44 protein-coding genes and 3 pseudogenes are annotated in these 46870 nt (G+C 65.7%); 22 read left to right on the top strand and 25 right to left on the bottom strand.

The window, feature by feature from the left end:
* From ACPEH1_RS16415 to ACPEH1_RS16395, 5 genes and pseudogenes are all read left to right on the top strand, one after another.
* Window positions 1–241: pseudogene (locus tag ACPEH1_RS16415) on the top strand (leucyl aminopeptidase); the annotation flags it as partial.
* An 85-nt stretch (window positions 242–326) separates the two neighbouring features.
* Window positions 327–752, top strand: coding sequence for a DNA polymerase III subunit chi (locus ACPEH1_RS16410; RefSeq protein ID WP_017356289.1), 426 nt, complete (start codon window positions 327–329; stop codon window positions 750–752).
* A gap of 45 nt (window positions 753–797) precedes the next feature.
* On the top strand, window positions 798–986 hold the full coding sequence (locus ACPEH1_RS16405) for a YqaE/Pmp3 family membrane protein (RefSeq protein WP_017356290.1): 189 nt from the start codon (window positions 798–800) through the stop codon (window positions 984–986).
* Between the two features lie 43 nt (window positions 987–1029).
* On the top strand, window positions 1030–3798 hold the full coding sequence (locus ACPEH1_RS16400) for a valine--tRNA ligase (protein WP_136003609.1): 2769 nt from the start codon (window positions 1030–1032) through the stop codon (window positions 3796–3798).
* Between the two features lie 99 nt (window positions 3799–3897).
* A complete protein-coding gene (locus ACPEH1_RS16395) occupies window positions 3898–4722 on the top strand; it encodes a DMT family transporter (protein WP_136003607.1) in 825 nt (274 codons plus the stop codon).
* A gap of 7 nt (window positions 4723–4729) precedes the next feature.
* Here ACPEH1_RS16395 and rimI read toward each other — a convergent pair whose 3' ends face one another.
* The 3 genes from rimI to pssA are packed head-to-tail and all read right to left on the bottom strand — an operon-like array spanning window position 4730 to window position 6491.
* A complete protein-coding gene (gene rimI, locus ACPEH1_RS16390) occupies window positions 4730–5227 on the bottom strand; it encodes a ribosomal protein S18-alanine N-acetyltransferase (RefSeq protein WP_017356293.1) in 498 nt (165 codons plus the stop codon).
* Complete coding sequence (locus ACPEH1_RS16385) at window positions 5224–5703, bottom strand: hypothetical protein (RefSeq protein ID WP_423716069.1); 480 nt, start codon at window positions 5701–5703, stop codon at window positions 5224–5226. The genes rimI and ACPEH1_RS16385 overlap by 4 nt, the downstream gene beginning before the upstream one ends.
* Before the next feature lie 8 nt (window positions 5704–5711).
* Complete coding sequence (pssA, locus tag ACPEH1_RS16380) at window positions 5712–6491, bottom strand: CDP-diacylglycerol--serine O-phosphatidyltransferase (RefSeq protein WP_136003604.1); 780 nt, start codon at window positions 6489–6491, stop codon at window positions 5712–5714.
* Window positions 6492–6603: 112 nt separating this feature from the next.
* On the opposite strand from pssA, the gene ACPEH1_RS16375 reads away from it, so the two are divergent.
* The 3 genes and pseudogenes from ACPEH1_RS16375 to ACPEH1_RS16365 all read left to right on the top strand — a co-directional run.
* The gene (locus ACPEH1_RS16375; RefSeq protein WP_423716067.1) at window positions 6604–6984 is read left to right on the top strand and encodes a DUF4124 domain-containing protein; all 381 of its coding nucleotides are present in this window, start codon (window positions 6604–6606) and stop codon (window positions 6982–6984) included.
* A 148-nt stretch (window positions 6985–7132) separates the two neighbouring features.
* Complete coding sequence (locus ACPEH1_RS16370; protein WP_017354683.1) at window positions 7133–8824, top strand: proline--tRNA ligase; 1692 nt, start codon at window positions 7133–7135, stop codon at window positions 8822–8824.
* Window positions 8825–8976: 152 nt separating this feature from the next.
* Window positions 8977–9348, top strand: a pseudogene (locus ACPEH1_RS16365) (H-NS family nucleoid-associated regulatory protein); the annotation flags it as partial.
* A gap of 75 nt (window positions 9349–9423) precedes the next feature.
* On the opposite strand, the gene ACPEH1_RS16360 reads toward ACPEH1_RS16365, so the two are convergent.
* Window positions 9424–10683 carry a threonine/serine ThrE exporter family protein gene (locus ACPEH1_RS16360; protein ID WP_017354685.1) on the bottom strand — a complete coding sequence of 420 codons (1260 nt, stop codon included), beginning with the start codon at window positions 10681–10683 and terminating at the stop codon, window positions 9424–9426.
* A 149-nt stretch (window positions 10684–10832) separates the two neighbouring features.
* Between ACPEH1_RS16360 and ACPEH1_RS16355 the strand changes: the two genes are divergently transcribed.
* From ACPEH1_RS16355 to ACPEH1_RS16340, 4 genes are read left to right on the top strand one after another with little or no spacing between them, the layout of a single operon-like run.
* The gene (locus ACPEH1_RS16355) at window positions 10833–11945 is read left to right on the top strand and encodes an ABC transporter permease (RefSeq protein WP_017354686.1); all 1113 of its coding nucleotides are present in this window, start codon (window positions 10833–10835) and stop codon (window positions 11943–11945) included.
* A gap of 3 nt (window positions 11946–11948) precedes the next feature.
* Window positions 11949–12806: an ABC transporter ATP-binding protein gene (locus ACPEH1_RS16350; RefSeq protein ID WP_017354687.1), complete on the top strand. Its 858-nt coding sequence runs from the start codon at window positions 11949–11951 to the stop codon at window positions 12804–12806.
* Between the two features lie 29 nt (window positions 12807–12835).
* Complete coding sequence (locus tag ACPEH1_RS16345) at window positions 12836–13762, top strand: MlaD family protein (RefSeq protein WP_017354688.1); 927 nt, start codon at window positions 12836–12838, stop codon at window positions 13760–13762.
* A complete protein-coding gene (locus ACPEH1_RS16340; protein ID WP_017354689.1) occupies window positions 13759–14391 on the top strand; it encodes an ABC-type transport auxiliary lipoprotein family protein in 633 nt (210 codons plus the stop codon). Before ACPEH1_RS16345 ends, ACPEH1_RS16340 begins: the two co-directional genes overlap by 4 nt.
* Window positions 14392–14427: 36 nt before the next feature.
* Here the strand turns inward: ACPEH1_RS16340 and ACPEH1_RS16335 are convergent, their stop codons facing one another.
* The 7 genes from ACPEH1_RS16335 to rfbB all read right to left on the bottom strand — a co-directional run bounded on the left by ACPEH1_RS16335 (window position 14428) and on the right by rfbB (window position 19941).
* Entirely contained in the window at window positions 14428–15009 is a 582-nt protein-coding gene (locus tag ACPEH1_RS16335) for an alpha-ketoglutarate-dependent dioxygenase AlkB family protein (RefSeq protein ID WP_026070552.1), read from the bottom strand.
* Window positions 15010–15070: 61 nt separating this feature from the next.
* Complete coding sequence (locus ACPEH1_RS16330) at window positions 15071–15703, bottom strand: CoA transferase subunit B (RefSeq protein WP_136003595.1); 633 nt, start codon at window positions 15701–15703, stop codon at window positions 15071–15073.
* A 1-nt stretch (window position 15704) separates the two neighbouring features.
* Window positions 15705–16439, bottom strand: a complete 735-nt coding sequence (locus tag ACPEH1_RS16325; protein ID WP_017354692.1) for a CoA transferase subunit A — start codon at window positions 16437–16439, stop codon at window positions 15705–15707.
* 76 nt (window positions 16440–16515) lie between these two features.
* Window positions 16516–17415 (bottom strand): dTDP-4-dehydrorhamnose reductase, encoded by a 900-nt coding sequence (gene rfbD / locus ACPEH1_RS16320; RefSeq protein ID WP_423716066.1) that lies wholly within the window; start codon window positions 17413–17415, stop codon window positions 16516–16518.
* On the bottom strand, window positions 17412–17969 hold the full coding sequence (rfbC, locus tag ACPEH1_RS16315; RefSeq protein ID WP_136003591.1) for a dTDP-4-dehydrorhamnose 3,5-epimerase: 558 nt from the start codon (window positions 17967–17969) through the stop codon (window positions 17412–17414). The genes rfbD and rfbC overlap by 4 nt, the downstream gene beginning before the upstream one ends.
* Window positions 17966–18853: a glucose-1-phosphate thymidylyltransferase RfbA gene (gene rfbA / locus ACPEH1_RS16310; protein WP_136003589.1), complete on the bottom strand. Its 888-nt coding sequence runs from the start codon at window positions 18851–18853 to the stop codon at window positions 17966–17968. The genes rfbC and rfbA overlap by 4 nt, the downstream gene beginning before the upstream one ends.
* A gap of 32 nt (window positions 18854–18885) precedes the next feature.
* Window positions 18886–19941 (bottom strand): dTDP-glucose 4,6-dehydratase, encoded by a 1056-nt coding sequence (gene rfbB, locus ACPEH1_RS16305; protein ID WP_136003587.1) that lies wholly within the window; start codon window positions 19939–19941, stop codon window positions 18886–18888.
* A 263-nt stretch (window positions 19942–20204) separates the two neighbouring features.
* On the opposite strand from rfbB, the gene ACPEH1_RS16300 reads away from it, so the two are divergent.
* The 9 genes from ACPEH1_RS16300 to ACPEH1_RS16260 all read left to right on the top strand — a co-directional run bounded on the left by ACPEH1_RS16300 (window position 20205) and on the right by ACPEH1_RS16260 (window position 30066).
* The gene (locus ACPEH1_RS16300; protein ID WP_423716065.1) at window positions 20205–20951 is read left to right on the top strand and encodes an electron transfer flavoprotein subunit beta/FixA family protein; all 747 of its coding nucleotides are present in this window, start codon (window positions 20205–20207) and stop codon (window positions 20949–20951) included.
* Window positions 20951–21889: an electron transfer flavoprotein subunit alpha/FixB family protein gene (locus ACPEH1_RS16295; RefSeq protein WP_017354698.1), complete on the top strand. Its 939-nt coding sequence runs from the start codon at window positions 20951–20953 to the stop codon at window positions 21887–21889. Before ACPEH1_RS16300 ends, ACPEH1_RS16295 begins: the two co-directional genes overlap by 1 nt.
* Window positions 21890–22036: 147 nt before the next feature.
* Complete coding sequence (locus tag ACPEH1_RS16290) at window positions 22037–23395, top strand: phosphomannomutase (RefSeq protein ID WP_423716064.1); 1359 nt, start codon at window positions 22037–22039, stop codon at window positions 23393–23395.
* Between the two features lie 15 nt (window positions 23396–23410).
* A complete protein-coding gene (locus ACPEH1_RS16285; protein ID WP_136003582.1) occupies window positions 23411–24820 on the top strand; it encodes a mannose-1-phosphate guanylyltransferase/mannose-6-phosphate isomerase in 1410 nt (469 codons plus the stop codon).
* A complete protein-coding gene (locus tag ACPEH1_RS16280) occupies window positions 24801–25466 on the top strand; it encodes an acetyltransferase (RefSeq protein ID WP_136003580.1) in 666 nt (221 codons plus the stop codon). The genes ACPEH1_RS16285 and ACPEH1_RS16280 overlap by 20 nt, the downstream gene beginning before the upstream one ends.
* Window positions 25463–25867 (top strand): GtrA family protein, encoded by a 405-nt coding sequence (locus tag ACPEH1_RS16275; RefSeq protein ID WP_423716063.1) that lies wholly within the window; start codon window positions 25463–25465, stop codon window positions 25865–25867. Before ACPEH1_RS16280 ends, ACPEH1_RS16275 begins: the two co-directional genes overlap by 4 nt.
* Window positions 25868–25870: 3 nt before the next feature.
* Window positions 25871–26971, top strand: a complete 1101-nt coding sequence (locus tag ACPEH1_RS16270) for a DegT/DnrJ/EryC1/StrS family aminotransferase (protein WP_313275289.1) — start codon at window positions 25871–25873, stop codon at window positions 26969–26971.
* Window position 26972: 1 nt separating this feature from the next.
* Window positions 26973–27905: a glycosyltransferase family 2 protein gene (locus tag ACPEH1_RS16265; protein WP_136003574.1), complete on the top strand. Its 933-nt coding sequence runs from the start codon at window positions 26973–26975 to the stop codon at window positions 27903–27905.
* On the top strand, window positions 27892–30066 hold the full coding sequence (locus ACPEH1_RS16260) for a hypothetical protein (protein ID WP_313275286.1): 2175 nt from the start codon (window positions 27892–27894) through the stop codon (window positions 30064–30066). The genes ACPEH1_RS16265 and ACPEH1_RS16260 overlap by 14 nt, the downstream gene beginning before the upstream one ends.
* Window positions 30067–30150: 84 nt before the next feature.
* On the opposite strand, the gene ACPEH1_RS16255 is transcribed toward ACPEH1_RS16260, so the two are convergent.
* The 14 genes from ACPEH1_RS16255 to ACPEH1_RS16190 all read right to left on the bottom strand — a co-directional run bounded on the left by ACPEH1_RS16255 (window position 30151) and on the right by ACPEH1_RS16190 (window position 46349).
* The gene (locus ACPEH1_RS16255; RefSeq protein WP_423716062.1) at window positions 30151–31098 is read right to left on the bottom strand and encodes a GDP-mannose 4,6-dehydratase; all 948 of its coding nucleotides are present in this window, start codon (window positions 31096–31098) and stop codon (window positions 30151–30153) included.
* Window positions 31082–32116 (bottom strand): GDP-mannose 4,6-dehydratase, encoded by a 1035-nt coding sequence (gene gmd, locus ACPEH1_RS16250; protein ID WP_136003571.1) that lies wholly within the window; start codon window positions 32114–32116, stop codon window positions 31082–31084. Before gmd ends, ACPEH1_RS16255 begins: the two co-directional genes overlap by 17 nt.
* Window positions 32117–32186: 70 nt before the next feature.
* Window positions 32187–32828: a glycosyltransferase gene (locus ACPEH1_RS16245; RefSeq protein WP_246863973.1), complete on the bottom strand. Its 642-nt coding sequence runs from the start codon at window positions 32826–32828 to the stop codon at window positions 32187–32189.
* Window positions 32825–34576 (bottom strand): glycosyltransferase, encoded by a 1752-nt coding sequence (locus ACPEH1_RS16240; RefSeq protein WP_423716068.1) that lies wholly within the window; start codon window positions 34574–34576, stop codon window positions 32825–32827. Before ACPEH1_RS16240 ends, ACPEH1_RS16245 begins: the two co-directional genes overlap by 4 nt.
* A 20-nt stretch (window positions 34577–34596) precedes the next feature.
* Window positions 34597–35658, bottom strand: coding sequence for a glycosyltransferase family 4 protein (locus ACPEH1_RS16235; protein ID WP_168355611.1), 1062 nt, complete (start codon window positions 35656–35658; stop codon window positions 34597–34599).
* A gap of 52 nt (window positions 35659–35710) precedes the next feature.
* Window positions 35711–37990: a methyltransferase domain-containing protein gene (locus tag ACPEH1_RS16230; RefSeq protein WP_423716061.1), complete on the bottom strand. Its 2280-nt coding sequence runs from the start codon at window positions 37988–37990 to the stop codon at window positions 35711–35713.
* Window positions 37991–38027: 37 nt separating this feature from the next.
* The gene (locus tag ACPEH1_RS16225) at window positions 38028–39302 is read right to left on the bottom strand and encodes an ABC transporter ATP-binding protein (RefSeq protein WP_423716060.1); all 1275 of its coding nucleotides are present in this window, start codon (window positions 39300–39302) and stop codon (window positions 38028–38030) included.
* Between the two features lie 8 nt (window positions 39303–39310).
* Window positions 39311–40102, bottom strand: a complete 792-nt coding sequence (locus ACPEH1_RS16220) for an ABC transporter permease (protein ID WP_313275276.1) — start codon at window positions 40100–40102, stop codon at window positions 39311–39313.
* Between the two features lie 65 nt (window positions 40103–40167).
* Window positions 40168–41544: a glycosyltransferase family 4 protein gene (locus ACPEH1_RS16215; RefSeq protein WP_423716059.1), complete on the bottom strand. Its 1377-nt coding sequence runs from the start codon at window positions 41542–41544 to the stop codon at window positions 40168–40170.
* A gap of 51 nt (window positions 41545–41595) precedes the next feature.
* On the bottom strand, window positions 41596–42780 hold the full coding sequence (locus tag ACPEH1_RS16210; protein WP_423716058.1) for a cystathionine gamma-synthase: 1185 nt from the start codon (window positions 42778–42780) through the stop codon (window positions 41596–41598).
* 127 nt (window positions 42781–42907) lie between these two features.
* Entirely contained in the window at window positions 42908–44278 is a 1371-nt protein-coding gene (locus ACPEH1_RS16205) for a pyridoxal-phosphate dependent enzyme (RefSeq protein ID WP_017354720.1), read from the bottom strand.
* Window positions 44279–44518: 240 nt separating this feature from the next.
* Window positions 44519–44737: a YdcH family protein gene (locus tag ACPEH1_RS16200; protein ID WP_017354721.1), complete on the bottom strand. Its 219-nt coding sequence runs from the start codon at window positions 44735–44737 to the stop codon at window positions 44519–44521.
* A gap of 344 nt (window positions 44738–45081) precedes the next feature.
* Window positions 45082–45951, bottom strand: coding sequence for an OmpA family protein (locus tag ACPEH1_RS16195; RefSeq protein WP_037590765.1), 870 nt, complete (start codon window positions 45949–45951; stop codon window positions 45082–45084).
* Window positions 45952–45962: 11 nt separating this feature from the next.
* Window positions 45963–46349 (bottom strand): DUF4398 domain-containing protein, encoded by a 387-nt coding sequence (locus ACPEH1_RS16190; protein ID WP_017354723.1) that lies wholly within the window; start codon window positions 46347–46349, stop codon window positions 45963–45965.
* 98 nt (window positions 46350–46447) lie between these two features.
* Between ACPEH1_RS16190 and ACPEH1_RS16185 the strand changes: the two are divergent.
* Window positions 46448–46870: pseudogene (locus tag ACPEH1_RS16185) on the top strand (type IV pili twitching motility protein PilT); the annotation flags it as partial.

Below are 46870 nucleotides of genomic sequence, written 5' to 3'. Positions count from 1 at the left end.
GCTGTGGGACGAGGACCAGCCGATGCTGGATTCCAGCTTCGCCGACGTCTACAACATCGGCGGCCGCTGGGCCGGGGCGATCACCGCCGGCTGCTTCCTGTCGCGCTTCACCGAAGGCCAGCGCTGGGCCCACCTGGACATCGCCGGCGTGGCCAGTGACGAAGGCAAGCGCGGCATGGCCACCGGCCGTCCGGTTGGCCTGCTGAGCCAGTGGCTGCTGGACCAGGTCGCACGCGCCTGATGCCGTGTCGATCGGGGCGGCCGACCGGCCGCTCCGATCCCGCCCGGCCGGCTGCCGGGCATTCCCCTCCGCTCCAGGCCTGCCCATGTCCCGTGCTGATTTCTACCTGATCGCCAAGCCCCGCTTCCTGACCGAGCCCCTGCGCCTGGTCTGCGAGCTGGCACGCAAGGCCAACGACGCCGGGCTGTTCACCCTGGTGCTGGCGCGCGACCAGGCCCAGGCCGAAGCGCTGGACGAACTGCTGTGGGCGTTCGACGACGATGCCTACATTCCGCACCAGATCGCCGGCGATGACGTCGACGAGGAAGAGGCGCTGGTGCTGATCGCCGCGCCCGGCACCGACGCCCCGGCCCGCCCGCTGGTCATCAATCTGCGCGACGACCCCTACCTGGCCAGCTGCGACCGCGTGCTGGAAGTGGTGCCGGCCGACCCGGAAGCCCGCGAGCCGCTGCGCGAGCGCTGGCGCCAGTACAAGGCGCTGGGCTTTGACCTGAACAAATACGACATGTGACGCCCGGCACCCCGCGCGGGTGCCCGCTGCGTCCGGAGACCCTTGATGCGCCTGCTGATTGCCCTGATCTTTCCCTGGTTGTCGTTCTTCACCATCGGTCGCCCGTTTGCGGGCATCCTCTGCCTGATCCTGCAGATCACCCTGATCGGCTGGCTGCCGGCCGCCATCTGGGCCGCCTACGCGGTCTCGCAGTTCCATACCGACCAGAAGATCCGGCGCGCCCTCGGCCGCTGATTCTCCGGCACCCCCACCTCCCGTCTTCGATCCCGGTTTCCGCATGACCCAACTCGCCTCCAGCTACGACCCCGCCACCTTTGAGACCGACCTGTACGACGGGTGGGAGAAGGCCGGTCATTTCAAGCCGTCCGGCAAGGGCAAGCCGTACACCATCCTGCTGCCGCCGCCGAACGTGACCGGCACGCTGCACATGGGCCATGCCTTCCAGCAGACCCTGATGGATGCGCTGGTGCGCTATCACCGCATGCGCGGCTACGACACCCTCTGGCAGGTGGGGACCGACCACGCCGGCATCGCCACCGAAATGGTGGTGTCGCGCAACCTGGCGCTGGCCGGCAATGGCGAAAGCCGCGATTCGCTGGGCCGTGAGGGCTTCATCGAGAAAGTGTGGGAGTGGAAGGCGCAGTCCGGCGACACCATCGAGCGCCAGATGCGCCGCCTGGGCACCTCCAGCGACTGGTCACGCAGCACCTTCACGATGGACCCGCAGCCGTCCGAGGCGGTGGTCGAGGCGTTCGTGCGCTGGCATGAGCAGGGCCTGATCTACCGTGGCCAGCGCCTGGTCAACTGGGACCCGGTGCTGAAGACCGCCATTTCCGACCTGGAAGTGGAGAGCGTGGAGGAAGACGGCTTCCTGTGGTCGATCAGCTATCCGCTCGCCGATGGCAGCGGCAGCCTGACCGTGGCCACCACGCGCCCGGAAACCATGCTCGGCGACACCGCAGTGATGGTGCACCCCGAGGACGAGCGCTACACGCACCTGATCGGCAAGATGGTCAAGCTGCCGCTGACCGACCGTGAGATCCCGGTGATCGCCGACGATTATGTCGACCGCGAGTTCGGTACCGGCGTGGTCAAGGTCACCCCCGCGCACGATTTCAACGACTACCAGGTCGGCCTGCGCCACAACCTGCCGATGATCAACCTGTTCACCCCGGTGGCGGCGATCAACGACAACGCCCCGGAGAAATACCGCGGGCTGGACCGTTACGAGGCGCGCAAGGTGATCCTGGCCGAGCTGGAAGACCTGGGCATCCTGGTCGAAACCAAGGCCCACAAGCTGCAGGTGCCGCGTGGCGACCGTACCCAGCAGGTCATCGAGCCGTACCTGACCGACCAGTGGTTCGTGAAAATGGACGTGCTGGCCAAGCGCGGCCTGGAGTTGGTGGAGAACGGTTCGATCCAGTTCGTGCCGGCCAACTGGATCAACACCTATCGCCACTGGATGGAGAACATCCAGGACTGGTGCATCAGCCGCCAGCTGTGGTGGGGCCACCGCATTCCGGCGTGGTTCGACGATGCCGGCACCTGCTACGTCGGCCGCGACGAAGCGGACGCCCGCGCGAAGAACAACCTCGGCCCCGACATCGCCCTGCACCAGGACAGCGACGTGCTGGAAACCTGGTTCTCCTCGCAGCTGTGGCCATTCTCGACCCTGGGCTGGCCGAACGAGCAGGCGATGGACGCGCGCGGTTTCGAGCGCTATCTGCCGTCGTCGGTGCTGATCACCGGCTTTGACATCATCTTCTTCTGGGTGGCCCGCATGATCATGGCCACCGACAGCTTCACCGGCAGGATTCCGTTCAAGGACGTGTACATCACCGGCCTGATCCGCGATGCGCAGGGCCAGAAGATGTCCAAGTCCAAGGGCAACGTGCTCGACCCGCTGGACATCATCGACGGCATCTCGATCGAGGACCTGGTCGCCAAGCGCACCACCGGCCTGATGAAGCCCAAGGACGCGCCGAAGATCGAGAAGGCCACGCGCAGGGAGTTCCCGGACGGCATCATTGCCCACGGTGCCGATGCGCTGCGCTTCACCATCGCCGCGCTGGCCACCCACGGCCGTGACATCAAGTTCGACATGAACCGCGCCGAGGGCTACAAGAACTTCTGCAACAAGCTGTGGAACGCCAGCCGCTTCACCCTGATGAACACCGAGGGCAGCTGCTTCACCGGCGCACCGCAGCCGCGTACCGATGCCGAGCGCTGGATCCTGGCGCGTCTTGCCGCGGTCTCGGCCGAGGCGCAGACGCACTACGCCAACTACCGCTTCGACCTGCTGGCGCAGTGCCTGTACGAGTTCGCCTGGAACGAGTTCTGCGACTGGTTCCTGGAACTGACCAAGCCGGCGCTCAACGGTGCCGACGCCGACGATGCCAACAGCACCCGCCACACCCTGCTCTACGTGCTCGAGGCGCTGCTGCGCCTGCTGCACCCGCTGACCCCGTTCATCACCGAACAGCTGTGGCGCCAGGTCGCCCCGCGTCTGGGCATCACCGAAGACACGGTGTCGCTGCGCCCGTACCCGGTGGCGGACGAATTCGCCGGCGACTACGCCCGTGCCGAAGCCGACGTGGAATGGGTGAAGTCGATGGTCAGCGCCCTGCGCCGCGTGCGCAGCGAGTTGAACGTGCCCCCGTCCAAGCTGGTGCCGCTGCTGCTGCAGCGTGGCAACGACGACGACCGCGCGCGGATCGCCCGTTTCACCTCCGCGCTGTCGTTCCTGCTCAAGCTGGAGCGCATCGCGTGGCTGGCCGATGACGGCGAGATCCCGCCGGCCGCCACGGCGATCGTGGGCGACCTGCTGCTGCTGGTGCCGCTGGAAGGCCTCGTCGATCTCGGGGCCGAACGTGCGCGCCTGGACAAGGAAATCGCCCGGGTCGAGGCGGAAAAGGAAAAGAGCGAGACCAAGCTGTCGAAGTTCACCGACAAGGTCCCGCCGGCCGTGGTCGAGCAGGAGCGCGTGCGCCTGGTCGACTGGACCGCCCAGCTTGCCGGCCTGCGCGGACAACGCGCCAAGCTGTGATGCACTGACCGGGGATGCGTCCACGCATCCCCGGTTGCCGGTCAACCACCGCCGCTGCTGGCATCATGGGTGCCCTGACACGGCGCGCGTACCGACACGATGTCGTTGACCATTTTTCTGGTGGTGGTGTTCGCCGCGGCGTTGCATGCCAGCTGGAATGCCATCGTCAAACGCGGCAGCGACACGCTGCTGACCACGATCCTGGTGACCGGTTCGGCGGCCGTGATCGCCGCCCTCGTCCTGCCCTTCCTGCCGGCGCCGGCACGCGTGAGCTGGCCGTGGCTGGCGGCATCGACCCTGCTGCAGGTGACGTACTACGTGCTGGTGGCCCGCACCTACCGGGTCACGGACATGAGTGCGTCGTATCCGCTGATGCGCGGCTGCGCACCGATCCTGGTGGCGCTGGTCGCCACTGTCGTGGTCGGCGAGCCGCTGCCGCCGCTGGCTTGGGCCGGCATCGCACTGGTCTGCCTGGGCATTCTGACCATGACCCGCGGCCGGTCGCGGCAGCACCTGTGGCTGCCGCTGCTCAATGCCGGTGTCATCGCCACCTATACGCTGGTCGATGCCTGGGGCGCGCGCCAGTCCGGTGCCGCGTTGAGCTACACCCTGTGGCTGTTCCTGCTGTCCGGGCTGCCCCTGCCGGTGTGGGCGCTGTGCACGCGCGCGGCGTCGCTGCGGGCGTACGCACGGCGCAACTGGCGGTATGGCGTGGTCGGCGGTGTCGGCACACTGACGTCGTATGCGCTCGCGCTGTGGGCGATGACCATCGCGCCGGTGGCGATGATCGCGGCGCTGCGCGAAACCTCGATCCTGTTCGGCATCCTGATCTCCGCGTTCGTCCTGCGCGAGCGGGTGGACCGCCAGCGCTGGATCGCCGCGGGAGTGATCGTGCTGGGCGCGGCGGTGCTGCGGATCGCGTGATGCCCGCCTACAGCGGGGGCATCGCCTGGATGTCGTCGTCGACCAGTTCCATCGCCATCACCAGCGCATCCTCGCGCCCATCGCGGGCCGGGTAGTAGCGCGGCCGGCGGCCGATCTCGTTGAATCCTTCGCTGTGGTACAGCGCCACTGCCGGGGTGTTGGACGGACGTACCTCCAGAAACACCCGCTGCGCGCCGTGGTCGCGCGCCAGCTTGACCAGCGCCCGCAGCAGGAAGCGGCCATGCCCGCGCGACTGGCACAGCGGGTCCACGCAGACGTTGAGCACATGTGCCTCGTCGGCAGCGATGCTCAGCACGCCATAGCCCATCAGCAGGCCGTCGTCCTCCAGCGCCAGGGCCGGGTAACCGGCGCGCAGACAGTCCTGGAAAATGCCGCGGGTCCACGGATAGGGGTACCCGCGCACTTCGATCGCCATCACGGCGTTGAGATCGCTCTCGCGCAGCGCGCGCAACGACAGCGGCCGAGGTGAGCTGACCGCGCTCACGACCGGCCCTGCCGGCGCAGGGCGCGCAACTGCGGCCACAGCGCGCGCTTGGCGGCCGGATTGCCGCGCAGTTCGTCCAGCGCCCAACCGGCCATCAGGGCCTGGGTCTCCGGTGCGTTGGGGTTGCAGCCGGAGGCGCGCAGCAGGGCAATCTGCAGGCGGTCGGGCATCTGTACCGCCGGGCGGCGACCGGCGCGCGCACGCGCTGGCGCCGGCGCCGGGGGCGCCTCGGCCGCCAGCGGGGCGGTACGCCGTACCGGGGCGTCGGCCGGCGCGGCGACCGGGGCAATGTCAGGCCGGGTATCCGGTGCGGCCGGTGCGACCGGTGCGCGCGCCACCACCGGCGCCGCACTCAGGTCGATCTGCGCCGCCGGCGCCACCATCGGCTCGGGCGCGACACTGCCATCCACGAACACGGTGTAGCCCATCGCCTGCAGCCACGACTGCTGCGCCGGGGACCACAGCGGCGGCAGCACCGGCGAACTCACGCGCCCGGCTCGGCCGTCTTGCGGGTGCGCTGCCACAGCCAGTACACCGGACCGGACAGGGCGTACAGCACGCCCACCGCGAACAGCACGCGCGGCAGGTCGATGACCATGATGGCGATGCCGATCGGCACCAGCGCCAACGCCAGGAACGGCACGCGGTCGGCGCGCGGCCCCTTCTCGCCACTGCCCTTGAAGCTCCAGAAGCGGATCCGGCTGACCATCAGCAGGGCGGCCACCAGGGTCACCCCGAGCGCCACGTAGCGCAGCTGGTTGCCGTCCCAGCCCAGGTTGCCGTCGGCAAAGGCCCAGACGAAGGACATCATCAGCCCGGCCGCGGCCGGGCTGGCCAAGCCGATGAACCAACGCTTGTCGACCACGGTGACCTGGGTATTGAAACGGGCCAGGCGCAGCGCCGCGCAGGCGGCATACAGGAAGGCGACCGCCCAGCCGACCCGGCCCATCACCGGATCGTCGAACTTCAGCCAGGACAGCGACCAGTGGTACATCACCAGCGCCGGGGCCATGCCGAAGCTGACCAGATCGGCCAGCGAGTCGTATTGCACCCCGAATTCGCTGCTGGTGCCGGTCAGGCGGGCGACCCGACCGTCCAGGCCATCCATGACGGCGGCCACGAACACGGCGATGGCGGCGTTGACGAAATCGCCGTTGGCCGCGGCGATGATCGCGTAGAAGCCGGCGAACAGGCCTGCGGTGGTGAACAGGTTCGGCAGCAGGTAGATGCTGCGGTTGCGCGGCGGGGGTTTCATCTCATCCATGCCGGCCAGTTTAGTGGGTGCGGCGGTCTTTGGGGCAGTGCGGGCGGCCCGGCTTGCCAGCACGCCGGCGGAATGCTGCAATCGCGCACCTGCCCTGATGCCCGGAGTTGCCATGCGTGCCCTGCCCTCTCTGTGCTGCCTGCTGCTGCTCGCCAGCGCCGCGGCCAGTGCCGGAACCGTCTACAAGTGGAAGGACGCCAACGGCGTGACCCAGTACTCGGAGAAGCCGCCGGCCGGCAAGACCTTCGAGACGCGCCAGGTGCAGCACCGCGACCCGGCCGGCCCGCGCGCCCAGGCTGCGGCGCCCGCCGCCGAATCGACCGACTGCACCACCGCCCGCAGCAACCTGGCCCTGCTCAACGGCCAGGGCGCGGTGATGCAGGACACCGATGGGGACGGCAAGGCCGAAACCGCCCTGAACGACGAACAGCGTGGCGCGCAGAAGACGCTGGCCGAAGCGGCGATCAAGGCCTACTGCAAACCCGCCGGCTGAGCGGGCCGGGGCCGTCGCCGTCCCGCGCAGACGACCGCCGCCAGGCCCGCCGTCCCGGCAGCCCCGTCCGCCCCGTCCCCGCTGACCGTTGGTCGATCGGGGCCGGGCTGGCAGAATGTAGGCTTTCCGCCGTTCAGCGAAGCCGACGATGCGCCTCTCCCAGTTCCACCTGCACACCACCAAGGAAACACCCAGCGACGCGGAGCTCACCAGCCACCGCCTGATGCTGCGCGCGGGCATGATCCGCAAGCTGGCCTCGGGGCTGTACACCTGGTCGCCGCTGGGCCTGCGCGTGCTGCGCAAGGTCGAACGCATCGTGCGCGAGGAAATGGACCGTGCCGGCGCCGTCGAGTTCCAGATCCCGACCATCCAGCCCAAGGAACTGTGGGAAGCCACCGGCCGGTGGGAAAAGTTCGGCCCGCAGCTGCTCAAGATCAAGGACCGCAAGGAACAGGTGTTCTGCTACAGCCCCACCGCCGAAGAGGCCGCGGCCGATTTCGCCCGCCAGGAGCTGTCCAGCTACAAGCAGCTGCCGGTCAATTTCTACCAGATCCAGACCAAGTTCCGCGATGAGATCCGCCCGCGTTTCGGCGTGATGCGTTCGCGCGAGTTCCTGATGAAGGACGCTTACTCCTTCCACCTGCACGATGAGTGCCTGGTGCGCGAGTACGAAAACATGAAGGCGGCCTACAGCCGCATCTTCACCCGCCTGGGCCTGGATTTCCGCATGGTGCAGGCCGATTCGGGCGCGATCGGCGGCGACGCGTCGCAGGAATTCCACGTCATCGCCGACTCCGGCGAGGATGCGCTGGTGTTCTCCACCGGCTCGGATTACGCGGCCAACATGGAAGCGGCCGTGGCCGCCGCCCCGGGCCCGCGCCCGGCCGCCAGCGAAGCGCTGCGCAAGGTCGATACGCCCACCCAGAAGACCTGCGAGGCTGTCGCCGCGCTGCTCGGCCTGGGCCTGGAGCGCACGGTCAAGTCGATCGCGATCATGAGCGAGGCCGGCTTCGTGCTGGCCCTGGTGCGCGGCGACCACGACGTCAACGAGATCAAGCTGGCCAAGGTGGCCGGCCTGCAGGGCTACCGCATGGCCAGCGAGGCGGAGATCGCCGCGCACCTGGGCAGCGAGCCCGGTTTCCTCGGGCCGCTCGGCCCGGCCCAGCCGGTGCGCATCGTCGCCGACCGCGACGTCGCGGCCCTGGCCGACTTCGTGATCGGCGCCAATGAAACCGGTGCCCATCTCGCCGGCGTCAACTGGGGCCGCGACCTGCCCGAACCGGAAGTGGCCGATATCCGCAACGCGAAGGAAGGCGACCGTGCCGCCGATGGTGGCGAGCTGAGAATCGCCCGCGGCATCGAGGTGGGTCACGTATTCCAGCTTGGCCGCCAGTATGCGCAGGCGCTCAACGCCACCGTGCTGGATGAGAACGGCAAGGCCGCGGTGATGGCGATGGGCTGTTATGGCGTGGGTATCTCGCGCATCGTCGCCGCCGCCATCGAGCAGAACCACGATGACGCCGGCATTATCTGGCCCGACGCGATGGCGCCGTGGCAGGTGGTGGTGTGCGTGATCAACCCCAAGCAGGACGAGACCATCGCCGCCGCTGCTGCCGACCTGCTCGCCGAGCTGCAGGCCGCCGGGCTGGATGCCGCACTGGATGATCGTGGCCTGCGCCCGGGGGCGATGTTCGCCGACATGGAACTGATCGGCGTTCCACACCGCGTGGTGGTCTCCGACCGCGGCCTTGCCGCAGGGACCTACGAATACCGGGCACGCCGCGCCAGCGAAGCGCAGCACCTGGACCGGGCGGCGCTGATGGCGACCTTGACCGCGTGATGACAGAAAGCCGGGACAATATCCCGGCTTTCCTGTTTTACGATGTGATTGATTATTCCCCGGGGTTTGTACCGCGGACTTCCGGGAATGTATGCTGTTGTCGATGCCAAGGACCGGCTCACCCTGTCCTTATATACATTCCGGAGTGGTAAATGAGCATTGACCTGAGCGGCCTGTCCGCCAAAGAGCTGGGCGCACTGATCAAGAATGCGAAGAAGCAGCAGACCATCGTCGCCAAGCGGCCGGCCATCAGCAAGGTGCGCGCGCAGCTGACCAAGCTCGCCAAGGCGCAGGGTTATTCGGTGGAAGAACTGTTCGGTGGCACCGCGCCGGCACGGGGTCGTGCCGCCAAGGCGGCCACGTCACCGGCCAGGAAGGCCGTGCGCAAGCTGGGCAAGGTGGCGCCGAAGTACCGCAACCCGGCCAATCCGAAGGAAACCTGGACCGGCCGTGGCAAGCAGCCGCGCTGGCTGGCCGCGCATACCGCCAAGGGCAAGAAGCCGGAAGATTTCCTGATCAAGAAGTAATCGCGGCCCGTCCGCGAATGAAAACGCCGGCCCTGTGCCGGCGTTTTTGTTTTCCGCTTCGGCAAAGCCCGTTCAGAGATTCTTGCGCGCCGGCACCAGAAGATTGCCGAACAGCAGCCCCGCCACCAGCGCCATCACCACGTTGAGCACGGTCATCAGCACGGTCTGGCCGGCGCTCATGTCCTGCTGCTGCACCAGGGTGAGCACGCCGCGCAGGCTGGTGCTGCCCGGCACCAGCATGATGATGCCGGGCAGCCGGATGATCGCGCCGGGACGCTGCACCAGCCGGCCGAACAGATTGCCCGCTGCGGTCATCAGCATCGCCGACATGAAAATGCCGGCCGGCAGGCCCCAGGCCTGGCCGGCGAACTTGGAAATGGCGTAGCCGGCCACCGACGCGGCCATTACCCAGGGATAATCGCGGCGGTTGGCCTTGAACAGCATCGCAAAGGCGAACGCGGCCAGCAGCAGCGCGCTCCACTCCACCCAGTCCGCCTGCGGACGCGAAGCGCGCACGTGCGGTTCCAGGCCGATGATGCCCGACAGCGTGACCGCGATCACCGCCCCCACGGTCAATTTCAGGATCGTGGTGATCGCGCCGGCAAAGCGTGCGGTACCCGATACCCAATGCTGGCTGGCCAGTTCGTTGACCGCGTTGGTCAGCGACATGCCGGGCAGCATGACCACCAGCGAGGCGATGATGACGGTATTGAGGTTGAGCGGCCCGATGAACGAGGCCACCAGCGCGGCCACGGTGCCGGCCAGCAGCGCCGCCAGCGCCTCGCTGGCTTCGCGGCTGGCGGGGCGACGATCGGTGTACAGCGTCATCAGGCCGATCAGCAGCCCGATCATGCCGGCGGTGGCGATATCCAGCCACGGCAGTTTCCACAGCCCGGCCACGCCGGCCGCGCCAAGGCTGTAGGACAGGATCATGCGGATCTTGCCGCGCCGGCCGGGGTCCTTGTCGAGCTGGCGCAGAGCGGTATGGCCCTGGGCGATGCTCATCGTGCCGTTGGCGACCGCATCGGTGATCTGGTCGGCGATGCTGAGCTTGTGCAGATCGTTTTCGCCCGGCGCCAGACGGATCACGCGGGTGATGTCCGACGAGCCGATCGCCTTGGTCGGGTCGCTGAAACTCAGGATCAGCCCGGTCGGGTTCGACCACGGTTCACAGTCCAGGTCCAGTCGCTGCGCCAGCGCCACCACCGCCGCTTCCAGCCGCTGCGCGGTGGTGCCATAGCTGTGCAGGCGCCCGGCGATCTCCGAGACGAACGCCACCCGTTGTGCATAGGTGGCTTGGGGGGTGGGAATGGCGGCGGCATCGGCGGACATGCGTCGTAGTATTACCTGAACCTTGCCCGGGCAGAACATCGGGCGTCGCCGCAGCCCCGCACCGCGCATGGACTGCGGCACGTCCGCGCACTGCATCACGCGCTCTAGCCTTGCACTCGGACAAGGTATGCTGCGCGCAGGACGACCCCATGACTTCATCCCAAGCCCCCCATCTCGAGCAGGATGCCCAGGACCCCGGCCTGATCCGGTTGTCCGGCCAATGGACGTTGCGCACCGCGCTGGCGGCCGCCGAGGTGCTGCGCGACGCGCCGGAGAAGGTGACCGGCATCGATGCCAGCGGCATCACCCAGCTCGATTCAGCCGGCGTGCTGCAGGTGCTGCGCGTGGCGCACCGTGCCGACCTGGCCGAGGAGGCGCTGGTCTTCCGCGATGAACACCAGGCACTGGTGTGCACCATCGAGGAAGTTGCCGACGACCGCCCGCGCGCCAAGCGTGACTTCGGCGTGCTGGCCGCGCTGGAGCGCCTGGGCGTCAGCGTGCATGGCATGGGCCACAACATCGTGGCGCTGGCCAGCTTCCTCGGCGAGAACCTGGTCAAGGGCGCCCGCCTGCTCAAGGAGCCGCGCCGCTTCCGGCTCACGGCGACGGTGGCGCAGATGGAACAGGTCGGGCTGGACGCGGTGCCGCTGGTGGCGCTGCTGTCCTACCTCGTCGGCGCGGTGATCGCTTTCCTCGGGTCGACGATCCTGCGCGACTTCGGCGCGGAGATCTACGTAGTGGAGCTGGTCAGCATCGCCTTCCTGCGCGAATTTGCGGTCCTGCTCACCGCGATCGTGCTGGCCGGCCGCACTGCCAGCGCATTCACCGCCCAGATCGGCGCCATGAAAGCGCGCGAGGAGATCGACGCGATGAAGACGCTCGGCCTGGACCCGATCGACCTGCTGGTGCTGCCGCGCCTGGTGGCGCTGCTGGTCACCCTGCCGCTGCTGACCTTCATCGCGATGGCCGCCGGCCTGGCCGGCGGCATTACCGTGGGCGCGTTCGACCTGGATATTCCGCCGCAGATGTACATCGCACGCATGCACGAGACGATGGAAGTGCGCAACATGCTGGTGGGCCTGTCCAAGGCGCCGGTGTTCGCGCTGGTGATTGGCCTGATCGGCTGCCTGGAAGGCCTGAAAGTGGAAGGCACCGCGCAGTCGGTCGGCGAGCGCACCACCTCCAGCGTGGTGCAGGCCATCTCGCTGGTGATCATCCTCGACGCGTTTGCCGCGTTGTGGTTCATGAAGATGGGCTGGTAAGCCATGCACACCGTCCCTGCCCCCGCCCCGGCCCCCGACGACACCGTCTGCGACGACGCGGGCCTGGCCATCCGCGTGCGCGGGCTCACCAACCGGTTCGGCAGCCAGGTGGTGCACGACGGCCTGGATCTGGACGTGCGCCGCGGCGAGATCCTCGGCGTGGTCGGCGGCTCGGGCACCGGCAAATCGGTGCTGATGCGCAGCATTCTGGGCCTGCGTGCGCCCGACGAAGGCCGTATCGAGGTGCTCGGGGTGGATGCGCGTTCGGGCGATCCGGCCGATCGCCTGCACATCGAACGCAACACCGGCGTGCTGTTCCAGGATGGCGCGCTGTTTTCCTCGCTGACCGTGGGCGAGAACGTGCAGGTGCCGCTGAAGGAGCACCATCGCGAACTGCCCGACCGCTGGCACTACGAACTGGCGCTGCTGAAGGTGAAGCTGGCCGGCCTGCCTGCCGATGCGATCAACAAGCTGCCCTCGCAGCTGTCCGGCGGCATGCGCAAACGTGCCGGCCTGGCCCGTGCGCTGGCGCTGGATCCGCCGCTGCTGTTCCTGGACGAGCCCACCGCCGGTCTGGACCCGATCGGCGCGGCCGCCTTCGACCGCCTGATCAAAACACTGCAGGAAGCACTGGGTCTGACCGTGTTCCTGATCACGCACGACCTGGACACGCTGTATGCCATCTGCGACCGGGTGGCGGTGCTGGCCGACCGCAGAGTAGTGGCCAACGCCCCGCTGCACGAGATCGAACAGCTGGACCATCCGTGGATCCAGGAGTACTTCCACGGTCCACGGGCCCGCGCCGCGCGCGCGGCCGTGCCGCCGCCCTCCGACCGCGACGCGACGGCGACCACCTCCTGATGAACCGCATTTTTCCGGGTACCTGACACATGGAAACCAAAGCCAACTACGTACTGATCGGCGCGTTCACTCTGGTGGTGGGACTGGCGCTGCTGGCGTTCGGCCTGTGGGCCGCCAAGTATTCCTCCGACCGCACCTGGACCGAGTACCGGGTGGTGTTCCGTGAGGCCGTGACCGGCCTGTCGGTCGGCAGCCCGGTGCAGTACAACGGCATCGCGGTCGGCTCGATCACCGAACTGAACCTGGTGCCCGACGACCCGCGCCAGGTGGTGGCACGGATCCGGCTCAACTCCAATACGCCGGTCAAGACCGATACCCGCGCCAAGCTGGCGATCACCAGCCTGACCGGGCCGTCGATCATCCAGCTCAGCGGCGGCACGCCCCAGGCGCAGCCGCTCACGGTGGTCAACAAGGACCCGGCGCCGATCATTCCGACCACCCCCTCGGCGCTGCAGAACATCACCGACGTGGCCAACCGCATCGTCGAGCGCATGGACCAGGTGCTGAGCGACCGCAACGTGGCCAGCATCAACGCCACGCTGGCCAACCTGGAAACCATCAGCGGCGGCCTGGCCGACCGCGACCAGGGCACGCAGGCGCTGCTGCTCAGCGCGCGCGACGCCGCGCGCAGCCTGGACACCACGCTCAAGACCACCAACGGCACCATCCAGCGCCTGGACACCAATCTGGTGCAGCAGCTGCCGCCGATCCTGGACAAGCTGGAAACCACGCTGACCAAGCTGGATTCGGCCGCCGGCAACGCCGATTCGATCCTCGGCGAGAACCGCGCCGCGATCAACAGCTTCGCCAACGACGGCCTGGCCCAGCTTGGCCCGACCCTGACCGAGCTGCGTGGGCTGATCCGCGACCTGCGCCGGGTCAGCGACCGCCTGGACAACAATCCGGCACGCTATCTGCTGGGCCACGACGCGCCCAAGGAGTTCGAACCCAAATGAGCCGCCCGACCCTGCTCCGCACCCTGTTGCCGATCGCTCTGACGACCCTGCTGGGCGGCTGCTCGCTGCTGGGCAGCAGCGAGCGCAGCGCCGTGACCATCTATTCGCCGGTGGTACGCATCCAGCCCGATCCGGCGTGGCCGCGCGTGGACTGGCAGCTGATCCTGGTCAAGCCCACCGCCGCGCGCGTGGTCGACAGCCCGCGCATCAACGTACGCCCCTCGCCCTCCGAGCTGGAGGTGTACAAGGGCGTGAGCTGGGCGCAGCCGGCCACCGACATGGTCGACGACGCGCTGGTACGCGGGTTCGAGGATTCCGGCCGGATCGGCGGCGTGGCGCGCGCCACCACCGGCATCCGCGCCGACTACAAGCTGGCCCTGGACGTGCGCCGCTTCGAGGCCGACTACCGCGGCCAGGCCACCCCGACCGCGCTGCTGGAGATCAACGCCAAACTGATCCATGTGGTGGACCAGCGGGTGGTGGCCGACCGCACCTTCCGCCAGGAACGTCCGGTTGGCAGCACGGCGGTGGCCGATGTCGCCCAGGCCATCGAGCAGAGCCTGCAGGCCTTCACCACCGAGGTCGTCGGCTGGACGTTGACCACCGGCCAGGCCGATCACCAGAAGTGACATCGGGCGGTGCGTCACTGCATCGCCACACCGCTGTCAGGAAGGCGCGATCCAGCGGAAAGTCAGGTTGATGCGCTCGGCCAGCGGCCGCGCGGTCTTGGGCAGCGCATGCTGGTAATGACGCTGCGTCTGCCCCCCCATCAACAGCAGATCGCCGTGGCCCAGCGTCACCTCGGCCTTGCGGGCGTGGTCGTCGCGACGGCGCAGCAGGAAACGCCGCTCGGCCCCCAGGCTGAGTGAGGCGATCAGCGGGGCCGGACCCAGCTCGGCTTCGTTGTCGCTGTGCCAGCCCATGCCGTCGTCGCCATCGCGGTAGCGGTTGAGCAGCACACTGTTGAACGCGGTCCCGCACAGCACGGCCAGCCGCTCGCGCAGCGGCAGCAGCGCCGCATGCCAGGGCACCGGCACGAAGTCCGTGCCGGAATAGCGGTAGCGCGCTGCGGGGTCGCCCATCCAGCAGCTCAGCCGCGGCGAATCAACCTGCCGCCCGAACAGGCGGATGCGGTGTACCTCCCACGGCACGTCCTCGCGCAGCTGCCGCTGCAACGCGTCGGCCTCCGGGGCCGCCAGCCAGTGGCGGTGCCAGTGCACCCGGGCATCGGGAAGGTGGAGATCCATGCACTCCTCAGGGCTGCCGCAGCGCCCGCGGACGGGACGCTGCGATGCGCCTCCGGTCCGCTCAGGCCTGGACGAACGCCACGCCGGTTTTTTCCTTCAGTTCGTCCATGCCCACGCCAGGGGCGGCTTCCACCAGCACCAGGCCGCTGTCGGTGACGTCGAACACGGCCAGATCGGTGATGATGCGGTCGACCACGCCCACGCCGGTCAGCGGCAGGGTGCAGTCGGGCAGGATTTTGTGCTCGCCGTTCCTGGCGGTGTGCTCCATCAGCACCACCACGCGCTGCACGCCGGCCACCAGGTCCATCGCACCGCCCATGCCCTTGACCATCTTGCCGGGCACCATCCAGTTGGCCAGGTCCCCCTTGTCGGTGACCTGCATCGCGCCCAGGATGGCCAGGTTGATGTGGCCGCCGCGGATCATCGCGAAGCTGTCGTGGCTGCCGAAGTAGCTGGCGCCGGCACGGGCGGTGACGGTCTGCTTGCCGGCATTGATCAGGTCGGCATCGACCTCGTCTTCGGTCGGGAACGGGCCGATGCCGAGCAGGCCGTTTTCGGACTGCAACCAGACATCCACGCCGTCGGGAATATGGTTGGCCACCAGGGTCGGCAGGCCGATGCCCAGATTCACATAGGCGCCGTCGGTCAGTTCGCGGGCGGCGCGTGCCGCCATTTCATCGCGGGTCCATGCCATGTCAGTTGCCCTCCGCACGGATGGTGCGCTGTTCGATACGCTTCTCGGGATGCGGGTTGTGCACGATGCGGTGCACGTAGATGCCGGGCAGGTGGACCTGGTCCGGATCGATGCTGCCCACCGGCACCACCTCCTCCACCTCGACGATGCACAGCCTGCCGGCCATCGCGCAGGCCGGGTTGAAGTTGCGCGCGGTCTTGCGGAACACCAGGTTGCCGGCTTCGTCGGCCTTCCACGCCTTGACCAGCGCCACGTCGGCGCGCAGCGCGGTTTCCATCACGTAGTGCTTGCCGTCGAACTCGCGGGTTTCCTTGCCCTCGGCCACCACGGTGCCGTAGCCGGTGGCGGTGAAGAACGCGGGAATGCCCGCGCCGCCGGCGCGCAGGCGCTCGGCCAGGGTGCCCTGCGGGTTGAACTCCAGTTCCAGCTCACCGGCCAGGAACTGACGCTCGAATTCCTTGTTCTCACCCACGTAGGACGAGATCATTTTCTGGATCTGGCGCGTTTCCAGCAGCTGGCCCAGGCCGAAGCCATCCACGCCGGCATTGTTGGAGATCACCGTCAGGCCCTTGGCCCCGGTGTCGCGCAGCGCTGCGATCAGCGCCTCGGGAATGCCGCACAGGCCGAAACCACCCACCGCCAGGGTCTGGCCATCGGCGATCACGCCCTGCAGTGCCTCGGCGGCGCTGGCGTACTGCTTGCCACGCCGCGTGGCGGTGTCCGGGGACTTGCTCATCTACGCCCTCACCTCGTTGATGTAAGCGCGCATTGTAGCGGCTGGACGCTGTTTTCCCTGCCGCGCTGCAGCGCGTTCAGCGCGCGGGGAACTGCGCCATCACCTGCGCAAGGCCGTCCTGCCAGGTCGGCAGAGCAAGGCCGAAGTCGGCCTGCAGGCGCGTCACATCAAGGTGCGAGCAGGCAGGCCGGAGCGCAGGCGTGGGGTACTCGGCGGTGGTGATCGCCTCCACGCGCGGTGCACGCGACAACACGCCTCGGGCCACCGCCGCCGCGAAGATCGCTTCGGCAAATCCATGCCAGCTGGTGTCGCCCGTGGCCGTCAGGTGCCACGTGCCGGACAGGCCACCGGGATGTCGCAGCGCGTGCGCGGTGACATCGGCGATCAGGGCTGCCGGCGTGGGTGTGCCGATCTGGTCGGCGACCACGCGCAACACATCACGCTCGGCGCCCACCCGCAGCATCGTGCGCAGAAAATTGGTGCCGTGCGGGGCGTATACCCAGGCGGTGCGGAAGATCAGATGGCGGCCGCCGGCGGCACGGATGGCGTCTTCGCCGTCGCGCTTGGTGGTGCCGTATACGTTGAGCGGCGCGGTGGGCGCGTCCTCCCGATACGGCACGCGTGAGCGCCCATCGAAGACGTAGTCGGTCGAGTAGTGCACAAACGGCACGTCGTGCCGTGCGCACCAGCGTGCGATGGCCGCAGAGGCCTCGGTGTTCGCCCGGCGCGCGGCGTCCGGCTCCTGCTCCGCCCGGTCGACAGCCGTGTACGCGGCCGCATTGACCACCACGGAGGGCCGCAGGCGGTCGAGCATCACCGGCAGCGATGCCGGTCGATCCAGATCAGCCACCTCGCACACCGTGCCGTCGGCGAGCCGGCCGCTGCGGGTGGTGGCGGTCAGCGGTCCGGACGGCGCCAGCGCGCGCAGCAGTTCCTGCCCGAGCTGACCATTGCCGCCCAGCACCAGCGCGGTCATGCCGTGTAGACCGGCAGCCGGTCGGGGTCGATGTCCGCCAGGAACGGGGCCTGCTCATCCTTGGCCGACAGCGACGGGGCGCTGATCGGCCAGTCGACGGCGAGGTCGGCATCATTCCAGCGGATGGCCGCATCGGCCTCTTTGACGTACACGTCGGTGCACAGGTAGTTGAACAGGGCCGTCTCGGACAGCACCGCAAAGCCGTGCGCGAACCCCGGCGGGATCCACAGCTGACGGCGGTTCTCGCCGCTGAGAATGAAGGCTTCCCAGCGGCCGAACGTGGGCGAGCCACGGCGGATGTCGACCGCCACGTCATACACCTCGCCCTGCAGCACCGTCACCAGTTTGCCCTGCGGCCGCGGCCACTGGTAATGCAGGCCACGCAGGACGCCCTTGGCGGAACTGGACACATTGCTCTGCACGAAGGTGGCCGGCAATCCCTGCGCGGCATAGCGTTCGGCGTTCCACGTCTCGAAGAAGAAGCCCCTCGAGTCGCCGAACACCGCCGGTTCGATCAGCACGCAACCCGGCAGGGAAGACGGGATGACTTTCACTGCACAACGCCCCGCTGCAGCAGCTTGTGCAGGTACTGGCCGTAGCCATTCTTGATCAGCGGGGCCGCGAGGGCTTCCAGCTGCGCTGCGTCGATCCAGCCTCGCCCGAACGCGATCTCTTCCGGACAGCATACCTGCAGGCCCTGGCGGGTCTGGATGGTCTCGATGAAGTTGGATGCCTCCAGCAGCGACTGGTGGGTACCCGTATCCAGCCAGGCGAATCCGCGTCCGAGGGCCTCCAGATGCAGGTGCCCGTCGCGCAGATAACGCTGGTTGAGGTCGGTGATTTCCAGCTCACCGCGCGGGGACGGCTTGAGATCGGCGGCATAGTCACTGGCGTTGCCGTCGTAGAAGTACAGACCGGTGACTGCATAGTTCGAGCGCGGCTTCTCCGGCTTCTCGACCAGATCCACGACCCGGCCCTGTTTGTCGAACTCCGCGACGCCGTAGCGCTCCGGATCATTCACCCAGTAGCCGAACACGGTGGCCCCCTGCTCGCGCTGGTCGGCGCTGCGCAGCACCTCGCTCAGGCCGTGTCCGTGGAATATGTTGTCGCCCAGCACCAGGCAGCTCGGCTTGCCGCCAATGAAATCGCGGCCGATCAGGTAGGCCTGCGCCAGCCCGTCCGGACTCGGCTGCACCGCGTACTCGATGTTCATGCCCCACTGCGAACCATCGCCCAGAAGTGCCTGGAAAAGAGCCTGCTCGTGCGGCGTGTTGATGATCAGCACATCCCGGATTCCCGCCAGCATCAGCACACTGAGCGGGTAATAGATCATCGGTTTGTCATACACCGGCAGCAGCTGCTTGCTGACGCCCTTGGTGATCGGATAGAGCCGGGTGCCTGAGCCACCGGCGAGAATGATGCCCTTGCGTTGCGTCATGCGGTTGTCCTGTGTCTGGTGATCGCCGCCGGTCAGGCGGCGGTGCCGATGCGCTGCAGACGGTAGCTGCCGTCGAGCACGCCGTTGACCCATGCCTGGTTGTCCAGGTACCAGTCCACGGTGAACGCGATGCCCTGCTCGAAGGTGTACTTCGGCTCCCAGCCCAGGTGTTCCTTGAGCTTGGAGGCGTCGATCGCATAACGACGGTCATGGCCGGGGCGGTCGGCCACGTAGGTGACCTGGCTGCTGCGCGGCTGGCCGTCCTCGCGCGGACGACGTGCATCGAGCAGCGCGCAGATCGCGTGCACCACCTCGATGTTCTCCTTCTCGGAGTTGCCGCCCACGTTGTAGGTCTCGCCGACCTGGCCCTTGGCCAGCACGGTGCGGATCGCTTCGCAGTGGTCGGACACGAACAGCCAGTCGCGCACCTGCCTGCCGTCGCCGTACACCGGCAGCGGCTCGCCGGCCAGCGCCTTGGCGATCACCAGCGGGATGAGCTTTTCGGGGAAGTGGTACGGGCCGTAGTTGTTGGAGCAGTTGGTGGTCAGCACCGGCAACCCGTAGGTGTGGTGGAACGCGCGCACCAGATGGTCCGAGGCCGCCTTTGACGCCGAATACGGCGAGTTCGGTGCGTACGGGGTGGTTTCGCTGAACTTGCCGGTCTCACCCAGGGTGCCGTACACCTCGTCGGTGGACACGTGCAGGAAGCGGAACGCCGCGCCCTGCGCGGCCGGCAGCGCCTTCCAGTAGTCACGGACCGCCTCGAGCAATCCCAGCGTGCCCACCACGTTGGTCTGGATGAAGGCACCGGGACCATCGATGGAACGGTCCACATGGCTTTCGGCCGCAAAGTTCAGCACCGCGTCCGGCTGATGCTCGGCCAGCAGCCGGGCCACCAGCGCCCGGTCACCGATGTCGCCCTCGACGAACACGTGGTTGGCATTGCCGTCCAGCGAGGACAGGGTCTTGAGGTTGCCCGCGTAGGTCAGCGCATCCAGATTGATGACGCGCACGCCGTTGGCAACCGCCTCCAGTACAAAATTACCGCCAATGAAGCCGGCTCCGCCGGTTACAAGCCAAGTGGGCACTACCCGTTCTCCTGTTCGGTTACGTCCCGGGCGAGTAGACAGGCCGCCCCGGCACAGCGGCACAGCATACATCGCACCCGCCTTCACGACTGCCTGCCGGAGGTGAACGCCACCGGCGCGGACGCCCTTTTTTGCTGCATCGCCGCATCACCATACGCATTCGCATGGTGCCGCGCAGCCAGTTAGAATCCAGGTCCCACCCCCGAACCGGTTGCTGTTCCAAGGACCGGACGTTCCCCCGTTATTGAAGGATCCCGCACCAGATGAAAATCCTCGTCGCGTACAAGCGCGTGGTGGACTACAACGTCCGCATTCAGGTCAAGCCGGACGGTTCCGGCGTGGTCACCGACGGCGTCAAGCTGTCGCCCAACCCCTTTGACGAGATCGCCCTGGAAGAAGCGCTGCGTCTGCGCGACAAGGGCATCGCCACCGAGGTGGTCGTCGCCACCATCGCACCGGCCGACGCCCAGGCCCACCTGCGCAATGGTCTGGCGATGGGCGCCAACCGGGCCATCCACGTGGTCACCGACCAGGCCATCCAGCCGCTGACCGCCGCGCGCACCCTGCTCAAGCTGGTCGAAAAGGAACAGCCGGACCTGGTGATCCTCGGCAAGCAGGCGATCGACGACGATGCCAACCAGACCGGCCAGATGCTGGCCACGCTGTGGGGCCGTCCGCAGGCGACCTTCGCCAGCAAGCTGGACATCGCCGACGGCAAGGCCACGGTCACCCGTGAAGTCGACGCCGGCCTGGAAACGCTGGAAGTGGACCTGCCGGCCGTGGTCACCACCGACCTGCGCCTGAACGAGCCGCGCTTCATCAAGCTGCCCGACATCATGAAGGCCAAGGCCAAGCCGCTGGAAACCCTGCCGCTGGCCGATCTGGGCGTGGACGCCGCCGACACCTTCAGCACCACCCACTACGCCGCGCCGGTCAAGCGCAGCAAGGGCGTGATGGTCAAGGACGCGGCCGAACTGGTCGCCGCACTCAAGCAGAAGGGGTTGCTGTAATGACCAAGATCCTCGTTGTTGCCGAACACCATGACGGCAAGCTCAACGCCGCCACCGCCAAGACCGTCAGCGCCGCGGCCGCCATCAGCGGCGCCAGCATCGACGTGGTCGTGCTGGCGGCCGACCCGGCCGCGGTCGCCGCCCAGGCCGCCGAACTGGCCGGTGTGGCCAAGGTACTGACTGTGGCCAACGCCGCCAATGCCCAGGCCCTGGCCCAGGTGCTGGCACCGCAGATCGCACAGCTGGCCAAGGGCTACACGCATGTGTTCGGGCCGTCGACCACCTTCGGCAAGGACCTGATGCCCTGCGTGGCCGCCCTGCTCGGCGTCAACCAGGTCTCCGACCTGATGACCGTCGAAGGCAGCCACAGCTTCAAGCGCCCGATCTATGCCGGCAATGCGATCATCACGGTGGACGTGCCGGCCGACCAGATCGTGGTTGCCACCGTGCGCGCCGCGTCCTGGCCGGAAGCGGCCAAGGGCGGCAGCGCCGCCGTTGAAGCGGCCAGCGTGGACGCGGCCCTGCCGACCCACACCCGCTTCATCGGGCTGGCCGCGGGCGCCACCGACCGACCGGACCTGCAGAGCGCCAGGCGCGTGGTCTCCGGCGGCCGCGGCGTCGGTTCGGAAGAGAACTTCAAGGTCATCTTCCAGCTGGCCGACAAGCTCGGCGCCGCCGTCGGCGCATCGCGTGCGGCGGTGGATGCCGGTTATGTCCCCAGCGACCTGCAGGTCGGACAGACCGGCAAGATCATCTCGCCGGAGCTGTACGTGGCCGTGGGCATCAGCGGCGCCATCCAGCACCTGACCGGCATCAAGGATGCCGGCACCATCGTGGCCATCAACAAGGACCCGGATTCGCCGATCTTCGAGATCGCCGACATCGGTCTGGTCGGGGACCTGTTCACGTTGCTGCCTGAGCTCGAAGCGGCGCTGTAAGCGCTGTGTGACGCCTGGGCCGCGCCACCAGAGGGTGTCGCGGCCCTTTCATTCTCTGGCCCTGGAAGGCCCTCCGCTCGAAAAAGCGACCCGTTCCTCAGAACGCTGTCGCTATAATCGGCGGTCACCCCCGTAAGGACTGCATTGATGACGCTCCCCTGTTTCAAGGCATACGACATCCGCGGCCGCGTTCCGGAAGAACTGGACGTGGCCCTCGCCGAGCGCATTGGCGCCGGCACCGCGTCCCTGCTGGGACCGGGGCCTGTCGTCCTGGGACGCGACATCCGCCTGAGCAGCCCGGAGCTGCAGGCTGCCCTGGAAAAAGGATTCACCGGTGCAGGCCGTGATGTGATCGACATCGGGCTGTGCGGTACCGAGGAGGTCTATTTCCAGACCTTCCACCGCCAGGCCGCCGGCGGCGTGATGGTCACCGCCAGCCACAACCCGATGGGCTACAACGGCATGAAGCTGGTGCGTGAACACGCGCGCCCGATCAGCGGCGACACCGGCCTGTTCGACGTGCGCGACTTTGCCGCCGGTGATGCACCGCTGCCCTCGGGGGAGGGTGTGGTGCGCAGCGATACCGACAAAACCGCCTACATCCAGCACCTGCTGGGCTATGTCGATGTGGCCGCGCTGAAGCCGTTGAAGATCGTGGTCAACGCCGGCAACGGCGGCGCCGGTCTGGTGATCGACGAACTGGCACCACACCTGCCGTTCGAGTTCATCCGCATCCAGCATGAGCCCGACGGCACGTTCCCCAACGGCATCCCCAACCCGCTGCTGCCGGAAAACCGCGCCGCCACGGCCGATGCGGTGCGCGCCCACGGCGCCGATTTCGGCATTGCCTGGGACGGCGATTTCGACCGTTGCTTCTTCTTCGACAGCACCGGCGCATTCATCGAGGGCTACTACCTGGTCGGCCTGCTGGCCGTGGCACTGCTCAAGCGCCGGCCAGGCGGCAAGATCATCCACGACCCGCGCCTGACCTGGAACACGGTTGAAATGGTCGAACAGGCCGGTGGCGTGCCGATCATGAGCAAAACCGGCCACGCGTTCATCAAGGAGCGCATGCGCGCCGAAGATGCCATCTACGGTGGCGAGATGAGCGCGCACCATTACTTCCGCGACTTCGCCTACTGCGACTCCGGCATGATTCCGTGGCTGCTGATCGCCGAACTGGTCTCGCAGACCGGCACGTCGCTTGGCGACCTGGTCGCCGATCGCATGCAGGCCTTCCCCTGCAGCGGCGAGATCAACTTCCGCGTCAACGACGCCAAGGCCGCGACCGCCCGCGTGCTGGCCCACTATGCGGACCAGGCGCCCGAACTGGATCACACCGATGGGGTCAGCGTCGAATTCGCCACCTGGCGTTTCAACCTGCGCAGCTCCAATACCGAACCGCTTCTGCGGCTGAACGTCGAGACCCGTGGCGATGCCGCGCTGCTGCGCGCCCGGACCGAAGAGCTCACCGCTCTGATCGGCGGACAAGCCCCCCAACACTGATTCAGGACGATCTCCATGTTGCCCATTCTCCCCGTCATCCTTTCCGGTGGCTCCGGTACCCGCCTCTGGCCGCTCTCGCGCGAGGCATACCCGAAACAGTTCCTGCCGCTGGTGGGCGATGTCACGATGCTGCAGGCCACCTGGAACCGCGTGGCCGCCATCGCCGGCAGGGCGCCGATCGTGGTGGCCAACCAGGAACACCGTTTCATGGCCGCCGAACAGCTGCGCGAATGCAGCGTGGTGCCGCAGGCGCTGATTCTCGAGCCGATCGGGCGCAACACCGCACCGGCGATCGCCATCGCCGCGCTGCAGGCGCTGGCCGGCGGTGAGGACGCGCTGCTGCTGGTGCTGCCGTCCGACCATGTGGTCCGCAACGATGCCGCCTTCCACGCGGCGGTCAAGCAGGCGGCTGTGGCCGCTGATGCCGGCAAGCTGGTCACCTTCGGCATCGTGCCGACGGCCCCGGAAACCGGCTATGGCTACATCAAGGCCCACGCCGGCGAAGGTGTGCGCGGCGTCGACCGCTTCGTCGAGAAGCCGAACCTGGAGACCGCCCAGCAGTACGTCAGCTCCGGCGAGTACTACTGGAACAGCGGCATGTTCCTGTTCAAGGCATCCCGTTACCTGCAGGAGCTGGAGGCGCTGCAGCCGGCCATGCTGGCGGCCTGCCGCGCCGCACTGGACAAGGCCTCGCGTGACAGCGACTTCATCCGCCTGGATGCCGAAGCCTTCGCGGCCAGCCCCAACGATTCGATCGACTATGCGGTGATGGAAAAGACCGCCGATGCCGCCGTGGTTCCGCTGGATGCCGGCTGGAATGACGTGGGCTCCTGGTCGGCACTGTGGGACGTGTCAGACAAGGACGCCGACGGCAATGCCTGCCACGGCGACGTCATCGCGCTGGACTGCCGCAACAGCTATGCCTACGGCACCCGCCTGATCGCGATGGTCGGGCTGGAAGATGTGGTGGTCGTGGAGACCGACGACGCCGTATTCGTGGGCCACAAGGACCGCGTGCAGGACGTCAAGGAAATCGTCGGCCAGATCAAGCGCGACGGCCGCAGCGAAGCCGCTGCGCACCGCAAGGTCTACCGCCCGTGGGGTGCGTACGACTCCATCGACAACGGCGCCCGTTTCCAGGTCAAGCGCATCACGGTCAAGCCCGGTGCCACGCTGAGCCTGCAGATGCACCACCACCGCGCCGAGCACTGGATCGTGGTCAGCGGCACTGCCGAGGTCACCCGCGGCGACGAGGTGATCCTGCTCACCGAGAACCAGAGCACCTACATCCCGCTCGGCGTGACCCATCGCCTCAAGAATCCGGGCAAGCTGCCGCTTGAGCTGATCGAGGTGCAGTCGGGCAGCTATCTGGGTGAGGATGACATCGTGCGGTTTGAAGACCAGTATGGCCGTGCCCCCCAGTAACGCCGGAGTAGCGCATGACCGTGTGATCGCCATCTTTGGCGCGGGCGGTCACGCGCGCGAAACGGCACTGCTGCTGCTCCAGTGTGGTATTGCCCGCGACGCCATCGCGGGCTTCTTCGTGGATGACCAGTACTGGTCCGATACCACGGTCGAGGACTTCCCACTGCGACGGCGGGGCGATTTCGATCCCGGCCCGCACGAGGCGATCGTCGCCATCGGCGACAGTCGCGCACGGCGCAAGGTGGTCGAAAGCCTGCCAGCTGGCACCCGGTTCCCGAGTTTCATCCACCCTTCGGCAATCACACCCGCACAGTTGTCCGTCCCGGAGGGCGTAATCCTGCACGCGGGCTGCATCCTTACGACCAACATCCACCTCGGTCGCCATGTGCAGCTCAACCGCGGGTCTCAGGTGGGGCATGACTCCGTACTGGGCGATTTCGTCACCACCGCTCCCGGCGCCATCATCAGCGGCAATTGCACCATCGGTGCTACCGCCTACCTCGGCGCGATGAGCTGCATCCGTGAACGGCAGGAGATCGGCATGGATGCCATCGTCGGCATGGGCGCAGTGGTGGTCGGCAATGTGCCGGCACACGCGACCTACGTGGGCAATCCGGCCCGCCCGCTGACACGCGCAACGGCATGACGCTGCCCCGCCTCGCCGAGCTTTACGCGAATGAGAAACTGCGGTTCCTCGCCGTCGGCGGCTGGAACACGCTGGTGGGCTACCTGGTCTTCCTGCTTTTCCATTTCACGGTCGAGCCGCACTGGGGCGTCATGGCCACGTTGGTGGCGAGCTACTGCGTGGCCCTGCCGCACTCGTTTTTGACCCAGCGGCTGGTGGTGTTCCGTTCGCAGCGCCACTGGTTTCCGGAATTTGGACGGTTCGTCGTGTCCAACAGTTCCATCTTCATCGCGAACCTGTTGCTTCTTCCGTTGGCCAAAGCAGTGACAGGTGCCAACACCGCGTTGCTCCAGGCCGTCTTCCTTGCTGTATCGACTGTGGCCAGCTATCTGGTCCACAAGTACTTCACATTTTCCCGGTGATTCATGGAAAAGATTCCGCTGCTCGTCCCGCTCATGCCTACGATCGATCAGGCGCTGCCGTACCTCCGGCAGATCGACAGCAATCGTCACTACACCAACTTCGGGCCGCTCAGCCGACAGCTGGAGCAGCGCGTCTCCGACGATCTTTCGGTCCAGCAGGCCGGCGTCACGACTATTTCCAACTGCACTGTCGGGCTTGAGCTTGCTTTGCAGGCGCGCGGGCTGAGTGGCGGTGCAAACGTGTTGCTGCCGTCTCTGACCTTCGTTGCGACCGCCACTGCCGTGCGCCGAGTCGGCATGCAGCCGGTGATCGCCGATATCGATGAAGGAGGCTGGTCGCTGACGCCCGAGATCGCCCGGCAAGCACTGGAGCACCACCGCATCGATGCGGTGATGCCTGTTGCCACCTTTGGTCGGCCGCAGGACATGGCAGGCTGGGACCAGTTCGAGCGCGATACAGGCATCCCGGTCATCGTCGACGCAGCAGGCGCCTACGGGAATCAGTCCGCTGGCGAATTGGCCGACGTGGTTTTCAGCTTCCACGCGACCAAATCGTTCGGTGCTGCCGAAGGGGGGGTGGTCGTCTCCCCCAGCCCCGAGCGCATCCAGCAGATCCGAATGCTGTCCAACTTCGGCTTGGATACACGCAGTGGAAGTCTCACCGCGCTGGGCACCAACGGCAAGATGAGCGAGTACCACTGCGCCCTTGGACTGGCATCCTTTGACATGTGGGAACAGGTCAAGCAGGACCGGCGTGCGCTGTATGCCGACTACATGGCCCGGCTGCGCTCGGCATGCCCGGCCTTGATCTTTCAAGAGAAGCCTGAAGACGGCGTGTATCCGCTGATGGCCGTGCTGCTGCCCGAAGGCCGGGACGCCATCACCATCGGTGCAGCCGTGGCTGCCAATGGGGTGGAAACCCGTCGGTGGTACACCCCTGCCCTGCATCAGCAGCCGGCGCTGCGCGACTGCCCAGTGGCCGGAGCGCCTGAGGTGGCCACGCGTCTTGCAGGTCGCATCATCGGCCTCCCCTTCTTCCTCGGCATCAGCGACCAGCAGATCGATACTGTCTGCACGGCGCTTGCCCGCGAGCTGGACTCCTGATATGGCATTGATCAGTTACGTCGTTCCCGTCTACAACAATTCCGGTTCCCTGCGCCCCACCTGGGAAGGCATCCGTGCTTTGTTCGAACAGGACCTTGCCGACCATCGCTACGAGATTGTCTTCGTCAACGACGGATCCAAGGACGCCTCCTGGGAAGAAATCCAGCAGTTGGCTGCCGAGGATCCGAACGTCCGGCCGTTCCGCTTTACCCGGAACTTCGGCCAGGTCCCGGCCATCATTGCCGGCTACCACAAGTCCGCCGGCGATGCCGTCATCAATATTTCTGCGGACCTCCAGGACCCGATCGAGCTCACCGTACAGATGGTTCGCAGTTGGGAGTCCGGCTTCGACGTCGTGATCGGACACCGTAACGACCGACAGGATTCGGTCGCTTCCAACTTCTTCTCGAAGGTGGCCTACGGCATCCTGCGCATGTCCAATCGCAACATCCCCGAGGGCGGTTTCGACTTCGTACTGATGAGCCGCCGCGCCACCGATACCTTCCTGGATTACCAGGGGCGCAACCGCTACTTCCAGGGCGACATCCTCTGGGCAGGCTATCGGACGGCACTGCTGCCCTATGCCCGCCGGAAGCGCACCATTGGCAAGTCGCAGTACAACTTCGGACGCAAGCTCAAGCTCTTCCTCGACTACGTCATCGATGGCTCTTACCTCCCCATTCGGATGATGTCCCTGTCCGGCGTTGCAGTTTCCGCGTTTGGGTTGCTGTATGCCTTGGTGGTGACAGCCGCCTGGGCGCTGCGTGCCACCCCCTTCCCTGGTTGGGCCCCTCTGATGATCGTTGGGCTGGTGATCGGCGGGATGATCATGCTGATGCTCGGCGTGATCGGTGAGTACCTCTGGCGCATTCTTGATGAGGTGAAGCACAAGCCGATGTTCATCTTCGAGGAACGTTCCGATGCTCAGCAGTGACCTGCGAATGCCGACGAACACAGGCAAAGCGTGGGCACTGGCGCTGCTGGTAGCGGCGCTTTCCATGATCGTATTCTGGTTCGCGAGCGGCATGCAGCGCGGCTCGATGGACACGCCGATGGTCTACGGCGGAGATGCCCTGCAGTATGGCTATATCGTGCAGAGTTTCGCCCAATCCGGCGGCCTGTCGAACATCCATAACGCCGGCGCACCGTTTACCACCCAGAACATCGACTTCCCGAATGGCGACCTGAGCAACATGGCGGTCGCTGCAGTGCTCTTCAGCGGCGGCTACGGCCTGGGTTTCAACCTCTATCTGCTGTTCAGCGTCGGACTCACCGCTGCCGCCGGATTCGCCATTGCGCGCCGCTGCCGGCTGTCCCCCGGCCTTGCATTCATCGTTGGACTCGCATTCGCCCTGCTGCCCTTCCATTTTCAGCGGATGGTGCATCTTTTCTACGGCAATTACAGCACGGCGGTAGTCGCACTTTGGCTCGCGCTCCGTCTCGCCTCGCCGTTGCTGGAGCCTTCCCAGTCGCGCAACAGACGCTGGCTGGGCGTCGCTGCGATTGCTCTGGCATGCATCTGGTGCGGCACGACCGGCGTTTACTACGCATTCTTTACCTGCATCGTACTGGCGGTGGCTGCACTTGTTCAGTCGGCGCAGCAGGCGTCGCTCCGCCCCGCGATCCGCGCAGGTGGGCTGGGTGCCATCATCGTGCTGTGCGTGGCCGTACAGTTGATCCCCACCCAGATGTTCAACCGTGAGAACGGACCCAATCCTTCAGTCGCCAAGCGCGGTTTGATCGAGAGCGAGATCTACTCGCTGCGAATGGCTCAGATGCTGCTGCCGGTTCAGCAGCATCGTGTTCCGCTTCTTGCCAAGGTTCGCGCCAAGTACGATGCCGAATCGACGCCGGTCAACGAGAACGGCACAGCGACCTTGGGCGCATTGGCAAGCGCGGGCTTCGTAATGGGGCTTTTGATGCTGTTCATGCCGTCGGTTCGACGCCATTTCCATCCTTCGCAGCAGCTTTGCGCAGTGTTGCTGATGGCGCTGTTCCTGTATGCGACGATGGGCGGGTTGGGAAGCCTGTTTGCCCTGTTTGTATCGCCGCAGATCCGGGCACTCAATCGCATCTCGCCTTACATCGCCTTGTTCAGTCTGATCATCTCCGGTGCGACGCTTCAGCTGATCTGGAACCATCTTCGCGAAAAATACCCCAGGTTTGGTGCTGCTTCGGGCATTGTCGCGGGCGTAGGCTTGGCTTCGTTGGCGTTGTTCGTGATCGCCGACCAGATCAGCCCGTCCTACCGCCAACCACGCCAGGAGCGTGCGGGAACTGCTACCCGCTACCAGTACGATCGCGCATTCGGGCAGCAACTGACAGCCAAGCTGCCGGCCGGGGCAATGGTCATGCAGCTTCCCTACATGAGCTATCCCGAGAGCGCTGATGAAGTGTTGGGAAGCTATACCCAGTTCCGAAACACCTTGCACGCACCGGGACTGCATTGGAGCCACGGCGCAATGCGCGCCCGCCCCGAAGGAAACTGGCTCGCCGACGTGAATGCCCTTCCCCCGAGTGCCTTTGTAGACGCCATCCAAGCAGTTGGCTTCTCTGCCCTGGTACTCGATCAACGCGCGCTTACCCCGAAGATGACGGAGATACAGACGCTCTTCGCGCAACGCACGCATGGCGAAGTGCTCAGCGATACCGACGGCAGCCAGGTGGCCACGATCAGTGGCGTTCCCGTCCGTGCGACCGCTCGCGCATTCATTGAGGGCAGCGGCTGGTCAGTGCTTGAACAGGACGAGCATCATCGCTGGACATGGTCGAGTGATCGACCCACGTTTGCTCTCTCCCCCGCGCCGGCAGGCGCGGCCAGCTGTGAAATCACGCTGACGCTGGGAACCATCCGGCCGATGAATGTGCGCATCAGTGACGGAGCCGGCCGCACGTTGTCCGATGTCCAGTTGCGGCCTGAGTCGCTGGTCAATGTTCAGCTGGACATTCCGGCTGACACGCAGAAGATCGTCCTGCAGAACGATGCACCGGCCGTGCGTGCCGGAGAGGGCGATCCGCGTATGCTGGCAATCCGATGGGAGCGCACCGGCGAACAGTTGCCATTGTGCCGTTACCGGACAGCCTCCCCAAAGTGACCGAAAAAAAGTGGGCGGCGCATCTGCGCCGCCCACCCGATCAATCTTCCAGCATGGCAAGCCGGGGGCTTCCCGGCCTCTTCCTCAAGCGTCCTGCGCTGTAAGCATCCACTCGAGCGTTTCACGCAGCGGCGGGCAGGACCAGTCACTGATCGTATGACGCAACAGCGTGTTGTCTCCGCAGAGCGTCTTGACCTCATTGGCCCGTACGAACGCCGGATTCACCGATACAGTGAGTGAATGGCCCGTGATGTCCGTGCACAACTCAATCACGTCGCGCAGTGAGAACGCGATCCCCGAGCACACGTTGATGGTGCGGCCAACGGCAGCGTCGGCCTGCAGCAATCCGCGGTAAGCCGCCGCAACCGCCCTGACATCGCCAAAATCTCTCGCCACGTCCAGGTTGCCCAGTTCGATGTTCGGCGCTCGCTTTGCGAAATGCGACACGATCTTGGGAATCAGGAAATTCTCCGCCTGGCCCCGGCCGGTGTAGTTGAAAGGCCGGACGACAGTTATCGGGAGACGATCCTGCCAAAGGCGCACGACGTACTCCATGCCGAGCTTGCTGATCGCATAGTCATTGGCCGGTGCAGGAGCAACCGACTCGTCCAAGCGCCCGGCCGAAGAGTTGCCGTACACATTCGCACTGCTGGCAATCAGCACACGCGTGGGGCTGAGCGATGCATCGTCGATGGCCTGCAGCAGATGCCGCGTGCCGATCAGGTTGACCTGGTAGAAGTCGTCCGCCCCCCCGTGGGCCACGAACGCCAGCGCCGCCAGATGGATGATCACATCAGGACGGGTGTCCTTGAGCAGGCCACGCAATCCGTCGAGATCGCCGAGGTCTGCCTGCCGACAGGCGTCGGCAGGCGTCAGAGACGCCGCCCAGGAAGGAGCGGACTGTGCCGCACCTCCCATGGCCACCACCTCGCAGCCCTGCTTCTTCAGGTCGTCGATCACGTAGCGTCCGGTAAAACCGGACGCTCCCGTGACCAGCACCCGCCTGCCATTCAGGTCAGAAGGAAGCACCACGCTCGTTCCTCCGCAGATCAGCGTCGACCATCATCTGGCAAAGCGCTTCCAGCGTGGTCTCAGGACGCCAACCCAGCACGCGTTCGGCCTTCTCCGGATTGCCAATGAGCAGATCGACCTCGGCTGGACGATGGAACTTCGGGTTGATCTTCATCACCGTCTTGCCCGTCGCAGTATCGACCGCGATTTCGTCCTGATCGCTGTTACGGAACTCGACATTGATCCCGGCACCCTTGAAGGCCATGTTCACGAAGTCACGGACCGTCTCGGTCCGGTTCGTTGCAAGCACGAAGGTATCGGGCTCATCCGCCTGCAGCATGCGCCACATGCCTTCGACGTACTCCCGTGCAAAGCCCCAATCGCGCTTGGCATCCAGATTGCCCAGTTCCAGGCAGTCGAGCATGCCCAGCTTGATCTTGGCTACCGAGTCGGTGATCTTGCGCGTCACGAACTCGCGGCCGCGCAGCGGGCTTTCGTGATTGAACAGGATGCCGCTCGACCCAAAGATGTCGTAGCTCTCGCGGTAATTGACCGTCATCCAGTGTGCGTAGAGCTTGGCCACACCATAGGGGCTGCGGGGATAGAACGGCGTGCTTTCGATCTGCGGGACCGCCTGCACTTTCCCGAACATCTCCGAGGTGGACGCCTGGTAGAAGCGAATATCCCGGTTCACCTGGCGGATCGCCTCAAGCAGATGGACCGGGCCGATGCCGGTGATCTGAGCCGTGGTTGTAGGCTGGTCGAACGAGACGCCGACAAAGCTCTGGGCGGCAAGGTTGTACACCTCGGTCGCCTGCGTGCTTTCGAGCATGCGGATGCTCGAACCAAGGTCGGTCAGATCGTATTCGATCAGATGAAGGTTCGGGTGCGCAGCAATCCCCAGCTCCTCGATGCGCCAGAAGTTGACGGAACTCGTGCGACGGTACGTGCCGTAAACACGGTATCCCTTCTCCAGCAGCAATTCCGCAAGATATGCCCCATCTTGGCCGGAGATTCCGGTAATCAACGCAGTCTTCATTAACACTATCTCTTTGTTATTCGGATTGGATCCGAGCATGAGCCAGAACGGCTTCGTCCCTGTCAGTGGCTTACTGCGCCACGTGCTGCAGCGGCTTGCCATCCTTGCCGCAGATGGTCGGCTTGCCCTGGTCGTCGCAAGCCGTCAGAGGACCATAGTCCACGGTTGCGACGTTGAAGTCGCTGAACCACACAATGGCTTCCTGCACTAGCCCGAAGCGCAAGCTCTTACCGACCACATCCTTGGCAGGCACTTCGGTGATCACATCGGCAGAAGCGCCGGCAGCAATACCGGCCGCCGGAAGCGAAGCACGGACAAAATCGCGGGCGACCATTTCACCGGACGGATCGACGAGCGAGATGGCCAGATTGACCGGCAGCTTGCCCTTTGAGCTGATTGCGACTTTGCCGGTGTTGGTCACCGACACCACCGTGCGCAGGGTTTCGCCATTGTTCACGAGCACCGGCTCGGCCGTGATGGCGTACTGGGCACCGGCCTGCTCCTGGGTCAGCGGCGTCGTCATATCGGGGGCTTCCGCCACCGGAGCGGCCGCTGCAGGCGCGGTCTGAGCAGCCTGATCTGCCTCCGGCGCCTTGGAACAACCACTGACGGCGATGGCCGTCGCCAGTGCTGCGGCAGCGCAGAGGGAGAACTGGGACTTGGAAATTTTGTTCATCGGTGAAACCCTGTGGTGGATGGTGATGCCCTTCATGGCTGGGCTGCCTCTACGCGTACGACAAGCCGGGCGGGGATGAACCCCCGGCTCTTGAACCAACAAACTGACTCTTGAACGAGGTCGATTTCCAGATGATATTCGCCCGGAACATCGGGTGTACGAACCGTCATGGTGTGGATGCCGGACGACGACCTGTCCACCGCCTCTTCGATCCAGGTCCGGGGCTGCTCGGCCTGCGGCTGGGTCGAATCGGCCGGCGACCAGAAGTGTCCCAGGTAGATGCCATACGGCCGCATGGCATGCCCGAGGGGACTGATCCACTGACAGTCACCGTCGTTGGTCAGTTCGACCCGCAGGGAGAGCATGCTCGATGGCGGGACAACGCCCGCGTCGTGCTCCAGAACGGTCGCCTGGCCTTGGAAGCCGGTGTCGGGCAGCGGCTCATTGTACGGATACGGCCCAACGGTGCCCCCGACGATGCGCGCGTGCGAGTCCAGCTCCTGATCGCCGAGTGCGGCCAGCGCGGGTTTCACCCAGCGATCTCCCCGCAGGGACGTTCGGACATCTATTCGCTGCAGTTCGCTGGAGAGCGGAGAATCGATGTCGATCTTGAGGCTCGCCACCGCGCTGGCGACGTGGTCCCGGAAATCTCCGAGGACACGATGACTGCGCAGGAGCCGCGCGTAGCGCTCGGCCGCAGCGAAGGGGTCCAGCGCGGGGCGGCCAGCCTCATCTGCACATGCGTCGGACCAATGCGCGAACGCGGCCGGGTCCAGCGCGAGTTGACGCAGCAACGTCGCCAGAACAGTCGGGCACTCGTCGGTAGGCGCGATCTTCTTCACGCATGTGGGAAGTTCCGCATACCAGCCTTGGTCGGACACGATCGTGGGAAGGCCTGCCTGCATGGCCTTGGACACGACGGCGGAGGCCTCCCCCATCGTAGGCTGGCGCAATGCAATCATCAGATCCGCGCGCTCGAATACCCGCCAGAACTCGTCATCGCTCACGTGACCGTGATTGACCAGTTTGACGTTTTCAATTCCTGCAAGACCCTCCAGCACCTGCAGAACGGCTGGCTCCACTTCACCGGCAATTTCGAGCGTAAGCGGCTGATCGAGGTCTCCGGCGATGGCAACCAGGGCCTGTACGACCCAGTCGAAACGCCGGTTCATCTGACCGCCGCCCATCAGCGCGATGGTGCCGAGGCGCTCACGCGCGCGATGGGATGCCACGACGGGATACAGCTGGGGCACCACGGTTACCGGAAGCCAAGGGAACTCGTGGGTGATGCGGTCGGCAGCATACTGGGAATGAACGACCACCTCGGTGGCGAACTTCGTCGCCACCTGGTGCAGCGGAAAATGAACCACGTCGTCCCGGTTCCAGATCGGCGCACCGCAGCGAAGGGCCAGGCCGGCGCTCTTCACCTCGGAGACCGTATGCCATTTCCCCAGCACACCGGCGTACTCATCGCCGGTCAGGCGCTGCTCCTCGTTGAGCACGCCAGCCACCATGTGGTGCAGGACCAGGTCGTGCAGATGGACGACCCCTGGGACACGCGCCATCAACGGCAGCATCCACCCGTGAAAGGTAGGATGGTTACCCATCTGATACACGACCGCATCGGCCTTGAGCAGGTTGTCGACGACGCCTTTCACGCCGTCACGCTCCACCTCGGCGGACGTGATCGTGTCGACCCGCAATCCCAGATCACGCAGCATCGCCACCAGGCCGGCCGAATACTCCGCGATTCCCGAGCGCTCTGGTGGCTGCGGCCCAACCATTGCAATGCGGAACGGCGTGATCACAGCCGGCTCTCCACCAGATTGCTGATCACACGCTCCCAGGTAATGGTTGCACTGAGGCGATAGCCTTCCTCGGCCAACGCACGCAACTGAGTGGCATTCCGTGCATAGCAGTCGGCCAGGCTCTCGGCGATGGCTTCGGGGGTGGGAGAAGTCACCCAGCCGCTGCCCGTCGCCTGTACGATCCGCCCGACTTCACCACTGTCATCGACGGTGATGACCGGCTTGTGCGCCGCGAAACTCTCCAAGGTGGCAAAGCCGTAGTCTTCGTCCACCGGCGAGTAGAAGACCGCACGGCAGTTGGCGATCAGCTCCAACAACCTGGCGTCTTCGACGAACCCGGCAAGTTCGACCCGGTCGCCCAGGCCCAGCTCACGTACCAGCGGCGCCAGGGAGCGCGCATAGTCGCTCGCGCCCGTACCAGCGATCACCACCTTGGCGTTGGGAACGTGCTGCGCCGCCCGGATCAGCAGATCGGGACGCTTCATGGATTCCAGCCGGCCGATGCACAGCACATAGTCGCCGTAATCACCCGAGGTGATCAGCGGCGCGAGCTTCGATGGCGGATACAGAACCTCCGAGGAGAGCCCGCAGTAGTGCTGCAAGCGATCCGTGACCGTCTGGGAGATCGTGTAGCGCGGCTCGATCTCCGACAGCAGTTCCTTGTCAGACGCGCGCAGCGCCTCGCGCACGGCAATGTCTCGGGCGGTCAGGTGCGGCACATCGAAGCGCGTGCGCTCAAGGTCATAAAGCACCCGATGCTGATGAACAAGCCACAGCGCCTTGTTGTCATGGGAGGCGGCATAGGTCGGATACTTCGTGCAGATGCACAGGTCCACCTTCTGCCCGTTGCTCTCATTCAGGTTCAACAACCGCCATGCCAGCAGGGAAGACATGATTTCCGTTTCCGGATACCACTTGTAGGGCAGCTGAACCAGCTCGGCGACGACCTGTCGCTCCTTCCCCCACAGATTGATCTGTCGGACCAGTTCCTCGTTGAGGAGTTCGGCGCCTCCTCTTACAAACGGCACTTGCGCACCAAGCACGATGACTCTTTTCACTACAACTACCCCTTCAATGATGTCCTTGCCAATACAGTTTGCTTTCCATGATTTACTGCTTTGACTGGCGAATCCGGCTTCCAAGCTGATCAAGTGCAGCCAACCGCTTTTCCGATGCTGCATCGGCCGGGCTGGCCAGATCACCGGGTGCGGCCGCTGCGACGGCGCGCGGCGCCGGGATACCCACTGGGCTCGCGCCACGTTTGAGCACCTTGGCGCTGAACCACCGCACCGGCGCCGTCAGGCGCCAGGAGCGGCTTGCGTACAGCCGGTCGATCTGCCCTTCCAACACCTCGACGGCCGCTTCCAGTTCCCGGACGCGCGCGCGCGACGAACCCATGGTCTGGACGCGCTGCGACAGGTCCACCTGCAGTTCCTTCAATCTGCGACGATCATGTGCCCTGGAGGTCTCCAGCCGTTCGAGTCGACGGTGCAGGGAGGCCGCCTTGGACCGCAGCTCGTTGATCGTTGTCTCCTGCTGCTCGGAAAGGCGCTGAGCATCGGAGACCTTGACCTGCAAGATGTTTCGCTCTTCGGTCAGCCGCCCCAGATCGGCGGCCAGGAACTCCGCCAGCTCGCGTGCATGCTGGCGCTCCTCCAATTCTACTTCCAGCTCTCCGATCCGCGCGAATGAGCTGGCATTGGCTGCCTCCAGCTCAACCACACGAGCGGCCAGATGCTGACCGTCCTCCTCAGAGCTGACGGCGCGAGCCTCCAGCTCTTTCGCCCATGCGGCCTGTTGCTGGAAGCTCTCCTCGAGCTCACGCCGACGGTTATCGGCCAGCTCCGCCTCGATCTTTAGCGCGGCAAGACTTTCCTGAGCCTGCTGCGCCGTCTCCCGTACGCGCTCAAGCGCTGCGGCGCGCGCGGTGAGCTCGACACGATCATGTTCGGTCTGCATGTACAGCGCACGCAGGCGCGTGTTGTAGCTGAGCAGGGCGCCCTGCAGATGCTGGTAGATGACCGTCCATTCGGGAACCGGGGTGGTCTCGTTGCCCGAATGGGCCAAGCAGTCCTGCAGCCCTGCGAACGTCCAGCGGGACTGGTCCTGACTGAACAGACGAATGAACGCGTTGCGGTACCGCGGCGGCAGCGACATGAAGTCCAGTGCCGGCTCCCGGCCAGGCGTGGACGGAACGATGCGACGCTCCAGAATCTCCTTGATGGTGATGAGGAAGGACAGCAGCAGGTCCCCCAGCCATGAACAGTCGTTGGCATCCTGGGAGATCGCGCCGTAATCGATAAGGACGGCGCGCCCCTCTCCGGAGATGAGCACGTTCCAGCAACGAACGTCATTGTGATAGAGGCCGTCGCGTTCGAGGATCACCAGTTGGTCGATCAACTCGGAGATGACCTGGTCGGCGTCGTAGGGGCTGCCGTCATCGATCAGCTCGGACAGCAGCCTGCCTTCCATCATCTCCCGGGCCAGGAAGACATCCGAAGAATCGTCCAACGTCACAATCAAGCGAGGCGCGGGAAACGCAGCCGGGGGGTTGCGCAGGAAGGCAGCTTCGTTGTGGAACTCCTGCAGATTGATCTCGGCGCGCCCGCCCATTCCCAACGTCATCTTCTTCACGAACACCCGTTCGCCGAAATAGTAGCGGCGACTGTGGTGATGTGTGCCGCGCCCATGTGCATGGGCCTCGCCGGACCACGAGTTGAACGTACCAATGGAGTCGCCCACATACCAGAAGCGGCTGCTGGCAAAGATCAACGGACGCGCGATCGTCGACAGATGCGTCGGCTGCCGCGACAGCAGACGGGTAAAGGCATAGCTGGAAAGCAGCTCGGCCGGATCCTGCGGCAGCGAGGCCGCCCAGTACAGCGGCTCTTCCCGCAGCGCCAGCTCATAGATGGCTGCACCGGCCACCTCGGAGAGCTTGCGACACAGCTCTGAGACGCTGACGATTCCTCGGGCGTGCACCAGATGATGGAAGACGCTCAGGCCCAGGACCAGATCGTAGGCATCCGGCTCGAGCAGCTCGATCACATCCTCGACGGTGCCGTGCTCGAAGGTGGCATCAAGGCCAGGATTCTGCCCGGCAAGCGCCTGGCATACGTGAACATTGAGGTCCAGGAAATCCACGCCGTGAACACGATGTCCATCGGACGCCAGGCTCAGGGAGAAGAACCCCTGCGCGCAGCCAAGGTCCAGCACGCGCAAGGGACGGCCAAGTTCCGCCTGGAGGTGTCGTGCGCATGCACGGATCAGTACGAGACGGTCTTCGCAGCCACGTGAGCTGCCGTCGGACAGTTCAGGGTGGGCAAAGATCGGCTGGTACTTCTCAGGCAGGGCGGCCACCAGCACGCCCACACTAGGTGACTCGGTCATGATCTTTCACTCTCTGAGTTAATGTTGGTCAGCACTGTCATGACGACGCGCCGACGAGCTCAAAATCGGCCTTGAGGTCCATCATCCCCCAAAACTGCATACCCCTGGCCACATCCAACATAATGGAATCGTAACGCCGGTCCAACGGCGTCAGTTCCGCCAGCGGATCGCCACTGGAAACGCCCAGCGACACCAGATAGCACGCCTCGTTGAGGTCAAGCGGCATGACGAAACGGCAGACGATCACCTCGCCAGCCTTCACGGCAATACCGGCCCTCCCCTCGCTGGAGAGGAAGGAATTGGTGCCATACAGGAACAGCCCTTCGAGTGTTTTCACGAGAAAACCGGGAACAATACTGTCAAAGTCACGCTCAAAAGCGATTTTGACGTAGAAGGCGGTCCTGGACCCGCTCTCCACACGGGCAGGAAACTCCTGCCCCTCGCTCACCACCCGGTAATCCACGATCCGTGCGCCACCCTGACCCCAGCGGTGCTCTGCGGGATTGTAGTACGGACGCGTGTGGAAAACGTCCTCGCTACCCTGCCCCATCCCGGTGGATGCGGGATCGGCAGTGTCCTGCAGCGGAAGCGCCTTCTTGCCGAACAGCTCGTCCAGATACAGATTGGAGACCTGCTGCGCGGAGCCATCGGCAAATACGCCCCCGTCCTTGATGAAAATGACCCGATCGCAATGCTTGACGATATCCCCGATGGCGTGGCTGACCAGGATCAGCGTGGTGCCCAGCGCGGTGAACTCCTGGACGCGCTTGTAGCACTTGGCCTGGAAGTAGGCATCACCCACCGAGAGTGCCTCGTCCACGATCAGGACATCGGGGCGGAACGCGGTAGCCACCGCAAACGCAACGCGCACCTGCATGCCGCTTGAGTAGGTACGCACCGGCTCGTCGAAATAGGCGCCAACTTCGGCAAAGTCCTCGATGGCGGCCATCACCGACTCGATCTCCTGCTGGGAGTACCCCATCAGGCCGGCCGAATGAAAAGCATTCTGTCGCCCGGTGAGCTCCGGGTTGAAGCCCATGCCGAGCTCGAGGATGGCGGCAATCCTGCCCCCACGCACGATGCGGCCCTCGGTGGGCTGCGTGGTGCCGGTGATCATCTTCAGCAGCGTGCTTTTACCCGCGCCGTTTCGCCCCACGATGCCCACCGATTCGCCCGGAGCGATGGTGAATGAAACATCGCGCAGTACCCAGTGCTCTTCCTTGGGCCGCGCAGGGAATCCGAACCAGCTGGCAACGCGCAGCCATTGGCTGCCCCAGACGCGATAGGACTTGCCGACATTTTCGATCTGCATTGCGCCACTCATAGGGCATCCACCATTTCCTGACTGGCGCGACGGAACACAACCAGGGACATGACGCCCAGAACCACGGTTGCGATCGCAAGCGGCAGCAGCGAGAACCAATCCGGCGCCCGTTCATACAGCAGCACATCGTGATAGGCGGTGACCAGCGGAAAGAGAGGGTTCAACTTGAAGAACTCCCGTACGTCTGCCGGCAGAATCTCAACGCTGTAGACGATGGGAGTCAGCCAGAACAGCGCCTGCAGCACGACCGGCACGATCTGGCCGATGTCGCGCATGAACACGTTCAATACGCCCAGCAGCAGCCCCAGCGACATCGACAGGCCCAGCGTAAGCAACATCAGGACAGGCAGCCAGACGACCGTGCCGCTGGGGTAATGGCCCAGTACGGTGAAGACCACGAAGATCGCGGCGACCAACAGGAGATTGTTGATCGTCACCGATCCGGCGGCGATGAACGGCAGGCAGATCCTCGGGAAAGCGACCTTCTTCATCAGATTGCCGTTGTCGATGAACAGGTTGACGCTACGGGACACCGACTCGACGAACAGGGTCCAGAACAGCGTACCGGCCATCAGATACAGGGCATACCCGTATTTGTTATCGATACCCGGGAGCTTTGCGGAAAGCACTTCAGACAGGATCGTGGCGAAGATGAGCACCTGCATCAACGGATGGATGATCATCCAGAGAACGCCGAGCTTGCTTTGTGCAAACCGCGTCTTGAAGTCGTTGCGGATGGCCGACAGGATGAATCCCCTGTATGCCCATACCGCCCTGAGAATATCCATGTTCTATTGCCCCTCCGGGCATGTTGCAGACGTTGACAGCTACCGCCACCCGGGCGGGAGGTGCATCAGGGGGATTCACTCGCCGGTGGACGGGAGGCGTTCAGTTCGCTCAGGCGTGCAATGAGTGCTGCGGCGGAGCGCTCAGGGGACAAGGTCTGCAGCACCGAGTCGCGCGCGCGCGCACCGATCGCATCGGCCAGCCCGGGCTCGTCGGCCAGCCGGCGCATCCAGTCGGCCGCCTGCCCCTCGTCGGCGGCGGCCCAGCGCTGGCCCTCACTATGGGCGTACTCGCCCTCCTCGACCGGCACCAGCGTGTAACCGACCAGGGCGCTGTTGTCGGCATCCATGAACGTCATGTTGCCCGACCACGCCGTTCCAATCACCGGCTTTCCCTGGGCCATGCATTCGGCCAGGCCCAGGCCGAAACCCTCGGCACGGTGCAGCGACACGTACACGTCAGCGCAGCGCTGAAGCGCCTGCACGTCAGCGCGGTCCAGCACATGGTCGCGCACCACAATGCGCGGATCCTCGCCGATGCAGTCGAACAGCAGAGCGAGACACTCGGGATTGCGGTGCCCGTTGCTGCTCTTGATCAGCAACTGCACGTTGCGGCTGCGATCAGGGAAAGCGGCCTGGAACGCACGGATCACGGCGAACGGATTCTTGCGGTACACGAAAGAATTGAAGTCGAAGGACGTCATGAACACGAAAGCATCTGCATCAATGCCGAAATCGGTCCGCTGCAGCCCGCTGTCGCCGACGTCGCTCAACGGCAGCGGCACGCACAGGATCGGCTTGTCGGTCACCCGCGCGAAGGCGTCGCCGACGTACTGCGACGCGACCAGGATCTCGTCCACCAGCGCAAGCGCCGGCAACCAGGAGGCCGGAATGTTCTCCAGCTCCCAGAACCAGCACGCGATGATGTACTTGCCGGCCAGGCGTGCCTCGCCGATCTGGTCCAGCGATGCCTGCAGGTAGTCCGGATTGATGAAGACCAGGTGCACCCCGTACGGCGCATCATCACGGATGTACGCGTCCAGGCTGCGGTCGTTCCAGTCGTGGGGCAGCTTGATGTCCACGTCGATCAGCGCGGTCGGGTAGCCGGCCCCCAGAAGCGCGCGCGCGTACATGCGCGCGCACTCGGCCAGGCCGAACTGCCCGCGCAGGTAGGCGAAGATGTTCACGCCCTGCTCCGGCCCATAGACCGTTGCCTGATCGAACATCCGCACCGGCGCGTCGGTGACGGGCTGCTTCTTGGCCGCCCAGCGATCGCTATCGGCGAAACGCACACCTGGCAACTCCACCGGCGCGTTCAGGGGCGCGGTGACCCGGTCGCGCAGCGACGCGGGAACATGCTGGTACAACGCCTTGAGCCACGGCTGACGGATCACCCACTGGACCAGGCGGCGGCGGAAGGGGACCTGGAAGGTCGTGTTGTGCAAACCTGGTTTACCTCGATGAAGAAACGAAGGAACGAACGGGGTCCGGTGGCCTCAGCCCGCCAGCGCCCGCTCCAGATCCACCTGCAGATCCCCCAGGTCTTCCACGCCCACGCTCAGGCGCACCAGGGCATCGCTGATGCCGAGCTGTCCGCGGCGTTCGACCGGGATCGAGGCATGGGTCATGACCGCCGGATGGTTGACCAGGCTTTCCACGCCACCCAGCGATTCGGCCAGGGTGAACAGCGTGGTGCGCTCGCAGAAGCGCTTGGCCGCCTCGTATCCGCCCTTGAGCACGATCGACACAATGCCGCCGTAGCCGTTCATCTGGCGCGTGGCCAATTCGTGCTGCGGGTGCGAGGTCAGGCCCGGGTAGATGACCTTCTCCACCGCCGGGTGCTTCTCCAGCCACTGGGCCAGGGCCAGCGCATTGGCGCAGTGCGCCTTCATGCGCAGCGGCAGGGTCTTCAGCCCACGCAGGGCCAGGAAGCTGTCGAACGGGCCCTGCACGCCCCCGATGGAGTTCTGCAGGAAGGCCATCTGTTCGGCCAGCTCGGGGTTGTCGCCGACCACCACCATGCCACCGACCATGTCCGAGTGGCCGTTGAGGTACTTGGTGGCCGAGTGCAGCACCAGGTCCGCGCCCAGCTCCAGCGGACGCTGCAGCATCGGCGAGGCGAAGGTGTTGTCCACCACCACGATCAGGCCGTGGCGCCTGGCGATGGCGGCTACCGCGGCGATGTCCACGATCTTCAGCATCGGGTTGGTCGGGGTCTCGATCCAGACCATCTTCGTCTGCGCGGTGATCGCCGCCTCGAAGGCGGCCAGGTCGGTCAAGTCGACGAAGCTGAATTCCAGCCCGGCGGTGCGGCGGCGCACGCGCTCGAACAGGCGGAAGGTGCCGCCGTAGATGTCATCCATCGCCACCACGTGGCTGCCGGCATCGAGCAGTTCCATCACCGTGGCGCTGGCCGCCATGCCCGAGGCGAAGGCGTAGCCGCGGGTGCCGCCTTCCAGCGAGGCCACGCAGCGCTCATAGGCGAAGCGGGTGGGATTGTGCGTGCGCGAGTACTCGAACCCCTGGTGCTCACCCGGGCTGGACTGTGCATAGGTGGAGGTCGCGTAGATCGGCGGCATCACCGCACCGGTGCTCGGGTCCGGCGACTGGCCGCCGTGGATGGCCAGGGTGGCCAGGGCGAGCGCGCGGGCGTCGTGCGCGGAGGAGGCGTGATCGGACATGTTGTTTCCCAGCCAGAGGAGCCCCGGGGGGCCCCCGCAAAAGGAGCGGAAGTCTATCAGCGGCGGCTTAATCAGCCGTTGACGCGGATAAACGGGAGTTCAGAGCAGCGCGCGCGGCCTGCCGCGGTTACTGGACCCGCCGGCGCAGGTAGTTCAGCAGGTCGATGCGGGTGATCAGGCCCAGGAAGCTGGCACCGTCCATCACAATGGCCACCTGGCCGCGGTCGAACACCGGCAGCAGCGCCTCGATCGGGGACTTCACGTCCAGCCGGTCCAGTTTGCTGACCATCGCGGTGGAGACCGGGTCGCGGAAGCGCGCTTCATCGCCGTACACATGCAGCAGCACGTCGCTTTCGTCGACGATGCCGACCAGCTGGTCGCCATCCATCACCGGGAGCTGGGACACGTCATACAGCTTCATGCGCTGGTAGGCGGTGGTGAGCAGGTCGTTGGGACCGATCACCACAGTGTCGCGCTGGCCGTACGGGCGCAGGATCAGGTCGCGGAGGTCGCCGTGCTGCGGGCGTTCCAGGAAGCCGTTGTCCAGCATCCAGTAGTCGTTGTACATCTTGGACAGGTACTTGTTGCCCGTGTCGCAGACCAGGACCAGCACCTTCTTCGGGGTGGTCTGGGCCTTGCAGTACTTGAGTGCGGCGGCCAGCAGGGTACCGGTGGAGGAGCCACCGAGGATGCCTTCCTTGCCCAGCAGCTCGCGCGCGGTGTGGAAGCTCTCGGCGTCGCTGATCGCATAGGCCGTGGTGACGCGGCTGAAATCGGCGATGGAGGGCAGGAAATCTTCGCCGATGCCTTCCACCAGCCAACTGCCCGACTTGTCGTTGAGCACGCCATCATTGATGTACTCGGCCAGGATCGAGCCGACCGGATCGGCCAGCACCAGTTCGGTCTTCGGCGACAGCGTGGCGAAGGCGCGCGACAGGCCGGTCATGGTGCCCGAGCTGCCGCAGCCGAACACGATCGCGTCCAGGTCCCCGCCCATCTGCTCGAGAATCTCCGGACCGGTGCCGAACTCATGCGCCGCCGGGTTGTCCGGATTGCCGAACTGGTTGATGAAGTAGGCGCCCGGGGTTTCCTCGGCCACGCGCTTGGCCATGTCCTGGTAGTACTCGGGATGGCCCTTGGCCACGTCCGAACGGGTCAGGCGCACTTCGGCGCCCATCGCCTTGAGGTTGAAGATCTTCTCGCGGGACATCTTGTCCGGCACGACCAGGATCAGCTTGTAGCCCTTCTGCTGCGCCACCAGCGCCAGGCCCAGGCCGGTATTGCCGGCAGTGCCTTCCACCAGCGTCGCCCCGGGCTTGAGATCCCCGCGCTGCTCGGCCGCCTCGATCATCGACAGGCCGATGCGGTCCTTGATCGACCCTCCGGGATTGGCGCTTTCGAGCTTCAGGAACAGCTCGCAGACGCCGGTATCCAGGCGCTGGGCCTTGACGATCGGGGTCTGGCCAATGAGGTCGAGTACGGAGGAGTGGATTGCCATCGGGTCACATCGATTCGCGCCGCAGAGCGGCCGGACCGGTGATTATCCGACGGTTGACGACGAATGTCAGGTTGGCGGGCGCGATAGGCGTCGAACCGCCAGATTCATCGGGGCCGGCCGGGCGAGCGCATCGGCAGCGGCAGGAGCGACGCGGACGGCACCCGTCGACGAGGTGACAGGTACCGCCCGCGGCGGTGGGGTGCCGGGTGCCGACCGCCTTGGGCCGGCACCCGAATAGCGTCAATGCGTGGGGGAGTCGTACATCCGTTCCAGCTTCTGCTTGGTCAGCAGCTTCTCACGCTTCATCTGGCCCAGGGTGAGATGGTCTATCGGAAGCACGCCCAGCTCGGCATCCATGCACTTCTTGTTCAACTTCTGGTGCCGTTCGTAAAGCGCCTTGAATTCCGGATCACGCTTGCGACGTGCATCGATCTCGCTCTGGGGCTGACCTTCAAACATGATGAACCTCCTATCGCTTCTTGCTGAAACAAGAACGCCCCGGCCTTGCGGCACGGGGCGTTGCTTTGGGGGCGGAGCACGCGGCGCGGCAGGCGTCCTCGACACAGCCTGCGTCCAACCCATGCGGGGCGACAAACGGCTGTGATTCGCGACGCTGACGCATTACCGGCCCTCCAATTGTCCGGGCCGCGGAGGCGTCCCGGACAATTGACCCTACGCTTGCTTGGGAGGCGGTTCAAGCGTTTCAGAAGATATTTTCGACCCCACCAAGGTGGGGTTCAGCCTGAACGCGCAGGACAACGAAAATTCAACAAAAACAGCAACCTGCCGATACCCGGCCGGCATCAGGGCGCGATGATCACCTCGGCCGACCGGGCCTTGGTGGCCGGCGCCTTCTTGCCAGTGGCCTGCAACCGGCTGGCGCTGACGCCGGCGGCCACCAGGGCATCGCGCAGGGCGTCCGCGCGCTGCTGGCCGACCCCGGCCGCGGCATCGTAGGCCTCGATCCGCACCCGCCCCTTCCTGCCGATGTTCAGGTACTCGGCCAGGGCCTTGGCCTGCCCCTTGGCCCCGCTGGACAGGGCGCCCTTGCCGGCGGCGAAGGCATCGCCATTGAAGGTGAACACCTCCCCGCGGGTATCGAACTTGGAGCCGGGAAGCTTCTGGCCGGACACCAGTTCAGCCTCTTCCCGGGCCAGCTTGGCCGCGCTCTGCTGGGCCGCGCTGAGACGGGCGGTCTGCTTGCCGGCGACGCTGGTCAGCGCGGTCTCGGCATCCTGGCGGGCCAGCGCCTCGGTTTCGGCCGCGATCCGCAGGCGCTCGCTTTCCTCGGCCTGGATCTGGGCCTGCACGCGCAGGCGCTCGGCCTCTTGGCGGGCACGTACCGCATCGCGGCGGCTGGCCTCGATCAGCAGTTCGCTGCGGGTACGCTCCAGGCGATCCACCTCACGCTGGGCCAGGGCGGCACGCACGCTGGACTCGGCAATCTCGACCCGGCGTTCGGCCAGATAACGGGCCTGGTCGACGTCGCGGCGCTTGGCCTTGGCCAGGTCGGCCACGGCCTGCTGGGCCTGCAGGCGCTGGAACGCGGCCAGTTCGGCCGTGTCGGGATTGGCCTGGATCGTCAGCAGGCGTTGATTGAGCTGGGCCACGGCCGGGTCTTCGGCGGCCAGGCTCGTGAACGGCAGGGACAGGCTCAGGGCCAGCAGCAGCATGCGGGTGTGCTTCACGGGCGGTCTTCTCCGGTGGCGAGCTGGCGCTGCAGCTGGGCCACCTCGTTGCGCCGCAGTTGCAGCTGCGCGGTGGCGGTGGCTTCTTCGCTGCGGGCCCGGGCCAGGTCGGCATCGACCGTGGCCCGCAGCGCCAGCGCCGGGGCGTTCTTGCGCTCGCGGCGATCGCCGGCGGCGCGTTGGGCCTGTTCCAGCCCCTGGCGCGCGACGGCGATCAGGTCCGGTGCGTACTGGTCGGCATCGGCCTGGGTGGCCTTGTCCACGGCCTGACGGGCCTGCGCCAGCTCCAGGGCCGCTTCCTGCGCCGTGGCGGTGCCGGCAAGCGCTAATGCGCACACCATCACATACAGAGGGTGTCGTATTTGTGCGAAGCTAGTTTTCATTGGGGTGCCGTCGCCGGGTTGTCTGTGCGCGGCCATTGTCGGAAGCCTGCGGCGTGCTTGCAACGGTACGCCGCTGATTTGTTGGGGAAACATTGCGCATGGATATCGGCTACTTCCTGAAGCTGATGACCGAAAAGAACGCTTCGGACATGTTCTTGACCACCGGAGCCCCGGTGTACATCAAGATCGAGGGCAAGCTGTACCCGCTGGGGAACACCGGCCTGCCGCCCGGCATGGTCAAGAAAATCGCCTACTCGCTGATGGACGAGGGCCAGGCACCGCAGTTCGAGCGCGAGCTGGAGCTCAACATGGCCATCGCCCTGCCGGACGCGGGGCGCTTCCGCGTGAACGTGTTCAAGCAGCGCGGCGAAGTGGGCATGGTGATCCGCGCCATCCGCAGCAAGATCCCCAGCATCGAGGAGCTCAACCTCCCGCAGGTGCTCAAGGACGTCATCATGACCCCGCGCGGGCTGGTGCTGGTGGTCGACTTGCCCGAACCGGTCGAGCCGACCACCAGCACC

This window comes from Stenotrophomonas sp. NPDC077421 (assembly GCF_049545505.1).
GTDB classification, from domain to species: Bacteria; Pseudomonadota; Gammaproteobacteria; order Xanthomonadales; family Xanthomonadaceae; genus Stenotrophomonas; species Stenotrophomonas nematodicola.
The sequence above is the reverse complement of the archived record's forward strand: the minus strand, read 5'-3'. Positions and strand labels throughout refer to the sequence as shown.

Coding starts and splice junctions, on each gene's coding strand:
- ACPEH1_RS16290 (WP_423716064.1), top strand. CDS start 22,037: ATGACGCTCCCCTGTTTCAAGGCATACGACATCCGCGGCCGCGTTCCG.
- ACPEH1_RS16260 (WP_313275286.1), top strand. CDS start 27,892: ATGCTCAGCAGTGACCTGCGAATGCCGACGAACACAGGCAAAGCGTGG.
- ACPEH1_RS16405 (WP_017356290.1), top strand. CDS start 798: ATGCGCCTGCTGATTGCCCTGATCTTTCCCTGGTTGTCGTTCTTCACC.
- ACPEH1_RS16190 (WP_017354723.1), bottom strand. CDS start 46,349: ATGAAAACTAGCTTCGCACAAATACGACACCCTCTGTATGTGATGGTG.
- ACPEH1_RS16395 (WP_136003607.1), top strand. CDS start 3,898: ATGTCGTTGACCATTTTTCTGGTGGTGGTGTTCGCCGCGGCGTTGCAT.
- ACPEH1_RS16375 (WP_423716067.1), top strand. CDS start 6,604: ATGCGTGCCCTGCCCTCTCTGTGCTGCCTGCTGCTGCTCGCCAGCGCC.
- ACPEH1_RS16335 (WP_026070552.1), bottom strand. CDS start 15,009: ATGGATCTCCACCTTCCCGATGCCCGGGTGCACTGGCACCGCCACTGG.
- ACPEH1_RS16220 (WP_313275276.1), bottom strand. CDS start 40,102: ATGGATATTCTCAGGGCGGTATGGGCATACAGGGGATTCATCCTGTCG.
- ACPEH1_RS16225 (WP_423716060.1), bottom strand. CDS start 39,302: ATGCAGATCGAAAATGTCGGCAAGTCCTATCGCGTCTGGGGCAGCCAA.
- ACPEH1_RS16200 (WP_017354721.1), bottom strand. CDS start 44,737: ATGTTTGAAGGTCAGCCCCAGAGCGAGATCGATGCACGTCGCAAGCGT.
- ACPEH1_RS16240 (WP_423716068.1), bottom strand. CDS start 34,576: ATGGTTGGGCCGCAGCCACCAGAGCGCTCGGGAATCGCGGAGTATTCG.
- ACPEH1_RS16205 (WP_017354720.1), bottom strand. CDS start 44,278: ATGGCAATCCACTCCTCCGTACTCGACCTCATTGGCCAGACCCCGATC.
- ACPEH1_RS16270 (WP_313275289.1), top strand. CDS start 25,871: ATGGAAAAGATTCCGCTGCTCGTCCCGCTCATGCCTACGATCGATCAG.
- ACPEH1_RS16265 (WP_136003574.1), top strand. CDS start 26,973: ATGGCATTGATCAGTTACGTCGTTCCCGTCTACAACAATTCCGGTTCC.
- pssA (WP_136003604.1), bottom strand. CDS start 6,491: ATGGATGAGATGAAACCCCCGCCGCGCAACCGCAGCATCTACCTGCTG.
- ACPEH1_RS16230 (WP_423716061.1), bottom strand. CDS start 37,990: ATGACCGAGTCACCTAGTGTGGGCGTGCTGGTGGCCGCCCTGCCTGAG.
- ACPEH1_RS16275 (WP_423716063.1), top strand. CDS start 25,463: ATGACGCTGCCCCGCCTCGCCGAGCTTTACGCGAATGAGAAACTGCGG.
- ACPEH1_RS16345 (WP_017354688.1), top strand. CDS start 12,836: ATGGAAACCAAAGCCAACTACGTACTGATCGGCGCGTTCACTCTGGTG.
- ACPEH1_RS16285 (WP_136003582.1), top strand. CDS start 23,411: ATGTTGCCCATTCTCCCCGTCATCCTTTCCGGTGGCTCCGGTACCCGC.
- ACPEH1_RS16370 (WP_017354683.1), top strand. CDS start 7,133: ATGCGCCTCTCCCAGTTCCACCTGCACACCACCAAGGAAACACCCAGC.
- ACPEH1_RS16295 (WP_017354698.1), top strand. CDS start 20,951: ATGACCAAGATCCTCGTTGTTGCCGAACACCATGACGGCAAGCTCAAC.
- ACPEH1_RS16210 (WP_423716058.1), bottom strand. CDS start 42,780: ATGTCCGATCACGCCTCCTCCGCGCACGACGCCCGCGCGCTCGCCCTG.
- ACPEH1_RS16350 (WP_017354687.1), top strand. CDS start 11,949: ATGCACACCGTCCCTGCCCCCGCCCCGGCCCCCGACGACACCGTCTGC.
- ACPEH1_RS16360 (WP_017354685.1), bottom strand. CDS start 10,683: ATGTCCGCCGATGCCGCCGCCATTCCCACCCCCCAAGCCACCTATGCA.
- ACPEH1_RS16245 (WP_246863973.1), bottom strand. CDS start 32,828: ATGAAGGGCATCACCATCCACCACAGGGTTTCACCGATGAACAAAATT.
- gmd (WP_136003571.1), bottom strand. CDS start 32,116: ATGAAGACTGCGTTGATTACCGGAATCTCCGGCCAAGATGGGGCATAT.
- ACPEH1_RS16195 (WP_037590765.1), bottom strand. CDS start 45,951: ATGCTGCTGCTGGCCCTGAGCCTGTCCCTGCCGTTCACGAGCCTGGCC.
- ACPEH1_RS16280 (WP_136003580.1), top strand. CDS start 24,801: ATGGCCGTGCCCCCCAGTAACGCCGGAGTAGCGCATGACCGTGTGATC.
- ACPEH1_RS16400 (WP_136003609.1), top strand. CDS start 1,030: ATGACCCAACTCGCCTCCAGCTACGACCCCGCCACCTTTGAGACCGAC.
- ACPEH1_RS16325 (WP_017354692.1), bottom strand. CDS start 16,439: ATGAGCAAGTCCCCGGACACCGCCACGCGGCGTGGCAAGCAGTACGCC.
- ACPEH1_RS16410 (WP_017356289.1), top strand. CDS start 327: ATGTCCCGTGCTGATTTCTACCTGATCGCCAAGCCCCGCTTCCTGACC.
- rfbA (WP_136003589.1), bottom strand. CDS start 18,853: ATGACGCAACGCAAGGGCATCATTCTCGCCGGTGGCTCAGGCACCCGG.
- ACPEH1_RS16330 (WP_136003595.1), bottom strand. CDS start 15,703: ATGGCATGGACCCGCGATGAAATGGCGGCACGCGCCGCCCGCGAACTG.
- ACPEH1_RS16300 (WP_423716065.1), top strand. CDS start 20,205: ATGAAAATCCTCGTCGCGTACAAGCGCGTGGTGGACTACAACGTCCGC.
- ACPEH1_RS16355 (WP_017354686.1), top strand. CDS start 10,833: ATGACTTCATCCCAAGCCCCCCATCTCGAGCAGGATGCCCAGGACCCC.
- ACPEH1_RS16340 (WP_017354689.1), top strand. CDS start 13,759: ATGAGCCGCCCGACCCTGCTCCGCACCCTGTTGCCGATCGCTCTGACG.
- rfbD (WP_423716066.1), bottom strand. CDS start 17,415: ATGACCGCGCTGGTGCTGGGCGGCAATGGTCAGCTCGGGCAGGAACTG.